56 protein-coding genes, 5 tRNA genes and 2 rRNA genes (2 of these 63 running past the window's edge) are annotated in these 57,671 nt (G+C 41.9%); 10 read left to right on the top strand and 53 right to left on the bottom strand.

Features of this window, described 5'->3' with window-relative positions; genetic code table 11:
• The 18 genes from rpoC to murB all read right to left on the bottom strand — a co-directional run.
• Positions 1-2,603, bottom strand: partial view of a DNA-directed RNA polymerase subunit beta' gene (gene rpoC, locus ACXAFE_RS00665; RefSeq protein ID WP_237131303.1) — the 5' portion only. 1,573 nt of this gene lie to the left of the window's left edge; 2,603 of the gene's 4,176 nt are visible here — the first part of the coding sequence; its start codon is at positions 2,601-2,603; its stop codon lies beyond the left edge, outside the window.
• Positions 2,604-2,714: 111 nt separating this feature from the next.
• Positions 2,715-6,740, bottom strand: a complete 4,026-nt coding sequence (gene rpoB, locus ACXAFE_RS00660) for a DNA-directed RNA polymerase subunit beta (protein ID WP_054981436.1) — start codon at positions 6,738-6,740, stop codon at positions 2,715-2,717.
• A gap of 267 nt (positions 6,741-7,007) precedes the next feature.
• Positions 7,008-7,370 carry a 50S ribosomal protein L7/L12 gene (rplL, locus tag ACXAFE_RS00655; protein WP_010562297.1) on the bottom strand — a complete coding sequence of 121 codons (363 nt, stop codon included), beginning with the start codon at positions 7,368-7,370 and terminating at the stop codon, positions 7,008-7,010.
• Positions 7,371-7,450: 80 nt separating this feature from the next.
• A complete protein-coding gene (rplJ, locus tag ACXAFE_RS00650; RefSeq protein WP_054981437.1) occupies positions 7,451-7,945 on the bottom strand; it encodes a 50S ribosomal protein L10 in 495 nt (164 codons plus the stop codon).
• 337 nt (positions 7,946-8,282) lie between these two features.
• Positions 8,283-8,987: a 50S ribosomal protein L1 gene (gene rplA, locus ACXAFE_RS00645; RefSeq protein WP_010562295.1), complete on the bottom strand. Its 705-nt coding sequence runs from the start codon at positions 8,985-8,987 to the stop codon at positions 8,283-8,285.
• Between the two features lie 6 nt (positions 8,988-8,993).
• Positions 8,994-9,422 (bottom strand): 50S ribosomal protein L11, encoded by a 429-nt coding sequence (gene rplK / locus ACXAFE_RS00640; RefSeq protein ID WP_010387320.1) that lies wholly within the window; start codon positions 9,420-9,422, stop codon positions 8,994-8,996.
• Between the two features lie 163 nt (positions 9,423-9,585).
• Complete coding sequence (gene nusG / locus ACXAFE_RS00635) at positions 9,586-10,143, bottom strand: transcription termination/antitermination protein NusG (protein ID WP_010562294.1); 558 nt, start codon at positions 10,141-10,143, stop codon at positions 9,586-9,588.
• A gap of 4 nt (positions 10,144-10,147) precedes the next feature.
• Positions 10,148-10,525, bottom strand: coding sequence for a preprotein translocase subunit SecE (secE, locus tag ACXAFE_RS00630; RefSeq protein ID WP_010562293.1), 378 nt, complete (start codon positions 10,523-10,525; stop codon positions 10,148-10,150).
• A gap of 127 nt (positions 10,526-10,652) precedes the next feature.
• Positions 10,653-10,729, bottom strand: a tRNA-Trp gene (locus ACXAFE_RS00625).
• Between the two features lie 167 nt (positions 10,730-10,896).
• On the bottom strand, positions 10,897-12,978 hold the full coding sequence (fusA, locus tag ACXAFE_RS00620) for an elongation factor G (protein WP_054981439.1): 2,082 nt from the start codon (positions 12,976-12,978) through the stop codon (positions 10,897-10,899).
• Between the two features lie 261 nt (positions 12,979-13,239).
• Positions 13,240-14,424 (bottom strand): elongation factor Tu, encoded by a 1,185-nt coding sequence (gene tuf, locus ACXAFE_RS00615; protein WP_138634216.1) that lies wholly within the window; start codon positions 14,422-14,424, stop codon positions 13,240-13,242.
• Between the two features lie 138 nt (positions 14,425-14,562).
• Positions 14,563-14,638 (bottom strand) — tRNA-Thr (locus ACXAFE_RS00610).
• 11 nt (positions 14,639-14,649) lie between these two features.
• Positions 14,650-14,724, bottom strand: a tRNA-Gly gene (locus ACXAFE_RS00605).
• 43 nt (positions 14,725-14,767) lie between these two features.
• Positions 14,768-14,852 (bottom strand) — tRNA-Tyr (locus ACXAFE_RS00600).
• A gap of 43 nt (positions 14,853-14,895) precedes the next feature.
• Positions 14,896-14,971 (bottom strand) — tRNA-Thr (locus ACXAFE_RS00595).
• Positions 14,972-15,110: 139 nt separating this feature from the next.
• Positions 15,111-15,791, bottom strand: coding sequence for a type III pantothenate kinase (locus tag ACXAFE_RS00590; RefSeq protein WP_475147045.1), 681 nt, complete (start codon positions 15,789-15,791; stop codon positions 15,111-15,113).
• Positions 15,792-15,793: 2 nt separating this feature from the next.
• Complete coding sequence (birA, locus tag ACXAFE_RS00585; protein WP_475147043.1) at positions 15,794-16,783, bottom strand: bifunctional biotin--[acetyl-CoA-carboxylase] ligase/biotin operon repressor BirA; 990 nt, start codon at positions 16,781-16,783, stop codon at positions 15,794-15,796.
• Complete coding sequence (murB, locus tag ACXAFE_RS00580) at positions 16,771-17,781, bottom strand: UDP-N-acetylmuramate dehydrogenase (RefSeq protein WP_475147038.1); 1,011 nt, start codon at positions 17,779-17,781, stop codon at positions 16,771-16,773. The genes birA and murB overlap by 13 nt, the downstream gene beginning before the upstream one ends.
• A 152-nt stretch (positions 17,782-17,933) precedes the next feature.
• On the opposite strand from murB, the gene ACXAFE_RS00575 reads away from it, so the two are divergent.
• Entirely contained in the window at positions 17,934-19,733 is a 1,800-nt protein-coding gene (locus ACXAFE_RS00575; RefSeq protein ID WP_475153579.1) for a M1 family metallopeptidase, read from the top strand.
• A gap of 30 nt (positions 19,734-19,763) precedes the next feature.
• On the opposite strand, the gene ACXAFE_RS00570 is transcribed toward ACXAFE_RS00575, so the two are convergent.
• Positions 19,764-20,399 carry a DUF2057 family protein gene (locus tag ACXAFE_RS00570; protein WP_475147033.1) on the bottom strand — a complete coding sequence of 212 codons (636 nt, stop codon included), beginning with the start codon at positions 20,397-20,399 and terminating at the stop codon, positions 19,764-19,766.
• 83 nt (positions 20,400-20,482) lie between these two features.
• Here ACXAFE_RS00570 and ACXAFE_RS00565 point away from each other — a divergent pair, with 83 nt between their 5' ends.
• Together ACXAFE_RS00565 and ACXAFE_RS00560 are read left to right on the top strand one after the other, a co-directional pair.
• Complete coding sequence (locus ACXAFE_RS00565; protein WP_475147029.1) at positions 20,483-20,848, top strand: histidine triad nucleotide-binding protein; 366 nt, start codon at positions 20,483-20,485, stop codon at positions 20,846-20,848.
• Between the two features lie 102 nt (positions 20,849-20,950).
• On the top strand, positions 20,951-21,607 hold the full coding sequence (locus ACXAFE_RS00560; RefSeq protein ID WP_010562284.1) for a helix-turn-helix transcriptional regulator: 657 nt from the start codon (positions 20,951-20,953) through the stop codon (positions 21,605-21,607).
• A 60-nt stretch (positions 21,608-21,667) separates the two neighbouring features.
• Here the strand turns inward: ACXAFE_RS00560 and ACXAFE_RS00555 are convergent, their stop codons facing one another.
• From ACXAFE_RS00555 to ACXAFE_RS00460, 20 genes are all read right to left on the bottom strand, one after another.
• Complete coding sequence (locus ACXAFE_RS00555) at positions 21,668-22,273, bottom strand: hypothetical protein (protein ID WP_475147019.1); 606 nt, start codon at positions 22,271-22,273, stop codon at positions 21,668-21,670.
• Between the two features lie 219 nt (positions 22,274-22,492).
• Positions 22,493-22,891, bottom strand: a complete 399-nt coding sequence (rplQ, locus tag ACXAFE_RS00550) for a 50S ribosomal protein L17 (protein WP_010562282.1) — start codon at positions 22,889-22,891, stop codon at positions 22,493-22,495.
• A 32-nt stretch (positions 22,892-22,923) separates the two neighbouring features.
• Positions 22,924-23,910 carry a DNA-directed RNA polymerase subunit alpha gene (locus ACXAFE_RS00545; RefSeq protein WP_010562281.1) on the bottom strand — a complete coding sequence of 329 codons (987 nt, stop codon included), beginning with the start codon at positions 23,908-23,910 and terminating at the stop codon, positions 22,924-22,926.
• Positions 23,911-23,935: 25 nt separating this feature from the next.
• A complete protein-coding gene (gene rpsD / locus ACXAFE_RS00540; RefSeq protein ID WP_010562280.1) occupies positions 23,936-24,556 on the bottom strand; it encodes a 30S ribosomal protein S4 in 621 nt (206 codons plus the stop codon).
• Between the two features lie 21 nt (positions 24,557-24,577).
• Complete coding sequence (gene rpsK / locus ACXAFE_RS00535) at positions 24,578-24,964, bottom strand: 30S ribosomal protein S11 (protein ID WP_010562279.1); 387 nt, start codon at positions 24,962-24,964, stop codon at positions 24,578-24,580.
• A gap of 13 nt (positions 24,965-24,977) precedes the next feature.
• On the bottom strand, positions 24,978-25,334 hold the full coding sequence (gene rpsM, locus ACXAFE_RS00530; RefSeq protein WP_054981001.1) for a 30S ribosomal protein S13: 357 nt from the start codon (positions 25,332-25,334) through the stop codon (positions 24,978-24,980).
• 124 nt (positions 25,335-25,458) lie between these two features.
• Positions 25,459-25,572: a 50S ribosomal protein L36 gene (gene rpmJ, locus ACXAFE_RS00525; protein WP_010562277.1), complete on the bottom strand. Its 114-nt coding sequence runs from the start codon at positions 25,570-25,572 to the stop codon at positions 25,459-25,461.
• Between the two features lie 23 nt (positions 25,573-25,595).
• The gene (secY, locus tag ACXAFE_RS00520; protein ID WP_010562276.1) at positions 25,596-26,924 is read right to left on the bottom strand and encodes a preprotein translocase subunit SecY; all 1,329 of its coding nucleotides are present in this window, start codon (positions 26,922-26,924) and stop codon (positions 25,596-25,598) included.
• A 12-nt stretch (positions 26,925-26,936) separates the two neighbouring features.
• Entirely contained in the window at positions 26,937-27,371 is a 435-nt protein-coding gene (gene rplO, locus ACXAFE_RS00515; RefSeq protein WP_010562275.1) for a 50S ribosomal protein L15, read from the bottom strand.
• 4 nt (positions 27,372-27,375) lie between these two features.
• Positions 27,376-27,555, bottom strand: a complete 180-nt coding sequence (rpmD, locus tag ACXAFE_RS00510) for a 50S ribosomal protein L30 (protein WP_010562274.1) — start codon at positions 27,553-27,555, stop codon at positions 27,376-27,378.
• Between the two features lie 6 nt (positions 27,556-27,561).
• A complete protein-coding gene (gene rpsE / locus ACXAFE_RS00505) occupies positions 27,562-28,062 on the bottom strand; it encodes a 30S ribosomal protein S5 (RefSeq protein ID WP_475146999.1) in 501 nt (166 codons plus the stop codon).
• Positions 28,063-28,071: 9 nt separating this feature from the next.
• Positions 28,072-28,422, bottom strand: a complete 351-nt coding sequence (gene rplR, locus ACXAFE_RS00500; RefSeq protein WP_010562272.1) for a 50S ribosomal protein L18 — start codon at positions 28,420-28,422, stop codon at positions 28,072-28,074.
• Between the two features lie 9 nt (positions 28,423-28,431).
• Positions 28,432-28,965, bottom strand: a complete 534-nt coding sequence (rplF, locus tag ACXAFE_RS00495) for a 50S ribosomal protein L6 (RefSeq protein ID WP_237131314.1) — start codon at positions 28,963-28,965, stop codon at positions 28,432-28,434.
• 13 nt (positions 28,966-28,978) lie between these two features.
• A complete protein-coding gene (gene rpsH, locus ACXAFE_RS00490; RefSeq protein ID WP_054980991.1) occupies positions 28,979-29,371 on the bottom strand; it encodes a 30S ribosomal protein S8 in 393 nt (130 codons plus the stop codon).
• 21 nt (positions 29,372-29,392) lie between these two features.
• Positions 29,393-29,698 (bottom strand): 30S ribosomal protein S14, encoded by a 306-nt coding sequence (gene rpsN, locus ACXAFE_RS00485; protein ID WP_010562269.1) that lies wholly within the window; start codon positions 29,696-29,698, stop codon positions 29,393-29,395.
• Between the two features lie 10 nt (positions 29,699-29,708).
• On the bottom strand, positions 29,709-30,248 hold the full coding sequence (rplE, locus tag ACXAFE_RS00480; protein ID WP_010562268.1) for a 50S ribosomal protein L5: 540 nt from the start codon (positions 30,246-30,248) through the stop codon (positions 29,709-29,711).
• Between the two features lie 15 nt (positions 30,249-30,263).
• On the bottom strand, positions 30,264-30,578 hold the full coding sequence (gene rplX / locus ACXAFE_RS00475; protein ID WP_010562267.1) for a 50S ribosomal protein L24: 315 nt from the start codon (positions 30,576-30,578) through the stop codon (positions 30,264-30,266).
• 10 nt (positions 30,579-30,588) lie between these two features.
• Positions 30,589-30,957: a 50S ribosomal protein L14 gene (gene rplN / locus ACXAFE_RS00470; protein ID WP_010562266.1), complete on the bottom strand. Its 369-nt coding sequence runs from the start codon at positions 30,955-30,957 to the stop codon at positions 30,589-30,591.
• A gap of 385 nt (positions 30,958-31,342) precedes the next feature.
• On the bottom strand, positions 31,343-33,286 hold the full coding sequence (locus tag ACXAFE_RS00465; RefSeq protein WP_475146988.1) for an AsmA family protein: 1,944 nt from the start codon (positions 33,284-33,286) through the stop codon (positions 31,343-31,345).
• A 59-nt stretch (positions 33,287-33,345) separates the two neighbouring features.
• The gene (locus ACXAFE_RS00460) at positions 33,346-34,767 is read right to left on the bottom strand and encodes an aminotransferase-like domain-containing protein (protein WP_475146985.1); all 1,422 of its coding nucleotides are present in this window, start codon (positions 34,765-34,767) and stop codon (positions 33,346-33,348) included.
• A gap of 87 nt (positions 34,768-34,854) precedes the next feature.
• Here ACXAFE_RS00460 and ACXAFE_RS00455 point away from each other — a divergent pair, with 87 nt between their 5' ends.
• The 3 genes from ACXAFE_RS00455 (at position 34,855) to ACXAFE_RS00445 (ending at position 38,029) form a co-directional block, all read left to right on the top strand.
• The gene (locus tag ACXAFE_RS00455; RefSeq protein WP_475146981.1) at positions 34,855-35,892 is read left to right on the top strand and encodes a GNAT family N-acetyltransferase; all 1,038 of its coding nucleotides are present in this window, start codon (positions 34,855-34,857) and stop codon (positions 35,890-35,892) included.
• Between the two features lie 105 nt (positions 35,893-35,997).
• Complete coding sequence (locus ACXAFE_RS00450; RefSeq protein ID WP_475146978.1) at positions 35,998-37,164, top strand: hypothetical protein; 1,167 nt, start codon at positions 35,998-36,000, stop codon at positions 37,162-37,164.
• Positions 37,165-37,354: 190 nt separating this feature from the next.
• Positions 37,355-38,029, top strand: coding sequence for a TorF family putative porin (locus ACXAFE_RS00445; protein WP_475146974.1), 675 nt, complete (start codon positions 37,355-37,357; stop codon positions 38,027-38,029).
• A 113-nt stretch (positions 38,030-38,142) separates the two neighbouring features.
• On the opposite strand, the gene ACXAFE_RS00440 is transcribed toward ACXAFE_RS00445, so the two are convergent.
• From ACXAFE_RS00440 to ACXAFE_RS00405, 8 genes are all read right to left on the bottom strand, one after another.
• Complete coding sequence (locus tag ACXAFE_RS00440; RefSeq protein ID WP_475146971.1) at positions 38,143-39,021, bottom strand: aldo/keto reductase; 879 nt, start codon at positions 39,019-39,021, stop codon at positions 38,143-38,145.
• Between the two features lie 114 nt (positions 39,022-39,135).
• Positions 39,136-39,789 (bottom strand): fumarylacetoacetate hydrolase family protein, encoded by a 654-nt coding sequence (locus tag ACXAFE_RS00435; RefSeq protein ID WP_475146967.1) that lies wholly within the window; start codon positions 39,787-39,789, stop codon positions 39,136-39,138.
• A 14-nt stretch (positions 39,790-39,803) separates the two neighbouring features.
• Positions 39,804-40,943 carry an alpha/beta hydrolase-fold protein gene (locus ACXAFE_RS00430; RefSeq protein WP_475146963.1) on the bottom strand — a complete coding sequence of 380 codons (1,140 nt, stop codon included), beginning with the start codon at positions 40,941-40,943 and terminating at the stop codon, positions 39,804-39,806.
• Between the two features lie 122 nt (positions 40,944-41,065).
• Positions 41,066-44,650, bottom strand: coding sequence for an ABC transporter permease/M1 family aminopeptidase (locus ACXAFE_RS00425; protein ID WP_475146960.1), 3,585 nt, complete (start codon positions 44,648-44,650; stop codon positions 41,066-41,068).
• A gap of 9 nt (positions 44,651-44,659) precedes the next feature.
• Positions 44,660-45,535, bottom strand: a complete 876-nt coding sequence (locus tag ACXAFE_RS00420; RefSeq protein WP_336434243.1) for an ABC transporter ATP-binding protein — start codon at positions 45,533-45,535, stop codon at positions 44,660-44,662.
• Between the two features lie 307 nt (positions 45,536-45,842).
• Complete coding sequence (ahpF, locus tag ACXAFE_RS00415) at positions 45,843-47,408, bottom strand: alkyl hydroperoxide reductase subunit F (RefSeq protein WP_475153578.1); 1,566 nt, start codon at positions 47,406-47,408, stop codon at positions 45,843-45,845.
• Between the two features lie 85 nt (positions 47,409-47,493).
• On the bottom strand, positions 47,494-48,063 hold the full coding sequence (gene ahpC, locus ACXAFE_RS00410) for an alkyl hydroperoxide reductase subunit C (protein WP_038638889.1): 570 nt from the start codon (positions 48,061-48,063) through the stop codon (positions 47,494-47,496).
• Positions 48,064-48,232: 169 nt separating this feature from the next.
• Complete coding sequence (locus tag ACXAFE_RS00405) at positions 48,233-48,541, bottom strand: hypothetical protein (protein ID WP_475146951.1); 309 nt, start codon at positions 48,539-48,541, stop codon at positions 48,233-48,235.
• A gap of 178 nt (positions 48,542-48,719) precedes the next feature.
• Here ACXAFE_RS00405 and ACXAFE_RS00400 point away from each other — a divergent pair, with 178 nt between their 5' ends.
• Complete coding sequence (locus ACXAFE_RS00400) at positions 48,720-49,397, top strand: nitroreductase family protein (protein WP_475146949.1); 678 nt, start codon at positions 48,720-48,722, stop codon at positions 49,395-49,397.
• Positions 49,397-49,606 (top strand): DUF1653 domain-containing protein, encoded by a 210-nt coding sequence (locus ACXAFE_RS00395; RefSeq protein ID WP_372771010.1) that lies wholly within the window; start codon positions 49,397-49,399, stop codon positions 49,604-49,606. Before ACXAFE_RS00400 ends, ACXAFE_RS00395 begins: the two co-directional genes overlap by 1 nt.
• A 63-nt stretch (positions 49,607-49,669) precedes the next feature.
• On the opposite strand, the gene ACXAFE_RS00390 is transcribed toward ACXAFE_RS00395, so the two are convergent.
• The 3 genes from ACXAFE_RS00390 to ACXAFE_RS00380 form a co-directional block, all read right to left on the bottom strand.
• Complete coding sequence (locus ACXAFE_RS00390) at positions 49,670-49,873, bottom strand: zinc ribbon domain-containing protein (RefSeq protein ID WP_010562248.1); 204 nt, start codon at positions 49,871-49,873, stop codon at positions 49,670-49,672.
• 15 nt (positions 49,874-49,888) lie between these two features.
• The gene (locus tag ACXAFE_RS00385) at positions 49,889-50,827 is read right to left on the bottom strand and encodes an SPFH domain-containing protein (protein WP_054980979.1); all 939 of its coding nucleotides are present in this window, start codon (positions 50,825-50,827) and stop codon (positions 49,889-49,891) included.
• A gap of 140 nt (positions 50,828-50,967) precedes the next feature.
• Entirely contained in the window at positions 50,968-51,837 is an 870-nt protein-coding gene (locus ACXAFE_RS00380; protein WP_475146944.1) for an MBL fold metallo-hydrolase, read from the bottom strand.
• 104 nt (positions 51,838-51,941) lie between these two features.
• Between ACXAFE_RS00380 and ACXAFE_RS00375 the strand changes: the two genes are divergently transcribed.
• Positions 51,942-52,343, top strand: a complete 402-nt coding sequence (locus tag ACXAFE_RS00375) for a BlaI/MecI/CopY family transcriptional regulator (protein ID WP_010562245.1) — start codon at positions 51,942-51,944, stop codon at positions 52,341-52,343.
• The gene (locus ACXAFE_RS00370) at positions 52,336-53,535 is read left to right on the top strand and encodes a M56 family metallopeptidase (protein WP_475146940.1); all 1,200 of its coding nucleotides are present in this window, start codon (positions 52,336-52,338) and stop codon (positions 53,533-53,535) included. Before ACXAFE_RS00375 ends, ACXAFE_RS00370 begins: the two co-directional genes overlap by 8 nt.
• Before the next feature lie 70 nt (positions 53,536-53,605).
• On the opposite strand, the gene ACXAFE_RS00365 is transcribed toward ACXAFE_RS00370, so the two are convergent.
• From ACXAFE_RS00365 to ACXAFE_RS00355, 3 genes are all read right to left on the bottom strand, one after another.
• Entirely contained in the window at positions 53,606-55,900 is a 2,295-nt protein-coding gene (locus ACXAFE_RS00365; protein ID WP_475146937.1) for a penicillin acylase family protein, read from the bottom strand.
• Between the two features lie 620 nt (positions 55,901-56,520).
• A 5S ribosomal RNA gene (gene rrf, locus ACXAFE_RS00360) occupies positions 56,521-56,635 on the bottom strand.
• Positions 56,636-56,770: 135 nt separating this feature from the next.
• Positions 56,771-57,671, bottom strand: a 23S ribosomal RNA gene (locus ACXAFE_RS00355); it runs 1,982 nt beyond the window's last position.

The raw sequence follows: 57,671 nt of genomic DNA, 5'->3' as shown, positions 1-57,671 counted from the left end.
AGTTTTTCGTCAAGCATTACGTTACGCTCAACAAGTACTTCTTCAGTACCTGGCTTTAATACGTCTTCTGCAACTACACGACCTAATACACGTTCGCGTAGCGGTTCTACAACGTCACCACCTTCAATTAGCGGCTTCATTGTTAGACCATCTTCAGTACCACAGTCTTGCTCGTTGATTACTAAGTCTTGTGCAACGTCTACTAGACGACGCGTTAGGTAACCCGAGTTCGCTGTCTTAAGTGCTGTATCGGCAAGACCTTTACGCGCACCGTGCGTCGAGATGAAGTACTGTAGTACGTTTAGACCTTCACGGAAGTTCGCCGTGATTGGTGTTTCGATGATTGAACCATCTGGACGTGCCATTAGACCACGCATACCAGCTAACTGACGGATCTGAGCGGCGCTACCACGTGCACCTGAGTCAGCCATCATAAATACTGAGTTGAATGAATCTTGCTCTTCCTCAACACCTTCAGCGTTGATTACAGTATCTTTTGATAAGTTTGCCATCATTTCACGTGATAAGTTTTCATTTACACGTGACCAGATATCGATAACTTTGTTGTACTTTTCACCTGCAGTTACAAGACCAGACTGGAACTGTTGGTTAATTTCGTTAACTTCTGCTTCAGCAGCGTCGATGATTTCAGCTTTAACTGGTGGGATTTCCATATCGTTAATACCGATAGAAACACCCGACTTCATCGCGTAGTGGAAACCTGTGTACATTACTTGGTCAGCAAACACTACTGTGTCTTTTAGACCTAGACGACGGTAACACTCGTTAAGAAGACCTGAAATCTGCTTCTTACCCATTGCCTTGTTAACAAGTTCAAATGGTAAGCCTTTAGGCATGATAAGTGAGAAAATCGCACGACCTACTGTTGTTTCAACTAGGTGTGTAATTTCGCTCTTGTCGCCTTCTTCGCTGATAACCGTTTCAGTTAAACGAACTTTAACGCGTGCGTGTAAGTCAGCAACACCTGTGCGGTATGCTTTCTCAGCTTCTTTCGCGTCTTTAAATACTAAACCTTCACCGTTCGCATTAATGCGATCGCGCGTCATGTAGTAAAGACCTAATACAACGTCCTGTGAAGGTACGATGATTGGCTCACCGTTCGCTGGTGAAAGAATGTTATTGGTTGACATCATTAGTGCACGTGCTTCTAGCTGTGCTTCTAATGTTAACGGTACGTGTACCGCCATTTGGTCACCATCGAAGTCAGCGTTATATGCCGCACACACTAATGGGTGTAGGTGAATCGCTTTACCTTCGATTAAAACTGGTTCAAACGCTTGGATACCAAGACGGTGAAGTGTTGGTGCACGGTTAAGTAGAACCGGGTGCTCACGAATTACTTCATCAAGGATATCCCAAACTTCAGGTACTTCGCGCTCTACCATCTTCTTCGCAGCTTTGATAGTAGTCGCCATACCGCGGCGCTCTAATTTACCGTAGATAAATGGCTTGAATAGCTCGAGTGCCATTTTCTTAGGAAGACCACACTGGTGTAGTTTCAGGGTAGGACCTACAGTGATTACAGAACGACCTGAGTAGTCAACACGCTTACCAAGAAGGTTTTGACGGAAACGACCTTGCTTACCTTTGATCATGTCTGCAAGCGACTTAAGTGGACGCTTGTTAGAACCTGTGATCGCACGACCGCGACGACCGTTATCAAGTAGTGCATCTACCGCTTCTTGTAACATACGCTTTTCGTTGCGTACGATAATGTCTGGTGCAGCTAAGTCTAAAAGACGCTTCAGACGGTTGTTACGGTTGATTACACGACGGTATAAATCGTTCAGATCAGATGTTGCAAAGCGACCGCCATCTAGTGGTACTAGTGGACGTAGATCTGGTGGAAGAACTGGTAATACAGTCATGATCATCCACTCAGGGTTGTTACCTGATTGGTGGAATGATTCCATCAACTTAAGACGCTTAGTGATCTTCTTACGCTTAGTTTCAGAGTTAATTGTTGGTAACTCTTCGCGCATTTCTGCAATTAGCTGACCAAGGTCAAGGTCACGAAGTAGATCAAGTACAGCTTCTGCACCCATCTTCGCTTCGAACTCATCACCGTGCTCTTCTAATGCATCTAGGTATTCTTCTTCACCTAATAGCTGACCACGCTCAAGCGTTGTCATACCTGGCTCTGTTACTACGAATGATTCGAAGTAAAGTACGCGCTCGATATCACGTAATGTCATGTCTAACATTAGGCCGATACGAGACGGTAATGATTTAAGGAACCAAATGTGCGCTACAGGGCTAGCTAGCTCGATATGACCCATACGGTCACGACGAACCTTAGTTAATGTAACTTCTACGCCACACTTTTCACAAATAACACCACGGTGCTTTAAGCGCTTATATTTACCACATAAACACTCATAGTCTTTTACTGGGCCGAAAATACGAGCACAGAATAAGCCGTCGCGCTCAGGCTTGAAAGTACGGTAGTTGATTGTCTCAGGTTTCTTTACCTCACCAAATGACCATGAACGTACCATATCTGGCGAAGCTAGACCGATGCGGATCGCATCAAACTCTTCGGTCTTGTTTTGTTGCTTCAGAAACTTAAGTAAGTCTTTCACCTTAGCTCTCCTAAAGGAGGTTAATCTTGGGGGCGGTCCATTTTAGCCACCCCAGCTATTCGTTCGCGAAAGGCGCTTTACTCTGTGTCTACAAAGCAGCGCCTAATCGGCTTATTCTTCTTCCAGCTCGATGTTGATACCTAGTGAGCGGATCTCTTTCAACAATACGTTGAACGATTCTGGCATACCAGGTTCCATCTTGTGGTTTCCGTCTACGATGTTCTTATACATCTTAGTACGACCGTTAACGTCATCCGACTTAACAGTAAGCATTTCTTGTAGTGTGTAAGCAGCACCGTATGCTTCTAGTGCCCATACCTCCATCTCACCGAAACGCTGACCACCGAACTGAGCTTTACCACCAAGTGGCTGCTGAGTTACTAGGCTGTAAGAACCAGTCGAACGAGCGTGCATCTTGTCATCTACTAAGTGGTTTAGTTTCAGCATGTACATGTAACCTACCGTTACTTTACGCTCAAACTCATCACCAGTACGACCGTCATAAAGTGTTACCTGACCACTTGAAGGGTATCCACCTAGCTCAAGTAGTTCTTTGATTTCACTTTCTTTTGCACCGTCAAACGCTGGAGTTGCGATTGGTAAACCGCCTTTTAGGTTTTCAGCTAAGCGACGGATTTCATCATCAGAGAAGCTTGCAATATCAACTTTCTGACGACAGTCACCTAATGCGTAAGCTTTAGCAATGAATTCACGTAATTCGTGAAGTTCTCGCTGTTCTTTCATCATGTCTTCTAGGCGTTCACCGATACCACGTGCAGCCAGACCCATATGTGTTTCTAAGATCTGACCGATGTTCATACGTGATGGTACACCTAGCGGGTTAAGAACGATGTCTACGGTACGACCACGGTCATCGTAAGGCATATCTTCTACTGGTACGATTGTCGAGATAACACCTTTGTTACCGTGACGACCTGCCATTTTATCACCCGGTTGAATACGACGTTTAACAGCTAGGTAAACTTTAACAATCTTAAGAACACCTGGTGCTAAATCGTCACCTTGTGTGATCTTACGACGCTTAGTTTCGAAGCGCTTGTCGTAATCAGCTTTTAATTCGTCATACTGTTCAGCTAGTTGCTCTAACTCGCCTTGTTGTGCTTCATCAGCTAGGCTTTGCGTTAGTAGCTTGTCTGCAGCAAGACCTGCAAGTGATGCTTCATCCATACCAGCAGCGATAAGTAGCTTACGAGCACGGCTTAAGACACCTTCTTCAAGGATCTTAAATTCTTCGTTGAAGTCTTTCTTCGCTTCACGAACTTGCATCTCTTCGATTTCAAGTGCGCGCTTGTCTTTTTCAACACCATCGCGAGTAAATACTTGAACGTCGATTACCGTGCCAGATACTGAGTTTGGTACACGTAATGAACTATCTTTAACGTCAGACGCTTTTTCACCGAAGATAGCACGTAGTAGCTTTTCTTCAGGAGTTAGCTGTGTTTCACCTTTAGGAGTTACTTTACCAACTAAGATGTCACCGCCTTTAACTTCAGCACCGATGTATACAACACCCGATTCATCAAGTTTGCCAAGTGCTGATTCACCTACGTTAGGAATATCAGCTGTAATTTCTTCTGGACCTAACTTGGTATCACGCGCGATACACTGTAGTTCTTGAATATGAATCGTAGTTAGACGATCTTCCTCAACTACACGCTCTGATAGTAAGATTGAATCCTCGAAGTTATAACCATTCCATGGCATGAATGCCACGCGAAGGTTTTGACCAAGTGCTAAATCACCTAAGTCAGTCGAAGGACCATCTGCAAGTACATCACCACGAACGACCGGCTCACCAACCATACACGTTGGTTTTTGATTGATACAGGTGTTCTGGTTAGAACGTGTGTACTTAGTTAGGTTATAAATGTCGATACCCGCTTCACCTGGAACGCGCTCATCTTCATTTACGTTTACAACGATACGGCTTGCATCAGCGTAATCAACTACACCGCCACGCTTAGCAACGATTGTTACACCTGAATCTTTCGCAAGTGTACGCTCGATACCTGTACCTACTAACGGCTTGTCTGCGCGTAATGTTGGTACTGCTTGACGCTGCATGTTCGATCCCATTAGTGCACGGTTCGCATCATCGTGTTCTAGGAATGGGATAAGTGCTGCTGCAACTGAGATAACCTGTTGTGGCGATACATCCATATATTGAATGCTGTCGCTAGGCATAAAGGTTGATTCACCTTTGTGACGACATGGGATTTGCTCATCAACAAAACGGTTTTCTTCAGTTAAGTTTGCATTTGCCTGCGCAATTACAAACTGGCCTTCTTCGATTGCAGATAGGTAATCAACTTCGTCAGTTACAACGCCGTCAATTACTTTACGGTATGGAGTTTCTAAGAAACCATAGTCGTTAGTACGTGCGTATGTTGAAAGCGAGTTGATTAGACCGATGTTCGGACCTTCAGGCGTTTCGATTGGACATACACGACCGTAGTGAGTTACGTGAACGTCACGTACTTCGAAGCCTGCGCGTTCACGCGTTAGACCACCTGGACCTAATGCAGAGATACGACGTTTGTGCGTTACTTCTGAAAGCGGGTTGTTTTGGTCCATAAACTGAGATAACTGCGATGAACCGAAGAATTCTTTAACCGCTGCAGAAATAGGCTTAGCATTGATTAGGTCTTGTGGCATTACAGCATCAAGATCACCTAAGCTTAAACGCTCACGTACTGCACGCTCAACACGTACTAAACCAACACGGAATTGGTTTTCTGCCATTTCACCCACAGAACGAATACGACGGTTACCTAAGTGGTCGATATCATCTACGTCACCTTTACCGTTACGAATGTCGATTAGAACCTTCATAACTGCAACGATATCTTCTTTACTTAGTGTACCTGCACCGTAACCTTCTTCGTGACCAACACGGCTGTTGAATTTCATACGACCAACTTGTGATAGGTCATAACGCTCTTCAGAGAAGAATAAGTTATCGAATAGTGCTTCTGCTGCATCACGCGTTGGTGGCTCACCAGGACGCATCATGCGGTAGATTTCAACAAGCGCTTCTAAACGATCATTTGTTGGGTCAACACGTACAGTTTCTGACATGTATGCACCGCTATCAACTTCGTTGATATACAGTGTTTCAATCTTGTTAAAGCCAGCTTTAACAAGTTCAGCCATTAACTCAAGTGACAGCTCAGCATTTGCTTCAGCTACAATTTCACCTGTGTCTTCGTTGATGTAGTTTTTCGCTACAACACGATCAATGATGTACTCGTGCGGAACTTCTAGCTGAGTAACGTTGTTCTTTTCTAGTTGTTTGATGTGACGCGCCGTAATACGACGGCCTGATTCAACAATCACATCACCAGAAGGATCTTTAATATCAAAGATCGCAGTCTCACCACGTAAACGTGATGGAACAAGCTCCATTAATACTTTACCGTCTGCTACTTCGAATGTTGTTGTTTCGAAGAACATATCTAGAATTTCTTCAGTTGAATATTCTAGTGCGCGTAAAATGATAGATGCTGGTAGTTTACGACGACGGTCGATACGTACGAATAGGTTATCTTTTGGATCGAATTCGAAATCTAACCAAGAACCACGGTAAGGAATAACACGTGCATTATATAAAACTTTACCCGACGAGTGTGTTTTACCACGGTCATTATCGAAGAATACACCTGGTGAACGATGTAGCTGAGAAACGATTACACGCTCAGTACCATTGATCACAAAAGTACCAGTATCGGTCATGAGCGGAATTTCGCCCATATATACTTCTTGTTCTTTAATGTCTTTAACTGTGCCTGGTGCTTCCTTGTCCATTAGCACTAAGCGTAGCTTAACGCGTAATGGTGCAGAATAAGTCACACCGCGGATTTGACACTCTTTAACATCAAATACTGGCTCACCAATACGATAACTTACGTATTGTAGCTCAGAATTTCCCGAGTAACTTTTGATCGGGAAAACAGAACGGAATGCTGCTTCAAGGCCGTGATTGCCTTCTGCGTCCGGACTTAAGAATTTTTTAAAGGATTCTAACTGCGTAGACAGTAGAAACGGCACATCCAACACTTGTGGACGTTTACCAAAATCCTTACGGATACGTTTCTTTTCAGAATAAGAGTAAGCCATGGGGTTCCTCAGCTTGCTGACTTTTGACCCAACTGCTCATAATAATGAACAGACTAACTTGGCACTGTGGCCAATACTGCAACACCAATTTTTTAATTAGCTAAAAACATTAAAAATCAGTTGGTTGCAAAACTAATAATTAAACAACTTAGCTAATTATTGTGCGATTGCAGAGCCGGAGCTCTACAGCGCAAAAAGGCCGGTGAATAAAAATTCACCAGCCCTTGCCTGATTTTTGGTCAGGCAGCTAATCTAGCATAAGCTAGATTACTTGATCTCAACTTCAGCACCAGCTTCTTCAAGATCTTTCTTAAGTGCTTCAGCTTCTTCCTTAGATACACCTTCTTTGATTGGTGCAGGAGCAGACTCAACAAGCGCCTTAGCTTCTTTAAGGCCAAGACCAGTTGCGCCACGTACAGCTTTGATTGCAGCAACTTTGTTACCGCCAGCAGCAGCTAAGATTACGTCGAACTCAGTCTTTTCTTCAGCAGCTTCAGCAGGACCAGCAGCAACAACAGCAGCAGCTGCAGTTACGCCGAACTTCTCTTCCATAGCTTCAACTAGTTCAACAACTTCCATTACTGACATTTCAGCAATAGCGTCAAGGATTTGGTCTTTAGATACAGACATTTCAAATTTCCTAATAATTACGAACCATTAAGGGTTCAAAAAATACTTTACACCGAAAAAGAACAAAAAACAGCTTAAAATTAAGCAGCTTGCTCAGCTTTCTGTACACGTACTGCTTCAATTGTTTTACACAATTTACCAGCAGACGCTTCTTTCATAGCGCTCATTAAGCGTGCAACTGCTTCGTCGTATGTTGGTAATGTAGCAAGCATATCTGCGTCCACAACGTTACCTTCAAAAGCGGCCGTTTTAACTTCAAAGTTTTCATTCTTCTTCGCGAAATCTTTAAAGATACGCGCTGCAGCACCTGGGTGCTCAGAAGAGAAAGCAATTAAGCTAGGACCAACTAGCGACTCATTTAGACACTCATATTCAGTACCTTCAACAGCACGTTTAGCTAAAGTGTTACGAACAACCTTCATCCAAACGCCTGCTTCACGAGCTTCTTTACGAAGGGCAGTGATAGCATCTACAGTTACACCACGAGAATCTGCAACAACTGCAGAAAGAGCACCTTTGGCAGCTTCGTTAACTTCAGCAACAATTGCTTTTTTGTCTTGAAGATTTAACGCCATGGGTGTTACTCCTGGTTCTATGGGGACAAGCCCCTGTTTACTCATCTTTTAATCAAAATTAAGATTAAAAGTGCTTTTTACGGCGAGAGCCAGAAGATTAGGAAAAATCTTGCTGGGGATTCACACCGTCTACGTAGGAGATTAAGCATACCTAATGGTTCGCACCTACGGTCTTGGACGAAAGCCTAATTTATCGCTTTTGCTTGAAACAAGCGCGAAATTATAGACTCCAACCCGAATTTGGTTTTATTGCTGAATTAAAGAAAACTTCATAACTCAACAAAATGGCGCAAAATTATAGTCTAATTTTTGCGCCATGTAAACGCTATTCTCTAAATTATACTACTTGAGTATTTAGAGTAGCTTGGTCTACAGCAACACCAGCACCCATCGTAGTAGAGATGCTTACTTTCTTAAGGAAAGTACCTTTCGCTTGAGAAGGCTTAGCCTTCTTAAGAGCGATGATTAACGCTTCAAGGTTTTCTTGAAGTTGGTTTGCATCAAAATCTACTTTACCGATAGTAGTGTGGATAATACCGTTCTTGTCGTTGCGGTAACGAACCTGACCAGCTTTAGCGTTTTTAACTGCTTCTGCAACGTTAGGTGTTACAGTACCAGTTTTAGGGTTAGGCATAAGACCACGTGGACCTAGGATTTGACCTAGTTGACCAACAACGCGCATTGCATCTGGAGAAGCAACAACAACGTCAAAGTTCATTTCGCCTTTCTTAACCTGCTCAGCAAGGTCGTCCATACCTACTAAATCAGCACCAGCTTCTTTAGCAGCATCTGCATTTGCACCTTGAGTGAATACAGCAACACGTACTTCACGACCAGTACCGTGTGGTAGTACAGTTGCACCACGTACGTTTTGGTCTGATTTACGAGCGTCGATGCCAAGGTTTACAGCAACGTCAACACTTTCAGTGAATTTAGCAGTAGCTAGTTCTTTAAGAAGAGCAACAGCTTCGTTGATTTCGTACTCTTTAGTTACGTCAACTTTTTCGCGGATTACGCGCATACGCTTAGTTAATTTAGCCATTCTCAATTACCCTTCTACATTCAAGCCCATTGCACGTGCAGAACCTGCAATCGTGCGTACAGCTGCGTCCATATCAGCAGCAGTAAGGTCAGGACGTTTAGTCTCAACGATCTCTTCTAGTTGTGCACGTGTTACAGTACCAACTTTCTCAGTGTTAGGACGGCCAGAACCAGACTTGATACCTGCAGCCTTCTTAAGAAGGTAAGATGCAGGTGGAGTTTTCATATCAAAAGTGAATGAACGGTCGTTGTAAACAGAAATGATTACAGGAACCGGTGCACCTTTCTCGATAGACTCTGTACGTGCGTTGAACGCTTTACAGAATTCCATGATGTTAACACCATGTTGACCTAGTGCAGGACCTACTGGAGGACTAGGGTTAGCCATACCAGCAGCAACTTGTAGCTTGATTAGAGCTTCAACTTTCTTTGCCATTTTAATAACCTCATTTAATGGGTCTTAGCCTTGTGCGTGCGAGGACACGTACTCAAGCGGCTTCCCAAAATTAAAAAATTCTTAGCTTTTGCTATCATCAGATAACAAAAGGCCGCTGATTATAGATTAACCAGCGGCCTTTTTCAATATGATCATTTAAGAATTATTTGTCAGCTTCAACCTGACCAAATTCTAATTCTACCGGTGTAGAGCGACCAAAAATAAGTACAGACACTTTTACGCGGCTGCGGTCGTAATCAACTTCTTCAACAACACCGTTAAAGTCAGCAAATGGACCATCAATAACACGTACCACTTCACCTGGCTCAAACAATGTAGCCGGCTTAGGTGCATCTGCATTTTCTTGCAGACGGTTAAGAATACGATCAGCTTCTTTTTTGCTGATAGGTGCAGGACGGTCAGATGTACCGCCAATGAAACCCATTACACGTGGCGTGCTATTTACTAAGTGCCAGCTTGCATCGTTCATATCCATTTCTACCAGTACATAACCTGGGAAGAATTTGCGTTCTGAACGACGTTTTTGGCCTGATTTCATTTCTACAACTTCTTCAGTCGGTACTAATACCTCACCGAAGCTGTCTTCTAGGCCTTGGATTTTAATGTGCTCAATAATTGTTTGAGCTACGCGTTTCTCAAAACCAGAAAATGCTTGTACTACGTACCAACGTAGTTTCTTTTCTTTGTTCTCATCCGCCATGGGATCAGATCTCCAATCCAGTTAAAAAGCCAACAATTCTAAATAATGCACCGTCTAGACCCCAAAGGATAAGCGCCATTACTACTGTTGCAATCATTACGATAAACGTTGTTTGAACCGTCTCTTGGCGTGTTGGCCACACCACTTTACGTACTTCTAGCTTCGCTTCTTTGGCAAACGCAATAAACTCACGTCCTTTACCCGTTAACGAGGCAACGCCCAAACCTGCGGCAATCGCTACTACTACACCAACTGCACGTAATAATACAGATTGATCTTCAAACATGTAATTGCCTACAACTGCGCCTGCTAGCAGTGCAATTGCTACAATCCATTTTAATGCATCCATTGAGCTTGATGGAGCTTCTACATTTGCGCTCATAATTAATTTACCTTAATACCAGACACAACAACCCCGGTGCTTAGACGAGGTTAATCCTTAAATCCAAACTTTATAATCTACTTAATAATAAGAAAATAAACTATCAGGTTTAGACTTCGAATTAAAGTGGCAGGGGCGACAGGACTCGAACCCGTAACCGTCGGTTTTGGAGACCGCTGTTCTACCAATTGGAACTACGCCCCTGCAAAGTGGATGCCCATTATACTGACCAATTCTTTTAAAACAAGGGTAAAAGATGCCCACTAAGCAATTATCTTAACTTTGCGATTTTCAAGATCAGCAATTTTTTATTTGTGGCAATAAAAAACCCAGCAAATGCTGGGTTTTTTTCAGAACTTAGAAAAGTTTAATTACTTATTCTTTTCTTTTTGTTCAGCAATTACTGTCTCAGCAACGTTTGCTGGACATGCAGAGTAGTGTGAGAACTCCATAGAGAACTGACCACGACCTGAAGTAATTGTACGAAGGTGACCGATGTAACCGAACATTTCTGAAAGCGGTACTTCACCCTTGATGCGAACGCCCATTGCGCCAGCTTCTTGGTCTTTGATCATACCACGACGACGGTTAAGGTCACCAATTACGTCACCTACGTTGTCTTCTGGTGTGAACACGTCAACTTTCATGATTGGCTCAAGAAGCTGAGGACCTGCTTTTGGAATAGACTGACGGAATGCGCCTTTCGCAGCGATTTCGAACGCGATTGCTGATGAGTCAACTGCGTGGAAAGCACCGTCGAATAGTTCAACTTCAACGTCTAGTACTGGGAAGCCTGCAAGAACACCTTCTTCCATCATTGATGCGAAGCCTTTCTCAACTGCTGGCCAGAATTCCTTAGGAACGTTACCACCAACTACTGATGAAGAGAAAGTGAAGCCTGAGTTTTGCTCGCCTGGCTTGATACGGTAATCGATCTTACCGAACTGACCAGAACCACCTGACTGCTTCTTGTGTGTGTAGCTGTCTTCGATTTCTTGCGTGATAGTTTCACGGTAAGCAACCTGAGGCTGACCAACAACTAGGTCTACACCGTAAGTACGCTTAAGGATGTCAACCTTGATGTCTAGGTGTAATTCACCCATACCTTTAAGGATTGTTTCACCTGAATCTTCGTCAGTTTCAACCTGGAATGACGGATCTTCTGCAACCATCTTACCGATAGCGATACCCATCTTCTCGTTACCACCTTTATCTTTAGGTGCAACAGCAATTGAGATTACCGGATCAGGGAAGATCATCGCTTCAAGAGTACATTCGTGCTTAGGATCACATAGCGTGTGACCTGTTTGAACGTTCTTCATACCTACAACTGCAATGATGTCACCCGCTTGCGCTTCAGTGATTTCGTTACGGTCGTCAGCTTGCATCTCAACCATACGGCCGATACGCTCTGTTTTACCAGTTGCAGAGTTAAGAACTGTGTCACCTTTCTTCATGCGACCTGAGTAGATACGGATGAACGTAAGTGCACCGAAACGGTCGTCCATGATTTTGAACGCTAACGCTTTTAGTGGCTCGTCTGCAGAAACAGTTGCAACTTCACCTGTTGGCTCACCAGTTTCTTTATCAGTTAACGGCTGAGGATCAACTTCAGTTGGTGCTGGTAGGTAATCTACAACAGCATCTAGTACTAACTGCATACCTTTGTTCTTGAACGCAGAACCACAGTAAGTTGGGAAGAATGCTAGTTCACGAGTACCTTTACGGATACACGCTTTGATTTGCTCTAGTGAAGGGATTTCACCTTCCATGTACGCTTCCATTAGATCGTCGTCTTGCTCAACAGCAGACTCGATAAGCATCTCATGGTATTCTTCAACTTTGTCAACCATGTCAGCTGGAACGTCTTGTACTTCATAGTTTTCAGGAAGACCTGTCTCGTCCCAAACGTATGCTTTTTTCTCTAGAACGTCTACAACACCACAGAATTCGTCTTCGATACCAATTGGTAGTGTCATAACTAGTGGGTTAGCACCAAGTACTTTCTCAACTTGACCTACAACGCGGTAGAAGTCAGCACCCATACGGTCTAGCTTGTTTACGAAGATACAACGAGCAACTTCTGATTCGTTAGCGTAACGCCAGTTAGTTTCTGACTGAGGCTCAACACCACCAGAACCACAGAATACACCGATACCACCGTCAAGAACTTTAAGTGAACGATATACTTCAACTGTGAAGTCAACGTGTCCAGGAGTATCGATTACGTTTAAACGGTGACCTTTCCACTCACACGTTACAGCTGCTGACTGGATTGTAATACCACGCTCAGCTTCCTGTTCCATGAAGTCAGTTGTTGATTCACCATCGTGAACCTCACCAGTTTTGTGGATTTTACCAGTTAACTTAAGGATACGTTCTGTTGTAGTCGTTTTACCCGCATCTACGTGGGCAAAAATACCGATATTTCTGTACTTAGATAAATCAGCCATTTCTTTACTCTAATTAATTAAAATTTTTCGCGCGGAGTATAACACTAGTTGATGACAACATCATCTAATAGTGGCTTATTTACAGCAATAAAATGTACATTTTTTAGCTTATTTAAGCTTTGAGTTTTACATTCAGCTGTTTACAGCTTGAACAATCAACGTTCAAAAAAAGCACAACACCACTGCGAATGTTAAAAATGAAAAAAACCCGCGTAACAATTTACGCGGGTTTTTCAATGCTTATGCATTAACTATCAAGAATTAGTCTTCGATAGTTGCTACAACACCAGCACCTACTGTACGGCCACCTTCACGGATCGCGAAACGTAGACCTTCGTCCATCGCGATTGGAACGATTAGCTCAACAGTCATCTTGATGTTGTCGCCTGGCATTACCATTTCTACGCCATCTGGTAATTGGATATCACCAGTTACGTCAGTTGTACGGAAGTAGAACTGTGGACGGTAGCCTTTGAAGAATGGCGTGTGACGACCACCTTCATCTTTAGATAGTACGTATACTTCTGAAGTGAACTTAGTGTGTGGCTTGATTGAACCAGGCTTACATAGAACCTGACCACGCTCAACTTCATCACGCTTAGTACCACGTAGAAGTGCACCAATGTTCTCACCCGCACGACCTTCGTCTAGAAGCTTACGGAACATTTCAACACCCGTACAAGTAGTAGTTGTAGTTTCTTTAATACCTACGATTTCTACTTCGTCGTTCACGTTGATGATACCAGCTTCAACACGGCCTGTTACTACTGTACCACGACCCTGGATTGAGAATACGTCTTCGATAGGCATGATGAATGGCTTATCGATGTCACGCTCTGGCTCTGGGATGTAAGAATCTAGTGCTTCTGCAAGCTCAACAATCTTGTCTTCCCACTCTTTCTCGCCTTCTAGTGCTTTAAGAGCTGAACCTTGGATTAGTGGTAGGTCGTCACCTGGGAAATCGTACTCAGAAAGAAGTTCACGAACTTCCATCTCTACTAGCTCTAGTAGTTCTTCGTCGTCAACCATGTCACATTTGTTCATGAATACGATGATGTAAGGTACACCAACCTGACGTGAAAGAAGGATGTGCTCACGTGTCTGTGGCATTGGGCCATCAGTCGCTGCTACTACTAGGATTGCGCCGTCCATCTGTGCAGCACCTGTGATCATGTTTTTAACATAATCCGCGTGTCCTGGACAGTCTACGTGTGCGTAGTGACGAGTTGGTGTATCGTACTCAACGTGTGAAGTTGAGATTGTGATACCACGCTCACGCTCTTCTGGAGCGTTATCGATTGCTGCGAAGTCTTTCGCTTCACCACCGTATACTTTTGCAAGTACGTTAGTGATTGCTGCTGTTAGAGTTGTTTTACCGTGGTCAACGTGGCCGATTGTACCTACGTTTACGTGCGGTTTCGAACGTTCAAACTTTTCTTTTGCCATGACGGAACCTATAAAGTTATATAACTAAAATTACATGTAAAAGTGTCTACAACAAGCGCAGACGTATTCAAATAATTGAATAAGTTTATGACAAATTAAAGGAAGTGGAAAATATTTAAGAAAGGTTGAACTCGATACTGGTGCTGATAGGCAGATTTGAACTGCCGACCTCACCCTTACCAAGGGTGCGCTCTACCGACTGAGCTATATCAGCACACCAGAAACTGGAGCGGGCAGCGGGAATCGAACCCGCATCATCAGCTTGGAAGGCTGAGGTAATAGCCATTATACGATGCCCGCTTTCGGAACCTGTTCTTAACTACCTCTAACCGTCAAGAGTAAGTGGTGGAGGGGGACGGATTCGAACCATCGAAGGCAATGCCGTCAGATTTACAGTCTGATCCCTTTGGCCGCTCGGGAACCCCTCCACAAATTCTTTTAAAGCTAGACTTTCATATAGTGAAAGTAAAATGGTGCCGACTATCCGAGTCGAACGGATGACCTACTGATTACAAGTCAGTTGCTCTACCAGCTGAGCTAAGTCGGCACGTATACTGCTTAAGTACGGGGCGAGATTCTAAGGCAAGGTTTTACGATATGCAACCATTTATTTTAAAAAAAGTTAAAGATATCGTTCAAACGTTGAAGATTTAGTCAAATCGCTGCAGTTTTATGCGGTTATCCCGCTATTTCGCATATGCAACTAACCCGCGCAACACCAAATCTTCAATGAATTCGCTATTTTCAAGATGATCTGACAGTAGCTTGCCATAACCACCTGTACACAATACACGAGTATTATCACCAAATAAGCGCCTTGCTTGCGCAACCAAACCTAAACTGGCTGCTAAACAACCATAACTTAGTGCTTCTGGCGTATTAATACCAACCGTATTTTCAAACGACACCTGTTCGCTGGCAAATACTTTTTCCGCGCGCGATGTGATTGATTCCATCATCAAGTCTATTCCTGGAATAATCCAGCCACCTTGATGTGTTTTACCGTCAACTAATACGTCAACTGTCGTTGCTGTACCAGCATCTACGATAATTGCTGATTGGTCCACATAGAGGTGGGCTGCCGCAAGCACCACAAGCCAGCGGTCAATGCCGAGATTGTGAAACTGTTGATAAGCACAACTAACCCCATTGTGCTCGGCTGACACTTTTGCAGTAATCACTTCAACCCCGCGCTCATTCGCATCGCTAATTAGATTATCAAGTTGCTGATTACTGCGAACACTGGCGATAAGCACTTGGTTAATGTCCTGCCAATTAACCTCGTGCTGACTAACAAACGTAATTTCATCATTTTCGTATAGCGCTAATTTAAGTGCGGTATTACCTACATCAACAAGTAGCTTCATTGTTACATAACCTTACGCACAGAAATTTCCCCGCCATAGTAGGTTTTTTCATTTCCGTCTTGACGTAAAATTAAACCACCCTGTGGATCAATACCTACACATATTCCTTGCCAAGTTTTTTGACCCGTGTTTAACGTGACAAGTTGCTCTGCAAAAGCATTAACATTATTCCATTCTTGACACATATCACTTAACCCTGATAGTTGATACTGGACTAACCGTTGCTCTAAACAATAAGTAAGCTGAGCGATTAACACATTTTTATCCACTTGCAAGCCAAGTCGTTTCAGATCAATCCAAGCTTGATCAATATGTTCACTGGCGTTTTCCGGCATCGCAATATTTAATCCAATACCAATAACTAAATGACATGGTCCTTCTGGTTGACCATCTAACTCAACCAATACCCCTGCTAACTTTTGGTTATTCACTAAAATATCATTTGGCCATTTTAAACTAACTTGCAAGCCATAGAGCTTATGTAAGCAATCAAATACAGCTAAACCAACCGCAACACTGACACCCATAGCAGCTTGTAAACCATCATCAAGTAACCAGTAGTAGCTGTAATAAAGGTTAGCGCCAAAGGGTGATTGCCAAACTCGGCCACGCCTTCCACGCCCCGCGTTTTGCATTTCAGCTACAACAACAGTTCCGGATGTAACCGCTTGCTTACTTGCAATACGCTGCATTAACTCAGTATTCGTAGAGTCGATACTTGCAAACGTTTCGAAGTTACCAATCCGCCCTGATAATTTTTGGTATTCGTTTTCAACTACTGATCTCGCAATCAAACCGATATCTTGTTTAAGACAATACCCTTTGTTATTTACTTTATAGATATCTAGGCCGAGCTCACATAGTGACTTAATATGCTTTGCTACCGCCGCACGACTTATGCCTAGTTGCTCACCAAGATGTTGACCAGAGATAAACTCGCCCCCTTGCAGCGCTTGCAATACGGCAAGTTTAGTGCCTTTTATTTGCGACATGCTTCAACCTCAACTTTGGTTTCACCAGTTTTAGCAACAAGGCGAACTTCATGTTCAAGTACAACACCGAATTGTGAGAACACCTTACTTTGAATATGCGCTACCATTGCCAACAGCTCATCACTTGTTGCAGTGCCAGTGTTAATCAACACTAAAGCCTGTTTATTACTCACCTGCACACCGCCCATCTTAAACCCTTTTAGCCCTGCTTTTTCGATTAACCAACCGGCGGCTAATTTTGTCGTATTTGCGCAAACGGGGTAAGTAGGCATATTTTCATACTGCTTATGTAAGCTGTCGATTAACGTATTTGGCACAATAGGATTTTTAAAAAAGCTACCACTGTTTGCCTCAACTGCAGGATCGGGTAGTTTGCTTGAACGAATTGCAATAACAGCTTGCATTACTTGTAGCGCACTTGGCGCATTCAGGTCTTGCAATGGTCCATAAGCTAATTGAGGTTGCCACGCTTTTGTCAGCGTAAACTCAACCGATGTAATCACAAACTTGCCTAGCAAGGCATGCTTGAAAATTGAATCTCGATATGCAAATTGGCACTGTGCGGCGGTTAATGTTTGATATTCATCCAGCTCAATATTGTAGCCTGATATACTTGTGACTAAATCTTTTACTTCTACACCGTACGCACCAATGTTTTGTACCGGTGCAGCACCAACTGTGCCCGGAATAAGCGCCAAATTTTCAAAACCATAAATACCCTGCTCCGTACAATCGGTCACTAATTGATGCCAATTTTCACCGGCGGCAACGTTTAAGATATACGCGTCGGTGCTTTCTGAAATCTCTATTCCTTTATTCGCGATTTGAATTATCACCCCTTGGTAATCATCGACAAATACCGTATTACTCCCCTCACCGAGCACAATAAATGGCGCTTGCCAGTCTATTGTTTGTAGCTCAGTGGCGTCTTCAATGCGTATTAAGCGCTTTGCATATGCCGATAAAGCGAAAGTATGGAGTTGAGATAATGAAATCAAAAGTAATTCTCAAGGTAATAACAATGAAAGTACGCACATATTAACGCATTCTTTTACTCGACGTATAGAAATGCGTATTATTGACGCCAATTGTATACAACCCGTTTTAGGAAAAGCACATGAAGCTAACCACTATTGCTAGCTTAGTAGCAATGACATTATCTGGCACCTCTCACGCCGCATATGACGAGCATACATTTGGTAATTTAAACGATGTTCTTTCTACACACATTCATTTAGACCTTGAAATCGACTTTGATAATAAACAACTACAAGGCTTTGCAGAACATACGTTAGATTGGCAACAAAAGAATGCGAACCAGTTAGTGTTAGATACGCGCGATTTAGAAATTGATAAAGTGCTATACAAAGACAATGCTGGCAAATGGCGTCAAGCAAGTTGGCAGCTGGCGAAGGATGATGGCGTTAGAGGCTCAAAGCTGACTATTAACTTTGCTAATCAAGCCGAGAAAGTACGCGTTTACTACAACAGCTTGCCACAAGCGTCTGGCTTACAGTGGTTAACACCTGAGCAAACCGCAACTAAAACACAGCCATTTATGTACAGCCAATCACAAGCAATTCATGCGCGTAGTTGGATCCCGGTACAAGATACACCTGCGATGCGTGTAACATACACTGCACGCATTCAAACGCCAAAAGATGTTCGTGCGGTAATGAGTGCTGATAACACCGACGCATTTATTAAAGACGGTGATTATCAGTTCACCATGCCACAAGCCATTCCTCCTTACTTAATTGCGATTGGCGCAGGTAATTTAGAATACAAAGAAATGTCGCATCAAACCGCGATTTTTGCAGAGCCAACAATTCTTGATGCATCGGTTGCTGAGTTTAATGATACGCAAACCATGATTGAGAAAACCAATGCTATCTACGGTGAATATGCATGGGGTCGTTACGACTTATTAATGTTGCCGCCAAGCTTCCCATTTGGTGGTATGGAAAATCCACGTCTTTCATTTATTACCCCAACCGTTGTTGCTGGTGATAAAAGTCTTGTAAACCTGATTGCGCATGAACTTGCTCACTCATGGTCGGGTAACCTTGTTACAAATGCTACTTGGGAAGATCTATGGCTGAATGAAGGTTTCACTTCATACGTAGAAAACCGCATTATGGAAGAAGTGTTTGGTCGTGACCGCGCAGTGATGGAACAGGCACTCGATACCGCTGCTCTGAAAGGCCAAATGCCGAACTTAGACCAAGGTGATACGCGATTAAACCTAAAATTAAATGGCCGCGATCCGGATGATGCGTTCAGCAAAGTACCTTACATTAAAGGTATGCTATTTTTGATTTACCTAGAAGAAAAATTTGGCCGCAATCGTTTTGACGAGTTTGTGCGTTCATACTTTAACGAATATTCATTTAAATCGCTTACCACAGCTGAATTTGAGAAGTATCTCGCTGAAAACCTACTAAACAAATACCCTGGTATTGTATCAGTAGAAAAAGCAAAAGAATGGATCCACCAACCAGGTTTACCTGCTGATGCACCCAATCCAACATCAAATGCCTTTATCAACGTAGATGCTGCATCAAAAGTATGGCTAGAGAATGGTGACGTACAAGCGTTGCCGACAAACAATTGGACCGTGCATGAATGGCTTCACTTTATCAATAATCTACCACGTGATTTATCAATTGATAAAATGACCCAACTAGATAAAGCCTATGACTTAACACATTCGACTAACGACGAATTAAGCTTTGCTTGGTATATGCTTGCCGTTGGCAATGGTTATCAACCAATCTATGGGCCACTGGAAGAACACCTTGTTGGTATTGGCCGTCGTAAGTTAATCGTCCCGCTATATAAAGCGCTTATTGCCAACGGCAAAAAAGAGTGGGCACTTGCGGTTTACCAAAAAGCAAAGCCTGGTTATCACCCGCTTGCTCAGGGTACTGTAGAAAACTTATTTAAATAACTTTTCTTCCTTACTATCAAAAGGCAGCGCTTAGCTGCCTTTTTTATTTGCTAAAAATGCTGCTTTTTCTTGCTCGCTGGCTTGCGACCACCAAAACTCAAGCATACTTAGCGCACTAGGCTGTTGGCTAACTGGTGCGTTAGGTGATTTTTCAGCAACAACTTGAATTTTAGATGATGACTTTGGTGCATTGCTATTAGATGGCTCGCTTGCAGTTGTAGCAGACAAATGTACCTTATTTTTCTGCTCCGTAGAAAGTACTACTTGCGCTTTTACAGGTTCTAAACGCAATGCTTGGCTGTTAGTTCCCTGCTCTTTGAAGGTTGCAAACGGGCTTTTTATATACTGCTTTGCACCATCAATATCATCAGCACGTGGCATTGAAAGCTGATAAGTTGCGTCGCTGTTTTCAATATTGATCACAAGCCAAAACGGCTCTGACTCAATAACTTCATGCTCATCATAATCAATTTCGTAAAGGTCTTTGTACTTTACTCTGATTTTATGCTGGCCTTGTGACACTGTTACTTCATCAACACTTGAAAAGAGTGAATGCTCTACTTTATTCTCATTCACTTGAAGCGGGATTAACTCTTCTGAAAATTTTACCGTTGCGGCATACGCTAAACTTGGTAATAACAAACTGAGTGCTAATAGATTTTTCATACTCGTTTCAATAAACCCTTGCAGATATATTCCATCAATCTAAACTGGCATAATTCGAACAGAATTACTACTAGGATGTTGGTATGAGTCAAGAAACCCTTTTCACCAAAATTATTAATCGCGAAATTCCAGCCGATATTGTCTATGAAGATGAGCTAAGTCTTGCATTTAAGGACATAAACCCACAAGCACCTTTCCACGTACTTATTATTCCAAAAAAGCCAATCGCTACAATTAACGACATTGCATTAGACGATCGAGAGCTTGTAGGCCACCTGTATTTCGTTGCTAAACAGCTAGCAACAGAGCATGGCTTTAGTGATGAAGGCTACCGTGTGGTTATGAACTGTAACGAAAATGCAGGGCAAACCGTTTTTCATATTCACCTACACATGCTTGCAGGCAAAATGCTGGGTTGGCCACCGTATACTGACAACGCAAAGACCTAGATAAAAGTATTAATTAGCTTAAAAAAACAATACAAAAGTCTAAACATTATGTTAAGCTTCTGCTATTAATTTAAGTAGAAGCTTTATTTTTTGAGTTAAACAATGAATAACACAGCGTTTATCATTTTGAACACTAATCCTACGAATAATTCTGGATTGGAAGTTTTAAAACCATTACTAACCACCCAAGGTCTAAACGTTCTTCACGGGTTTGATGGTAAAGATGTACCAAGCAACACACGCTTATTATTTATCGAATCTAACGGTGATAATGTTTGGCAACGTTTACAAACACATATTTCTGAACTGAACACTGACTGTGACATTATTTTGTTTAACATCAGCGACAATACTGAGCTTGCTAATCGCGCTCTATTATCAGGTATTCGTGGTGTATTCTATGAAACAGATAATGCTGATGTATTAATGAAAGGCATTCGCTTACTACTTGATAATCAATTATGGTTCCGTCGTGATGTAATGTGTAGCGCATTGAACCGCTTATTACAGTTTAATAAAGAAGCGATTAATCAGATCACTGACGCTGAATTAGAGCCTGTGAAATTAACAAAGCGTGAGCGAGCTATCATTAGCTTAATGAGTAAAGGTGCTAAGAATAAAGAAATCGCCGACGAGCTAAATATCAGCCCGCACACGGTAAAAACACACTTATACAGTGCGTTTAGAAAAACCAACTGTCGTAACCGCATCGAGCTACTTTCATGGGCGCAATATAATATGCCTAATGAGTTGCGATAATACTCATTAAAGATTACATAAAAACGCCAAGCAAATGCTTGGCGTTTTTTATGTTTTTCACTAAAACATGTAGTGGTAGTAAACACCTAGGTGTTTAGCATCTACTGTGTAATCTTGTATAACGTTAAAGTTACCTACTTTTTCAAGCGTGTATTCTTGCGATACAATGCGGAACTCGAATTCACTGTTTGTATTTGCTAACGCATACTTACCCGATAACACCACACCCGTTGCAGACTCGAAAGTCGCATCTTCAGTAAAGTCACTATCAAACTCAACATTTGAATGTAACGTAAGGCCCAAACCAAGCGATACCGATTCATTTAAACGGTAGTAAGGAATTGCTTCAAATACAACACGTGAGAATGTCATATCGCCGTTAGAAGCGCTTGCTGAATCAGCATGATAGCCAAGGTTTACCTGCACATCGACTTGCTGCCAAACATTAGCTGATAATGAAGCACCAACGGTGTACAAACCACCTGCTTTAACACGTTCTGTTGAATCATCTTCGTAGTAAAGCTTACCTACTTCATCACCACCATAGGTAAGACCTGCGTACAAACCAAACTTAATTGGACTTGGAGAAGGCTGCTCAGCTTCTTCGGCTGCATTAGTAAATTGAGATAATCCGGCTAAGGTAAGGAATAGAATAGTTTTTTTCATCATAATCCATTGAAACATTGCGAAGAGGCGCGGATTATACGGATGCGGAATTAGTTTCTCAAGCTCTAAACAACTAAATTGGAGTAGTTAGCTTTGCTTGCCTGATTGTGTGAAAGTGCTAACACAGCATACATAGCGGTAACGCAATAGAGAGTTGAATTGTTAAATTATAGACGTAAAAAAGCCGAGCAATTGCTCGGCTTTTTAATTCTTTAAATCTTACTCTGCAGACTGCGCGTCTTCTTGAACTTCTTCAGTCGCTGGGCGATCTAGTAGTTCAATGTAAGCCATTGGCGCGTTGTCACCTGCACGGAAGCCACACTTAAGAATACGAGTGTAACCACCTGGACGATCCGCGAAACGAGGACCAATCTCAGTGAACAATTTACCAACTACTTCTTTATCACGCGTGCGAGCAAACGCTAAACGACGGTTTGCAACGCTATCAGTCTTAGCCAGTGTGATTAAAGGTTCAATTACACGACGTAACTCTTTCGCTTTTGGCACAGTAGTTTTGATGATTTCGTGCTTCACCAAAGAACTTGCCATGTTGCTGAACATCGCTTTACGATGACTGCTGTTACGGTTTAATTGACGACCACTCTTACGATGGCGCATGACCCTATCCTTCTAACTAAACTTATCGTTGATTATTCAGCTAAGCTTGCTGGCGGCCAGTTTTCTAGGCGCATACCTAGAGATAGACCACGTGATGCAAGCACGTCTTTAATTTCTGTAAGTGACTTCTTACCAAGGTTTGGTGTTTTAAGAAGCTCAACTTCAGTACGCTGAACAAGATCACCGATATATTGAATTTGCTCGGCTTTCAGACAGTTCGCAGAACGTACAGTAAGCTCTAAATCATCAACTGGACGAAGTAGAATCGGATCGAACTCCGGCTTCTCTTCCTTCTCTTCTGGCTCAGCCACATCACGTAAATCTACGAATGCGTCTAATTGCTCAGCTAGAATAGTAGATGCACGACGGATTGCCTCTTCAGGATCAATCGTACCATTTGTTTCCATATCGATAATAAGCTTATCTAAATCTGTACGTTGCTCAACACGTGCTGATTCAACCGAGTACGCAATACGCTCAACCGGGCTAAATGATGCATCTAGCAACAAACGACCGATTGGGCGCTCATCGTCTTCAGAGGAAATACGGCTCGACGCTGGAACGTAGCCACGGCCACGTTGAACGCGAATACGCATGCTGATTTCACTGCTATCAGTTGTCAGGTGACAAATCACGTGATCTGGGTTAGCAATTTCAACACTATCATCGTGTTGAATATCAGCAGCGGTTACAGGGCCAACGCCTGATTTAGTCAGCGTTAGAAATACTTCATCTTTCTCGTGTAAAGAAACTGCTAAACCTTTAAGGTTTAGTAGAATTTCGATGATGTCTTCTTGAACACCTTCCTTCGCACTGTATTCGTGTAGTACGCCGTCGATTTCAACTTCAGTCACTGCACAACCTGGCATTGATGAAAGTAAAATACGACGAAGTGCATTACCTAAAGTGTGACCAAAGCCACGCTCTAGCGGCTCTAAAATTACTTTAGAACGCGATGTACTTACAGCGTCGATATCGACTAATTTTGGCTTTAGGAATTCGGTAACAGAACCCTGCATGTGTATCCTCTCTTATCTTTTAACTTTACTTCGAGTAAAGTTCGACGATTAGCTGTTCATTAATTTCTGCAGACAGATCAGAACGCTCAGGTAAACGCTTAAATGTACCTTCTAGCTTCTTAGTGTCTACTTCAACCCAAGTTGGCTTCTCGCGTTGCTCAGCTAGTTCTACAGCTGCAGTAATACGAGCTTGCTTCTTAGCCTTCTCACGGATTTCAACTACATCTTCAGCTGAAACTGTGAATGAAGGAATGTTTACAACTTGACCATTAACAACGATTGCTTTGTGGCTTACTAGCTGACGAGCTTCAGCACGTGTGCTAGCGAAACCCATGCGGTAAACTACATTGTCTAAACGTTGTTCTAGAAGCTGAAGTAGGTTTTCACCTGTGTTGCCTTTAAGACGAGCAGCTTCTTTATAGTAGTTACGGAATTGCTTTTCTAGTACACCGTAGATACGACGAACTTTTTGCTTTTCACGTAATTGTAAACCGTAGTCAGATAGGCGACCTTTACGAGCGCCGTGTTGACCTGGTGCTGTTTCAAGCTTACATTTAGAGTCGATTGCTCTAACGCCGCTCTTAAGGAACAGGTCAGTACCTTCACGACGACTTAGCTTGAGCTTAGGGCCCAAATATCTTGCCATGTTATTTCTCCTAACCTATTGTTATACGCGACGTTTCTTCGGTGGACGACAACCATTGTGTGGAATTGGCGTCACGTCAGTAATGTTTGTAATACGGTAACCTAGTGCATTTAATGCACGAACTGAAGATTCACGACCTGGACCTGGGCCCTTGATGAATACTTCTAGGTTCTTTAAACCATATTCCTGAGCAGCAGTACCTGCACGCTCAGCAGCAACCTGTGCAGCGAATGGCGTAGATTTACGTGAACCACGGAAACCTGAACCACCTGCAGTTGCCCAAGATAACGCATTACCTTGACGGTCTGTAATAGTAACAATAGTGTTGTTGAAAGAAGCATGAACATGAGCCATACCATCAGCAACTTGCTTTTTAACCTTCTTACGACGGATTGGTGCTTTAGCCATAACTTACCCCACCTTATTTCTTGATAGGCTTGCGAGGACCCTTACGAGTACGCGCGTTAGTCTTAGTACGCTGACCACGTAGTGGAAGCGAACGACGGTGACGTAGGCCACGGAAACAACCAAGGTCCATAAGACGCTTGATATTTAGAGTAACTTCACGACGAAGATCACCTTCAACAGTGTACTTACCAACTTCTTCACGTAATTGGTCAAGAACTTCATCATTTAGTTCACCGATTTTTGTGGTCTCGGCGATACCAGTCGCTGCTAAGATAGCCTTAGAGCGAGTCTTACCTACACCATAGATGCTTGTTAAAGCGATAACAGCATGCTTATGGTCAGGAACGTTAATGCCTGCGATACGGGCCACTAACATATCTCCTATAAATGAATCTGATTATCATCCTGTTGGAAAGCCCGTATAGGATACCCAACCGATATCAGATTTCTACCAATGAAACAGGCCGAGCTTACGCTCAGCCTGCATGACTTAATTAGCCTTGCCTTTGCTTATGCTTAGGGTCGCTGCAAATTACACGTACAACACCTGCACGCTTAATAACTTTACAGCTACGGCAAATTTTCTTAACGGAAGCACGTACTTTCATAACTTAACTCCGTAGTCAAAGCCTTATCGGCCATAGCCTTTAAGGTTTGCTTTTTTCAGCACAGACTCATACTGATGAGACATCAGATGCGTTTGTACTTGTGCCATAAAGTCCATGATAACAACAACGATAATCAAAATTGATGTACCGCCGAAATAGAATGGCGTTTGCCATGCCATTGTCATGAACTCGGGCACTAGACAAATAAAGGTAATGTACAAAGCGCCAGCTAAAGTTAGGCGTGTCATTACTTTATCAATGTATTTAGATGTCTGCTCACCTGGGCGAATGCCTGGGATAAATGCCCCTGATTTTTTCAGGTTGTCTGCTGTTTCACGCGGGTTAAATACCAACGCAGTGTAAAAGAAGCAGAAAAAGATGATTGCAGCTGCTAACACCATCGCATATAGCGGCTGTCCAGGAGACAATGCTAAAGAGATAGTTTGTAATGTATCAGCAACCGGGCCTTCACCTTGACCGAACCAGCTCGCAATTGTACCAGGGAACAGAATAATACTACTAGCAAAGATTGGTGGAATAACCCCTGCCATATTAACTTTCAATGGTAAGTGTGAACTTTGCGCTGCAAATACCTGACGGCCTTGCTGACGTTTAGCGTAGTTAACAACGATGCGACGTTGTCCACGCTCAAAGAACACTACCAAATAAGTTACAGCAAAAACAATTACCGCAATCAATAGTAGTACTAACGGTTGTAAATCACCTTGGCGCGCCATTTCGGCAGTCGAACCAATAGCAGACGGCAAGTTAGCTACAATACCCACAAAAATTAGAACTGAGATACCGTTACCGATACCGCGCTCTGTAATTTGCTCACCCAACCACATTAGGAACATTGTACCAGTTACCAAGCTCACTACAGCAGTGAAATAAAACGCTAGACCAGGGTTAACCACTAGGCCTGACATCATATTTGGTAAACTAGTTGCAATACCAATAGATTGGAATGTAGCTAGCACGAGCGTTGCATAACGAGTGTGTTGGCTGATCTTCTTACGACCTTGCTCACCTTCTTTCTTCAATTCCATGTAAGTTGGATGCATATGTGTCATCAACTGCATGATAATTGAAGCGGTGATGTAAGGCATAATACCTAACGCCAACACCGATGCACGCTCAAGTGCACCACCACTGAACATGTTGAACATCTCAACAATGGTGCCCTTTTGTTGCTCGAAGAACTGGGCCAATACTGCGGCGTCAATACCAGGGATCGGCACGAACGAGCCTAAACGGTAAATAATGATAGCACCCAATACAAATAGTAATCGGCGCTTCAGCTCCGCTAAGCCGCTTTGTGCACTTTGCATATCTAGACCTGGTTTAGCCATAGTACTTCCTTATTATTCTTCTATCTTGCCTCCGGCAGCTTCAATCGCTTCACGAGCACCTTTAGTCACTTTAAGACCTTTAACGGTAACCGCGCGAGAAACTTCGCCAGATTTAACTACTTTAACGAACTGAATGTTCTTTTTAACAATACCAGCTGCTTGTAGTGTGCTTAGTTCTACCACATCGCCTTCAACTTTAGCGATTTCGAACAGATTTACTTCTGCAGATACTAGTGATTTGCGTGAAGTGAAACCGAACTTAGGTAGACGACGTTGCATAGGCATTTGACCGCCTTCAAAACCAACGCGTACTTTACCGCCTGAGCGAGATTTTTGACCTTTGTGACCACGACCACCAGTCTTACCAAGACCAGAACCGATACCACGACCAACACGCTTACCAGGCTTCTTTGCACCTACTGCTGGAGAAAGTGTATTCAATTGCATCGAATTAACCCTCAACCTTAACCATGTAAGACACTTGGTTGATCATACCACGTACACAAGGAGTATCTTCTAACTCCACTGTGTGGTTGATACGACGTAAACCAAGACCACGTAAAGTTGCTTTATGCTTCGGTAAACGACCGATAGAGCTCTTTACTTGAGTTACTTTTACTGTATTTGCCATCGTGTCTTACCCCAGGATGTTATCAACGCTTAAACCACGTTTAGCAGCAACTGACTCAGGCGACTTCATGTTGTCTAGAGCTTTAATTGTTGCGCGTACAACGTTGATTGGGTTAGTAGAACCATATGCTTTAGAAAGTACGTTATGTACACCTACAACTTCTAGTACTGCACGCATCGCACCACCGGCGATGATACCTGTACCTTCAGCAGCTGGCTGCATATATACTTTAGAACCAGCGTGACGACCCTTAACTGGGTGCTGTAACGTGTTTCCGTTTAATTCTACGTTTACCATGTTACGACGTGCTTTTTCCATTGCTTTTTGAATAGCAGCAGGAACTTCACGTGCTTTACCGTAACCAAAACCTACTTTACCTGCGCCGTCACCAACAACTGTTAGTGCAGTGAAGCTAAAGATACGACCACCTTTAACTACTTTTGACACGCGGTTTACTGCAACTAGCTTTTCAGCTAATTCAGGTTGCTTTACTTCTACGTTAGCCATTCTCTGCTCCTAGAATTGTAAACCGGCTTCACGCGCTGCATCAGCAAGCGCCTTAACACGGCCGTGATATTTAAAACCACTGCGATCAAAAGATAATTTAGCGATACCTTTCTCAACTGCACGTTCAGCAACTGCTTTACCAACTGCTTGCGCAGCTGCAACATTGCTAGTGCCTTCGATTGAACCACTAATCGCTTTTTCTACAGTAGAAGCAGCAGCTACCACAACACCCTCAGGATTTACAACTTGCGCGTAAATATGACGTGGAGTGCGGTGGATAACTAGGCGGGTTGCGCCTTGTTCAATAAAGTTTCTACGAGTGCGTTTCGCACGACGTAGACGAGCTGTTTTCTTATCCATCGTTCTACCTTACTTCTTCTTGGCTTCTTTGCGACGCACGTGTTCATCAGCATAACGTACACCTTTACCTTTATACGGCTCTGGCTCACGGTATGCGCGAATGTTAGCAGCAACTTGGCCAACTAACTGCTTATCTGCGCCTTTAACCACAATTTCAGTTTGGCTAGGTGTTTCAACAGTGATACCTTCTGGAACTGGGAAGTTCACAGGGTGTGAGAAACCAAGAGTTAGGTCTAATACTTTACCCTTAGCTGCTGCACGGTAACCAACACCAACTAGCTGAAGTTTTTTCTCGTAACCTTCGCCTGCACCAACAACCATGTTGTTGATTAGTGCACGAGCAGTACCTGCTTGTGCCCAGCCGTCAGCAAAACCTTCACGAGGAAGAGTTTTGATTACGTTTTCTTCAAGCGTTACTTCAACAGCTGCGTTGATAGTGCGAGTTAACTCACCGCTTTTACCTTTAACTTTGATATCCTGACCAGCTAGTGTAACTTCTACACCGGCAGGAACATTGATAGGTGCCTTTGCTACGCGAGACATAGTTCCCCTCCGATTAAGCTACAAAGCCGATGATTTCACCACCGATACCAGCACCACGTGCAGCACGGTCAGTCATCAAGCCTTTAGAAGTTGAAACGATAGCAATGCCTAAACCGCCCATTACCTTTGGTAAGTCGCCACGTTTCTTGTAGATACGTAGACCAGGACGGCTAACGCGCTGTAGAGACTCGATTACAGCTTTGCCTTCGAAATATTTTAATTCTACAGAAAGCTCAGGTTTAACGTCGCCAGCTACTGCGTAGTCTGTGATGTAACCTTCTTCTTTAAGTAGTTTTGCAACGGCAATTTTTAGCTTTGAAGAAGGCATAGATACTGAAACCTTCTTAGCCTGTTGGCCGTTACGAACACGTGTAAACATATCCGCGATTGGATCTTGCAAGCTCATTGTCTTACTCCCGTGATTCTATTACCAAGAAGCCTTTTTAAGGCCAGGAACTTCACCGCGCATAGCAGCTTCGCGTAATTTGATACGGCTTAAGCCGAACTTACGAAGGTAACCATGTGGGCGGCCCGTGATGTTACAACGATTACGTTGACGTGCAGGGCTTGAATCACGCGGAAGGCTTTGAAGCTTTAATACCGCGTCCCAACGATCATCTTCAGACGCGTTTACGTCAGAGATGATTGCTTTTAGTGCTGCGCGCTTTTCAGCGTACTGAGCAACTAGTTTAGTGCGCTTTGCTTCGCGCGCTTTCATTGAATTCTTTGCCATAACCCTACCCTTATTTCTTGAATGGGAAGTTAAACGCTGTTAACAACGCACGGCCTTCCTCATCACTTTTCGCAGAAGTAGTGATTGTGATATCCATACCGCGAACGCGGTCTACTTTATCATAATCGATTTCTGGGAAGATGATTTGCTCACGTACGCCCATAGAATAGTTACCGCGACCGTCAAAAGACTTTGCGCTAACACCGCGGAAGTCACGAATACGTGGCATCGCAATAGAGACTAAACGCTCTAGGAAATCCCACATACGCTCACCGCGTAGGGTTACTTTACAACCGATCGGATAGCCTTCACGAATCTTAAAGCCAGCAACTGATTTGCGTGCTTTAGTGATAAGTGGCTTCTGACCAGAGATAGCTTCTAGGTCGCTTACTGCGTTCTCTAGAATCTTTTTGTCCGCTAGGGCTTCGCCCACACCCATATTAAGGGTGATTTTCTCAATTCGAGGGACTTGCATGACAGAGCTGTAGTTGAACTCTTTTACTAGTTCAGCTACTACTTTGTCTTTATATACTTCATGCAGTTTCGCCATCGTATACTCCGACTATTAGATAGTTTTACCGGTAGATTTGAAGATACGTACTTTCTTACCATCTTCAATCTTGAAACCTACACGATCCGCTTTACCAGTTTCCTGGTTAAAGATCGCTACGTTTGATACGTCTACTGACGCTTCTTTCTCAACAATACCGCCTGGCTGGTTCAACTGAGGAACTGGCTTCTGGTGCTTCTTGATTAAGTTAACGCCTTCAACAAATACTCGACTAGATTCAGTTACAACTGAAAGCACTTTGCCGCGCTTACCTTTGTCTTTACCTGCAAGTACGATTACTTCGTCATCACGACGGATTTTTGCTGCCATGATCGACTCCTTATAGTACTTCTGGGGCTAGTGAAACGATCTTCATGAACTTATCGTTACGAAGTTCACGAGTCACAGGGCCAAAGATACGAGTACCAATTGGCTGTAAGCTATCGTTTAAGATTACTGCCGCATTGCTATCGAAACGGATTAAAGAGCCGTCTGGACGACGAACGCCTTTTTTAGTACGCACAACTACTGCGTTTTTAACATCACCTTTCTTCACTTTACCGCGAGGAATAGCTTCTTTAACAGAAACTTTGATGATATCGCCAATCGCTGCGTAGCGACGGTGCGAACCGCCAAGGACTTTAATACACTGCACTTTGCGAGCGCCGCTGTTATCAGCAACGTCCAGCTGAGTTTGCATTTGGATCATTTTATATGCTCCGGTGTAGTTAAAAATTGCCGCAAATTCATACAAATTCACGACCTAAACGTTTATTTGTTCACCATTAAGCGTGTCATCGACAGCTCAAGGGCGGGCAATTGTACCAGCAAACACTAATAAGTGGTAGGTTATTTTTTAATTAATTTAGTCGTTAAACTAATGATAAAAAAAGCCTTGCAATAACAAGGAGTTCAAAAAACGTACAGTATAATTTGTATTTACTGAGAACGATTAATGGAGGTATGTGAAGGCAATTTCAAGCGCTTGCGGGAATGCATAATAAACATTTTACAAACCCGCTAATCAAAGCATGCTAGAGATAATCTGTCTTTGTTAATAGTTTCAGTGGACCGAATGATTAAACAAAAAACGACTATTCCTTGTTAAATAAATCTTTTAGCTTGTCTTTGATCTTATCTTTCGCTTTGTCTTTTGCCGCTTCGCCAATATCAGGCTTTACTTGCACATCATGCAATGGGCCTTTTAAACGAATTGGAATTTTAAAGCCGGTGCTTTTATCTTGCGTTCCTTGTCCTTCAATTGAATCTACTATGCCGGTTACCAAACGATAGTTAATTTTTGTCTCCGGTAGATTAATATCACCATTACCGGTAACGCGAATCAATGGGCTTTTTAAGGTCAATTCATTTTGTTTGCTCACGCCTTCGCTAAACTGAAAGTTACCCGCAAGTTCTGAGAAATCTGTTTTTTCAGCGTTATCAAAGCCCTTTTCAAGCCCTTTTGCATCAAGACCGCCGCCTTTAATAAGTTGCTCTGCGCTGCGCACCATAGCGGCAATATTAGCGCCCTTAACTGCACCGTCATTAAAACCAAAACCAACGCTGCCATGCAGTGATTCAATAAACTGCTTCTGTGATTGCCCTTGGCTATTGAGCGCAATGGTTAATAACCCTTTGCCCATTAATTTATCAAAACCAACCGCATCAGTTAATAAAGGTTCTGCTTGAATACCATCAAATGAAAACGATGTGTTTAGTTTATAGGGTGCACGTTTGGCAGCTAATACGACTTGTCCCGTACCGTCGCCTTCGTACGCTTTAAACTTGTCTAAGCCTAGCTGTGCCGTGCCATTATTAAGTTTAAGCGACAACTTAGTTTCACCTAGTTTGATTTCTTTAAACTGAAAGCCCGTCGCCGCGATTTTGATATCCGCATTTACACTATTAAGCGCCGACAAATCAATTTCACTGTCATCCCATACAATAGGTTGCGGCTTGCTTGGTGTGTCGGTATTTTGCTCTGTGGATTCTTGGGGTACATCAATTGATTCAGGTAAGTAAGGATTCACATTCAACATACCTAAATCAACGTTAGCAATAACCTTAGGCACATTTGTTAACGCCACCTTTGCCGAGCCTTTAATTGCTAGATCATCTAAGCTGGCATCGAGTTTAGATAAATTAAATTCTTGTCCGGCAAAACGCATTTCTGACGCAATTGAAAATTTATTAAATGCATTTTCTTTCGCTGGAAGCGCTTGGTTTTGCCACTTAGCAAGCGCTTTAACCGAGTCGCCCGTCACATTTAATTTACCACTAAAATCAGTCATCTGTTTTGCAACTAGCCCATCAAAGGTAAGTGCAACCAAGCGAGAATCTAATTCGGTTTTTAACGTGAAATCTTGGCCTAACAATAGTTTTTCTGGAGTGTTAAGTGTTACATCTAAATCAAACTTCTCAGCCATGTAAGTAACGGCACCTTCCACTTTCAGGTCCTTTTTAAGCGAAGGTAATTGAATGGCTAAATCTAAGTCTGTTACTTTTTGCGATGTATTATTTTGATGATCGATAAAAGTAAAGCTACCGCCATAAATCGCGACTTCGCCTAATTGAATATCAACGCCCTCAGGTAAACTCTTTGCTTTACCTTGCTGTTCTGTTGCCTTGGTTTGTTCTGTCGCACCCGACGCATTAACTAGCTGCCAGTTAACTTCGCCATTAGACATTTTCTCAAGCAGTATTTCTGGGTTTTTAATGACAAATTTTTCAAGTTTAATATCACCAGATAAAACTGACAGGTAAGGAATGTGAATTGCAAGCTGCTCCATAGCTGCCATATTCGGCTTTGAACCCTGCTCAAAGTTAGCAAATATCACATCATTAAGTTCCAGTTTTAGCGCAGGGAATACAGACAGGCTTTTATCGCCTTTAATCTCGAGCGTGCGCCCTGTTGTTTGCTCAACCGATTGCGTAACTTGCTTGAAAATAAAATCGACCGGAATAATAAATGGCAAAGCCACAATTAACGCGATTAAACCAAGTAGTAGAAATCCAATAACTTTTACGAGAGTTTTCATTGTGTGTCCCTTAAATCACATCTAACGCTACTATAGCTAACGCGCATTAAAGTTAAAACCTAACTCTCTAAAAATCGCAAGGTTTCTTGAACCAATGTATTAAGCCCTTTAACCATTCTTGGCTGCCATGGCAAGGCAAAGGTAATGCGAAAATAATTATCAAATTCTGCATTTGTTAAAAACATTTTGCCGGGCGCAATCGCCACATTGTGTTTTATTAATCGTTTAAAGAGCGTTTCTGAACTTTTGCTATGAGGTAGCTTTAACCATAAACAAGGGCCCCCGGAAATTGTTGGTATATCTAAGTAACTCACTAGTGGCTGCAAAATAAACAAGGTTTCAGTGTACTGCTGCCACATTGCTTTTCTTAATCGCGTTAGTAATTTTCGGTATTCTAATGAGCTAATCATCTCGTTTAGCATCGTTTGGCTTGCCATATCAGGCTTTTCTACTGTGATGTGTTTTGTAAAAAGACATAATTCAATACATTGATGGCAAACCATATAACCAAGCGAGAAACTAAAGCTTATCGTATCTGAGAAATCGCCAATGCTTATTGCTGGTGTTTTATCTCGCGGTGTTAAAAAATGCATGATCGATTTAGGCCGCAATCCAGAAAAATAAAGCTCCCCACGATCATATTCAATTAACACAACATCACGTGCTTGCGCCCATGCAACCAATGCCTTTTTGTCTTGGTCATGCAACAAGCGCCCGGTTGGGTCATTAAAATTTGGATTAAACACATATGCACTGAAAGGCTCGGCTTGATACACCTTATCGAGTAAAGCTATTTCATCGGCGTAATTGGCTTGCATTGGAATAGCGACAGTGTCGATTTGTAATTGCGCCATATTAGCGTTTATGAAAAATGAGCATGGCGCTTCAATAGCAACCCGCTTTTGTAATAACCCTAAAGAGATCATAGCCAGGCTCAACGCATCGCTTCGCCCGTGCGTGATTAGGATATTTTCACTGGCATACGAAAAGTCATTGCAACTTAGGTGTTGCGCAAGCGTACTTCGTAAATTGGGCAAACCCGCTTCAAAATTATCTTGTTTTAAACGGTAAGGTCGTTGCGTTAATACTTTACGATGCAACTTATTGAGCAATGTTTCATTATCTAGCACGGTCGAAGGGCCAGTGCAGGACAGCGGCAAAATAGATTCATCATTAAACGAATACTGTACCGATTGCGCTAGTGGTAAAGCATGTAAGTCACGCTTATAAATTACATCACTGCCATAGCTATGCGCTTTAAATTTACTCTCGCCATTTACAAAATAGCCCGATTTAGGTTTTGCATGTATAAGTGCCACTTTTTCAAGCTCAGACAAAACCTTTGTAGCCGTGCTAATAGAAACATCGTGACGCTTGCTCAATGCCCTAACCGAAGGTAATTTATCGCCGGGTAGCAATTCGCCATGACTAATGAGCTGTTGATAGTAAGAAAATAACTGACGGTATTTAAACTCAGCCATCTGTACCCTAAAAATATTCTGCAACTGTATCTGTATTGCATTTTTGATCGGCATTAAAATTTTTACCAGTACAGATAAGGAGAAAATATGAATACACTTATTGAAACAACGCGTTTATTAATGCGCGAATTTACGCTTGAAGATTCCGAGCAAGTATTCAAATTCAGCAGTAATGAAGATGTTACCCGTTATACCGGAGACGCAGACATGGTAAATACTCTAAGCGATGCCGAAAATATTATTCGCAATATTTGGTTAAAAGAATATAACGAGGTTGGCTATGCGCGCTTTGCCTTGGTCCTTAAAGAAAACAACCAAGTTATTGGGTTTTGTGGCTTAAAATATGAACCTGAGTTAAATGCACCGGATATCGGCTACCGTATGCTGCCAGAATATTGGGGCAAAGGCTTGGGCATGGAAGCAAGTCGCGCTGCACTTGAATACGCATTTAACCAACTCGGCCTTTCTTATATTGTTGGTGAGGTAGATGTTGCTAATACCGCATCACATAAAATACTCACTAATCTTGGTCTTGTAGAGCAGAAACGATATGAAAAGTGGGGGCATCATTTAATTCACCTAAGTATTGATAACTTTCCTGAAATCACATCCGACAAGTTCACGTTAGTTGAACAAACACAGGCACAGGCTGAAGCTGTTTTCCATCTTTTTTCTAATTCAAAGGTGTGTGAGTTTTACGATCTTCCAACGATGAAAAGCCTAGCAGAAGCAAAAACACTTATTGAGCAAGATGAACTAATACGCAGACAAGGTAACGGGCATCGCTGGTTAATACAGTGCAACTCGCGTAAACAAATTGTTGGCAGTTGTGGATACAAATATGATTCTGCAATACGCACAGCGAAAATTAGCATCGAGATCCACCCTGATTTCTGGCAACAAGGTTTCGCATCCAATGCTATTACTACTATGACAAAATGGATGTTTACCCATATCGCCTCTTTAAATCGTATTGAAGCGGAAGTACTACCAGAAAACACGGCTTCGACAATGTTGTTTACCAAACTTGGTTTTCATTTGGATGGTGTGATGCGTGAAAAAGGTGTTTGGAAAAATAAAACCCATGACCTTCAAGTTTTTAGTTTACTCAGGCGCGAAATTTAAGAAGTCAATATTGCATCAAAATTAGATCTCAGTATGATCCACAGCCCGCTTAGTGTAACGCTTTGCAGGACATTGTTAATATTATATTGGGGTCACTTACTAATTATGAAAAAATTGCTTACGTCGCCGTCGAAAATGCCACTTTCTGAAGTGGAAGCAAACATCTACCAAAATATTTTAAAACTCATTCCAGATGTTAGCCTTAACTTAATGGCCGTAAAAGTAAGTAACCACCCCGAAGATTTTGCTGGCTGGTGTTATGAGTTAATTGATGTTGTAAGCAAACGCGTAAATTTTGACCTACTTGAACCAAACCAGCTGCCAATTTTAAAGAAAATTCAGCAACAGCTAGAGGCGGGTATTGGCATTAGCCAAATTAAAACGCTACGTATTGCGCCTTGGCCAGTTGTATTTGATTCAATTCAGCAAAATAAAGAGCGCATTGTGCTAGATGAGCAAATTGCACTGCTTAAACATATTGAGAGTATTCGTGAAACCTCTCTGGTTGATATGATTGAAGAAGACAAGCTGGCATTTGTCGGTAAACATACGGCCAAACATGATCCGAGCATCTATCAATTTGATGTTGAATGGTTTGCGTCAACTAAAACCGCTAAAGCACTGCATAATGTAATTGCCACCAGCTGTACTGACTTAAATGAAGCGCTTAATCATATTCCACTTGAAGGCGATATCACGTTAGAAAACTACATGGACTTTGTGCGTGGTTATATTACTGCGTTTGCAGCCGTTGATAATGAAAAAGCTACACTTGCACCAGCAACCCGTTTACTTGCAATGCGTCGACCTGACTTTTTCACCCCAGTAACAGCAGCAAGCCTTGATGTTTTATGCCAAGCGTTTGGCCTTGTAAGATTAAACAACCAAGATTTTGACCGTTACTGGCACGACATTGTTATGGCAATTCATAAACAACCTTGGTTTATTGCTGCAACACCAGAGGCCGAAGAAGAACAGGCACTTTGGCAATACAAGGCATTAGTACCGTGTTGGTTTGCTTATTACAGTGACGATGCCAAAGAAAACTCGAATTACTACAAAGCACTTCATAAACCGAAACGCGTAAGTTCAGAGAAATCAGGTGGCCGTAAACGCGGAAAAGAATCAGCTGAAGCATTGGTTGATCGTGCGTTGGCAGCAGAAGATATGCCACAACATATTAAAAATATGCGTGATTCTATTGTAAAAGAAGTTGCTGCTGGTCGTAGCGTTGATGAAACCATCACCCTGATGCGTACTATTTTCGGCTAATCACAAAACAAGGTGCGCAGTTTTTGTGCACCTTGTGATTTTCACGCACCGAGTTAGTGCATTATTTTCATATACTCATCTTACCAAAACCATAATTCCTTACTAGTACTTTGATATCGTTAATTTTTTTAGTTTAGGCACAAGATTTGTTAATAAACAGTTAACTCAGCGCTACAATTTTAGGAATATTATGAAAAAACAATTACTCTCAACTCTCACAGCTACGAGTATCACTCTTTTTTCTGCAGCTGGTTATGCAGAAGTAACAGCAAATGCAGCTGCATCTTCCAACTACTTATGGCGTGGCATCACACAAACCAGTGATAATGCTCAAGTATCAGGCGGTATTGACTACGGTCATGAATCTGGGTTTTATGCGGGTACGTGGGCATCGAATGTTGACTTTGGTGGTGATAAGCCAGGTTATGAACTCGATTTATACGCAGGCTTTGCTGGCGAAATGGGTGAGATTGGTTACGACGTGGGCTATGTATATTACGCATACCCAGATGCGGTTGACTCAATCGACTTTGGTGAGCTTTATGGTGCCCTAAGCTGGAACTGGCTAGAAGGTAAAGTAAGTTACCTTAGTAATGCGCAATCTGGTGCAACTTCAGAAGAAGATATGATTTACCTAGAGCTAAACGCAACTTTTGAAGTCTTAAATGAAACCGAACTGACATTCCACATTGGTAATTCGATGGGTGATACCGTTGCAGAGTGGTATGGCGAAGACGACAGCTATATTGACTACGGTGTTAGCATTGCCAAAGGCGGTTTTACCTTTGGTATTGCACAAACAGATTTAGATGCAGACGATGACTTAAAAGTCTATGTTGGCTTTGCCATGGACTTTGAACTCTAAGTTCTTTTGAACCTAAAACTAAAATTACTCCAAGTTGCTACAACTAAGGGTGCCTGACGGCACCTTTATTTCGTTTAAAAATATTCTGAGCACACAATATCCAAGGCTAAGTGTTATGGCACACTGTGACCTGTTGATGCTTGCCAAACGCGATACCATTGCTCACGACTCAAACCCACTTTGCTCGCTGCAACTGCCGATTGAATACGCGCTAACTTTCCAGTACCTAAGATTACACTCGGTTGACATGGTAACGTTAACAACCACGCATAAGCTGCTTGGTCGACACTATCTAACCCAGTTTCTTCAGCAACACTTTGTAATGCAGATCTAACTCGCTGCGCTTGTTCTGTTTCAGCAAATAAACCACCACCAGCTAGAGGCGACCATAACATAGGTGATATTTGATGCTGTTGGCATAAGTTAAGCGTACCATCTTCAAGTGCCCCCATTTGTAACGGCGACATTTCAATTTGATTGGTTACTAACTTGAAGTCTAAACGCGACTGCAATAACTCAAACTGTGAAACAGTGAAATTAGATACTCCAAAGTTAAGCACTTTACCTTGCGCTTTTAGTTCACAAAAAGCGTCTGCAACTTCATCCGCATGCATTAAATAATCAGGACGATGGATCAATAACACATCTAGGCGATCGGTTTTGAAATTACGCAGTGATTGCTCTGCCGAGGCAATGATGTTTGCTTTACTTGAGTCATAGTGTGCAGTTTTACCTGCAAAGCCATTTTCAGGCCACGCAGGTTTAATGCCGCATTTAGTAATAATCTTAAGTTGATCTCTTAAATGAGGTGTTAATGCCTCACCAAAGAGTTTCTCACATTGGTATTGACCATAGATATCTGCATGGTCCACCGTATCTATGCCAAGCGCTAGCAATTGCTCAATAAATTGCGCTAAAGAAGACCCGCGCTGCTGCCACTCATCTAAACGCCAAAAGCCAGCCACAAACGACGGTAATTTAAATTCTTGCATATGATTCTCCTGAGTTTAGATGCGCTTATTGTAAAGTGTGGCCAAACTCAGTGCATTGCTTCGCATACGTTTTCAGAAAAAAATAATCTTTTTGAATAAAATGAAAACTGCTTTCTAAGTAATTGTGCAATTAGCTAACGTTTCGCCATTAAGAGATACACTCAAATTGTCTTGAATATTAAGCTTACCTACGCCTTCAGGTGTGCCCGTTAAAACAATGTCGCCCGGCTGTAATGAGAAGTACCTAACAATTTCAGATAGCAGCTGTTCAAGCTTAAATATCATCAAATTAATATCACCAGATTGGCGAAGCTCATTATTAATCGAGAGCGAAAATTCACTGTGCGTTAAATCATTTTCTGCTAGCGGTACAAAGCGCGACACTAGACAGCTTTTGTCGTAAGCTTTTGCGCGCTCCCACGGATGCCCTTTTGCTTTCAGTTTTGCTTGCTCATCGCGTAACGTAAGATCAAGTCCTACACCTAAACCGGCGATACAAGACTTATAATCAACAATATTGTCCTTATTGAGTGGTTTACCAATTAACAGCATCAACTCCGCTTCATAATGGTGCTCACCTAAGCTATGGTCTAACGCCACTTCCCCTGCCGCATTTACAATACTGCTTGCTGGTTTTAAAAAGAGTAACGGCTCAGTAGGTACTTCATTACCGAGTTCTGCTGCATGGGCAACATAATTGCGACCCACACAAACTGCTTTGCCTATAGGAAGTTCAATAACCTCACCGTTATTCCATAAATACATCATTTAAAATTACCTTTTTATAGTGCTTGCTGCTGTGCCTTAAGTTCAGCCAAATAGCTTGCTTGCCGCTTTATATGCCAAGTGCGCATACTAGCCGCTAGGCTCACTGCTTTTTCTTGTAACTCAATGGCTTTCTCAAATTCTTTACTTTTCGCATAAGCCTTGGCTAAATGGTGATAAGCGTATGCATCTTGCGGATAAAGCGCTAATGCTTGATTAAACACATTTTTAGCCAACTCAGGCGATGTTTCTAATAAGTGAAACCCTAAAGCATTAATTGACGATTTTGGTGACACCTCAAAACCAAACTTTTCAGTTGATAGACGCTTATAATGTGCAACAATCGCATCCACACCTTGCTTAGCTATTTTTGATTCAGGTGCCAAGCCATTATGAATCTCATCAAAGATCTGTTCTATGCCATACGCAGTAGATAATACCGGTAAAGACATAAAGTAATGCGCTTCATAATTTTGATATTGCCATTGTAATGATGCGGGTGCCTTTGCACTAATTTCTTCTTTTAATTGCGAATATCTATGCTGTTGATGATCTTCTTTTATTGTTTCGCCATGGGTAAATAGTAAATAACGCGGCTTATCATTTAACTTAGCTAACTTCTTACCATAGTCCTTTAAAATATTGACGCGTTCTGGCGTGAGCTCTGGGCTAATCACAATATGTGCGTTAAACAAGTTTGGTTTATTCACTAAGCTTGAAAGCACAATCGAACCATTCACCCTAAAGCCACTAAAAATACGAAAGCCGTTAGTACGGTATTGTTTATCAATTTCTGGCACCAATTGCGCTTCAAAAAAATCGAGTAATGGTGTTGTTTTACCTGTTGCATCAAATAGTCGTGCTACTGGGTTACCATATGCAGGGGTAACAATAATGGTTTCTAACCAAGGCCACTCTCCATTATGGCTCATCCAATCATGCATTCCCGCTAAGTAACTTTTGGCATTAGGGTGAAAGTCAAACATCAGCACATAGCGTTTATTTTGCTGTTGCGAATAGCTTTTAGGCAACTGCACATTAAATTCGAGAGGCTGCTCAAACCGCTGGTCATCAATTGTAAGAACTACTTGCTCTGCTTTAACTAACGTACTTAGCAATGCCAGACTAAGCATCAGATAACATATTAAAAAGCGCATAATTTCCCTTTATGTTCAAAGTAGAAGTTAATCCAAACTACGGGATAACGTTATTCAAGTAAACTAAAAAGCCTTATCAGTAAAACTGATAAGGCTTGGTAAGTACATATGAATTATGAGTATTACAGCTTCTTAATATTATCTCCACTGTCGCGGTCAATAAGCTTCACAAATGGGTCAACACCGGCGAACTTAGGTAACTCATTTACTTTCAGTTCGATAATGTTTTCACCTGATTTGATATCATGCTTTTGCAAGTAAAGTACGGTGTTATCCGCTGATAAATCCTCAGGGTCTGCACTGAATAAACCAATATCGACTTTATCGCTAAACTCTACTTCAGTTTCTTTACCTTTACTGTCAGCACGGTTTAGTTTGGCATCAATAGTGAGTGTAACTGTGTATAAGCCATTTTCATCTTGTTGGTCAGCAACTGCAACTTCCGTGGTTTTTAAATCGTATAAGCTGATGTGCTCAAACAAGTTACTTACGAATTGCTTTTCACTGTCATTTGCATCTTGAGAAATGTATGACATTAAATCAAGCGTTGTTGGGTAAGGCGTGCTCTGATACTTAAATTCCGCTAAGAAATCTGCCAAAGCTTTGTTTAAGCGCGTTTCGCCTAGGCGGTCTTTTAGTGACATCATCACCACAGAGCCTTTACGATAGTGAATATATTGCTGGTTTTCACTGCGCATAAATGGCATTTCTTCAAGTGCTTCGGTAGTACGGCCACGTAAGTAGCGATCAAGCTCGTATTTTAAGAACTTACGGATTTTCTCAGGACCATATTTCTTCTCCATTACCATTAACGCGCTGTATTGCGATAAAGCTTCAGAGATAATTGCGCTGCCTTGTACATTGGCCGCACCTACTTGGTGCCCCCACCATTGGTGAGCCACTTCGTGCGCTGTTACATAGTAAACAGGGTCAATGTTTTCAGGGTCACGCAAGTCAGTTATAAAACCAATTTCTTCTGAATACGGCACCGTATTGGCAAAGCTTTGTGCAAATGAGCGGTAACCTGGGAACTCAATAATGCGCATTTGTTTATGCTGATAAGGGCCAAACGCTTCGGTGAAGTAATCAATCGAGTCTTTCACCGATTCAATCATACGATCCACATTCATATCATGGGTTTTATGATAGTAGATCTCGATATCAATCCCGTTATAGCTTTCCTTTTTCGCTTCTAAGCGTGCAGACATAATTGAGTAGAAGTTCACCATAGGTGCATCCATTTGGTAATGGAAAATACGGCGGCCGTTTTCTACTCGTTCTTCGGTTAAATAACCCGGCGCAATTGCAAACTGATCTTCCGACGTTGAAATGGTCGCTTCAAAGTCAATAAAACCTGTACCTTTACCAAAGAAACTTTCATTGTAGTAACGGTCGTCTTCTAGCTTATTGGCACGCTCTAATGGCTCTAAACCATGTTTGCGACGCTTATGGCGGTCAACAATTTGATAGCCCTCGTAGTAGCCGAAGTGAGGTAATAAATCACCGTTGTTAATAAAGGTACCATTATTAAGCAATGTAAAATCTTCATTACCTGCTCTAAAACCTTTATGTTCACGTACTACACTTAGCTTACCGTTACGTGTTTCACCTGGCTGTAATGGCTTATCAAACGTAAACCATGCAAGGCTGTAGGTTTTATCTAATTCACCTAACGCGCCACCCGCTAACTCTACTGAGTACTGTTCGGTATAACGCGGTTTATGCACCATAAACTTCTCAATCGCCGTATCGCCCACATTGGTAAATTCAATATTGGCGGTTGCTTCGATTTTACGTTCAGATGGGAAAATATCCGCGTTGATATCTACTTTAGTAATTACCGGAATATTATCTTCTTTGTGCTGAACATACGCTTTTTCATAACTAGCTTGTTCAAGCTCAAAATCATCCTGCTCTTGATACACATGCAATACGCGAGTGTTTTGGTAAATGTAACTACCACTAGCAATAAAGATAATTAAACCAGCTGCAACGGTCGCTTTACCATAGGCACCTAAATAATAAGGTACTAGCTTGGTACGTGCTTTAAGTGGTTGTTCAGGGCCTCGATGCCAAAGTGCATAGCTCAATGCACCTAAAACTAAACTTGCACCTAACCAATACAACATAAACCAGTTATGCGCTGTTAAGAAGTGGCCATATTGGTTGATGTCTGAATAAGGCACGCTTGGCGCATCGGCAAATTGCCACATTGGATGACTAAAGCCAAAGTTAGAAAGTACTAATGTTCCAATGATGTACACCATAAACAACAGCATACCGACATATTTGTTCGGGCTAATTACTTGAAGGAAGAATGCCATCACCACTGTCATCATCAGTGGCACAAGGTTGATATAACCTAAACGGAATGCATACTGTGATAATTCAAAGTTGGTGTAACCTTTAAGGGCTTGGTTAGCAACTGTAACAAACGTACCAAAGCTATAAAGCAGTACAAAAACAAGTGCTATGGCGATGAATTTAGACAACCAAAAGGTGATGTTGTTTACAGGCATGCTATCAATGATATCGCCCATACCTGAGTTGCGCTCACGCCAAACAACTTCTGCACTGTAGTAAGCTAATATCACCAGCATTAATAAACCGGTAGAGCCAGCTACTAATTGCACCATGGTTTGAGTAAGTGGCCAATTAGGCGTACCAAACATACCCTGTGGGTCGAATAGTGGCGCCATTAACATAAAGCAGGTAATTAAGCCTAAAATCAAAAATGGCGCGCTAAAAATCACTTGTTTCACTTCAAAAAACGTACGTGTTTTAAGGTGAGCAAGGGTATTGATTCGAGGGCTATTTTTAATATTAATACGGTTTGCAAGTGCTGATGTGTAACTGTCATTTACAGCTGATTTTTCAGCTTTTTTCGCTTTTACTTTAGTCAATGTTAGCCCGCGTTTAAAGCCGCCAAACAATGCCAAAATAGCAATCGCTGCCACCAGCCAAATTGCACGGTTTTGTAGTAATACACCGCTTAACTCAATTGCAGAGTTATTCTTCTCATGCATGGTCCAGTAACGGGTTACCTCAGCAAAAGCACTGTAGCCAAACGGGTCTATCAATGCTGCTAATTCGCGATATGCAGGCTCACCGGCGAATTGCACTGCCACGTTATAACCAATAAAGAGTGCCACAGCACTTAAATACACGCCCATCATTGAGCGAAAGCGAATCGCAATTGCGTAAAAAATACAGGCGAGTACTAATAAAGTAGGTACAGATAAATAGAAGAATGCTGTGAAATAATGGCTTAATACAGTTGGCCCTAAGCGCTCAACATCCACCCAACCGGCAGCTGCCCCCAGTGTGGTACCCAGAAAAATACCCAGCGGCACAAACGCAAACACAGTTAATACCACAGCAAATGAGCCGAAAAAGCGCCCTAGCTGATAACTAACAGGGTTTATTGGCTTAGAATATAAAATCTCCGCCATTTTAGAGCTTTCATTACGTGTTGCTGTGCTTGCAACAAAGTTCACCACCAAAAAGATGGCAAAAAAGCCCAATATTAGAAGTGTTTGTGCGATAGAAAATGGGCCGTTATACACCACATTGCCGCCACCGCCAATTTGCACATTTTCAGATACAGTCGCAAAAAACGTTAGCAGAAAGAAAATACTGCTCGTAACAATAAACGAAGGTTGTCGAGTAAAGTAGCGCCACTCGAAGGCGAGCATTTTTAAAAACATATCGCCTCCTTACGCTGCTTTTCGGTGCTGTAGTAGCGTTGAGAAATAAACATCTTCTAAGTTAGCCGGTGCTGCATCAAAACCTTCTGGCTGGTTTTCAGCCATTACATGCACAATGGTTTTACCAGCAAATAAGCGCTTCGAAATAAGCGGCATAGACGATTCAATTTCTTGTGCTTCATCAAGCGATACCGATTTTTTCCAAATCTGACCATTAAGCTGATCGGTAAGCGCAATTGGGTTGCCTTCTAGTAAAATTTGACCCGATGCTAACACTGCCATATTTGGGCAAAGCTCAGATACATCCTCAACTATGTGAGTTGATAAAATAATGGCTTTTTCTTCACCTAGGCTTACTAATAAGTTGTGAAAACGGTTTCGCTCTTCAGGGTCAAGACCCGCTGTTGGCTCATCCACAATAATTAAATCAGGATCGCCTAACAATGCTTGTGCAATACCAAAACGCTGGCGCATACCACCAGAAAAACCGCTTACCGCTTTTTTGCGATGCTGAAATAAATTAGTGTGTGCCAGTAAACCCTCAACAGCTTCCTTACGCTCACCTTTACTTTCGAGGCCTTTTAAAATCGCCATATGGTCAAGTAATTCATACGCGCTAATACGCGGATACACACCAAAATCTTGTGGTAAATAACCTAAGCGTTTACGTAAACTTTGCGGATCATTGAATACATCAATACCATCAAAGGTAATTTGACCGGCATCTGCTGTTTGAAGTGTAGCGATGGTGCGCATTAGTGATGATTTACCTGCACCATTTGGTCCTAATAAACCAAACATGCCTTTTGGCACTTCGAGATTTACATTATTCAGTGCTTTTACACCGTTGTCGTACGTTTTTGATAACCCTGTTATTGATAACATTTGCGTTCTCTTTTTTGTTTATTGCCAATATTTCATCGGTCAGTCTAAGGAAAGTGAACGCAACATAACCATGTAAAAATGATTAAAGGTTAAATTCGGTGATTAACGGTTTATTAACAAAACGCCGCCATTCAAACTAATTAGCGGCGGTACGCTTAATAACGGTCGTATTGTGGAAAGGGAAAAACTTATGCAACTTACAGTTACAGTGCAGCCCATAGCGATAATGATTAACAAAAAAGCCGCCAATCTAAATGATCAGCGGCTTTGCACATAATAGTGGGCGTATTATGTATAAGGGATAAACTTATGCTACTTGCTGCGTGCCATCAGCATGGCGAATTAAATAATCAAATGCGCCTAAACTTGCTGTTGCTCCACTGCCCATAGCAATAATAATTTGTTTAAATGGTGTGGTTGTCGCATCACCTGCAGCATACACACCTGGCATTGATGTAGCGCCCTTATCATCAATAACAATCTCGCCAAATGGGGTTAATTCGATACTGCCTTTTAAAAACTCAGTGTTTGGAATTAAACCTATTTGTACAAAAATACCGGCAAGTGAAAGATTATGTTCGTCGCCAGAGACACGATCCGTATAATTTAGGCCAGTTACTCGTGTGCCATCTCCAATAACTTCGGTAGTTTGCGCATTTTTAATAATCTCAATATTACCCAGACTGTTGGCCTTTTTGATCAGCACTTCATCGGCACGTAAAGTGTCGGCAAACTCCAATACAGTGACATGCTCAACGATATTAGCCAAATCGATAGCTGCCTCAATGCCTGAGTTACCACCACCAATCACTGCCACTTTTTTGCCTTTAAATAGCGGGCCGTCACAGTGCGGGCAATAAGCAACACCTTTACCACGATACTCTTGCTCGCCCGGTGCATTCATTTCACGCCAGCGTGCTCCTGTTGCCAAAATCACACTTTTACTCGACAGTGTTGCACCGCTTTCCAGTGCGACTTCTACATTGCCAGACTTACCTAAGGTAACCGCTTTTTGTTGCGTAATAATATCAACATCATAGTCTTTAACATGTTCTTCAAGCTGTGCCACCAGCTTAGGCCCTTCTGTTTTTTGCACCGAGATAAAGTTTTCAATGCCAACAGTATCTGCCACTTGACCACCAAAGCGCTCAGCTACAATACCTGTTCTTAAGCCTTTACGCGCCGCGTAAATAGCTGCCGAAGCGCCTGCTGGCCCACCACCGACTACAAGTACATCAAATTCATCTTTTTGTGACAGTAGCTCGGCTGTTTTTTCTGCTGCGCCATCATCGAGCTTATAGATAATGTCACCGAGTGTAAGTGCACCTTGGCTAAACAACTCACCATTTAAATACACGCTTGGTACGGCCAAAATGTTGCGCTCTGACACTTCACTTTGAAACAGTGCGCCATCGATCATTGTAACCGTAACATTAGAATTTAAAGCCGCAATTGTGTTAAGCGCTTGTACGACTCCTGGGCATGTTTGGCAACTCAGTGAAATATACACTTCAAAGTTAAGTGCACTTTGCAAACCCTTAATTTGTTCAACTTCCAGCTCACTTGCTTTGGTAGCAACGCCCCCCGTATGCAACAGTGCCAAAATTAAGCTTGTAAACTCGTGGCCCATTGGCACACCTGCAAAGTTAATTTCGGTGCCTCTTTTCGGTGAACGGATCGACAGCATTGGTTTGCGTTCAATTGAATCGTCTTCACGAATTAAAAAGTGCTCACTTAGTGCTAAAAGATCATGTGCTAAGGCTTTTACTTCCTGTGATTTATCACTGTCATCTAAGGCAATGACCAGCTCTACAGGGTCGACAATACTGCTAAAATGGCTCTGTAATTGTGTTTTGATATTGTTATCTAAAATACTGTTCATGATGATCATTCCTTAAATGACATTAATCGGTAAACCAAATTGCTGCCTGCTCTAACAGGCAGCAAGGTAAGAGGTGTTAGATTTTGCCAACTAGGTCTAATGAAGGAGCTAGTGTTTCATCACCTGGCTGCCATTTAGCAGGACAAACTTCACCGTCATGTGATGCAACATACTGTGCAGCTTGAATTTTACGAACCAGTTCGCCCGCATCACGGCCAATACCTAAATCGTGAGTTTCGATAACCTTAATCTCACCTTCAGGGTTGATTACAAATGTGCCGCGTAGTGCTAAGCCGTCTTCTTCAATCATTACACCAAAGTTGCGTGTAATACGGCCAGTAGGGTCGCCAATCATTGGGAATTGAATTTTCTTAATTGTGTCTGACGTATCGTGCCACGCTTTGTGTGTAAAGTGTGTGTCGGTTGATACTGAGTACACTTCAACACCCATTTCTTGTAACTTGCTGTAGTGATCCGCTAAGTCGCCAAGTTCGGTTGGGCACACAAAGGTAAAGTCAGCTGGGTAAAAGAAAACAACTGCCCATTTGCCTAAAACGTCTTTTTCAGAAACTTCAACAAACTCACCATTGTGGTATGCCATTGCGTTGAAAGGTTGGATAGTTGTATTGATTAACGATGTGCTCATAATATTTCTCTCTCTATAATGAAATTAGTCATCGGAAAAATTAATTAATGCTTTCCGATTGGCTTGATATATAGATTAAGAAATTCAGTTAAAAAGATAAAACAGATTAATTTGATTACTGTAATCGATTTTTAAGAACATCATAAAGTGATCGATTTTAACCTGCTAATTAATGACTTTTATTAGCACCATCATCACACTTAATTTTTTGCTCGCCATAAAAGTAGATATTGTTTACTAAGGTATAAGAACCCGATAACAAACCAGATACCGGAATGATTATGGAAGACAGTACGAACCCAGACACGCTGTAAAAGGTATTAGTTGCTTTCGCAACATCAACCACTTTTAGTATTTTCTTGTCACTAGAAAGCTCGCAGCGCAATTTTGCAACACGGGTTGCTTCTTTATCTGTAACAGGAAACACTACACAAGCAGACAGCAAAGAAAGTAATATTAAATGTAGAATTATTCTCATAGTCGACTCCATGATTTATAAGGTTTTTTACTATAGCGAATGAAACCTAATGTGACTGTAAGTATCTGTAATTACAAATTGATGGTTAACTATTTTTCACATTGACCACCAATATCACTTAAAAATATTTGCACCTAAGTGATACCAAGGATATAACAAAAATAAAAAGGGAAAAGTTATGCAAGATCATCAATCAGTACCACTCTCAGACTTTATAGAATACCCTCAAGATGAAATGTTACATCGGGCACAAACATTTTTAGATACCAGTAAACGTCGCCATTCTATTCGTTCGTTTTCAGATAAGCCTGTACCAAAAGAAATAATTGAAACCTGTATAAAAGTTGCCGCAACCGCACCAAGTGGTGCAAATCATCAACCATGGCATTTTGTAGCCATCAATAGTATGGATGTTAAAAAGCAAATAAGAGAAGCTGCCGAAGATTTAGAACGCTCTTTCTATGAGGGTCGTGCTGGTGAAGAATGGCTCGATGCACTAAAACCTCTTGGCACTGACGACCAAAAGCCTTATTTAGAGCATGCACCTTGGCTTATCGCTATTTTCAGCCAAAAGAAAGGCGGCATTCATATTGATGATAAAAACACTAATTACTATGTGCATGAAAGTGTGGGTATTGCCACCGGGTTTCTAATTCAGGCTTTGCACCATAGCGGTTTAGTTACACTCACCCATACCCCAAAACCCATGAGTTTTTTAACTGATATTTGTGGCAGAAATAAAGATAATGAGCGACCCTATATGCTAATTATTGCAGGGTACCCAGCCGAAAACGCAACGGTTCCTGAGCATGCGCTAATTAAAAAAGACATTACTGAGGTTTCAAGCTTTTTATAATGAAAATACAACCAGGAAAATACCAGCACTTTAAAGGTAACTTTTACCAAGTTATTGACACTGTTACTCATAGCGAAACACAAGAAACGCTTGTATTGTATAAACCACTTTATGGCGAGCAAGCGCTGTGGGTAAGACCAATTGAAATGTTTTTAGAAGAAATAGAACGCGACGGAAAAGTGTTTAAACGTTTTACCTTGGTAGAATAAGAGCCCTAGTGGCATAAAGACAAAATAAAAAACGCTGCAATTGCAGCGTTTTTTTATTTAAAGCTAGTTAGTGAACAAATCAAAAATATTGCCTAAGGTACTTGTCTTTCCTCGGTAAAACTCAGTGTAAGTACAGTTTTTACATACTACCGCGGTAAACTTTCTATTTTGCATATCAAAGATTTTTGACCAGCCACTACCCGTTGTAGCTATTTCATCTGTGTCGTAGCTTTCGCACTGACACTTAGGGCAAGACCAATTCGCCATACACCCTCCTATTTATTATTTCTTTTTACCATCCATTGACCATAAAATGCTTTGGTCTGCACCCATTACGGTTGTTGGCATTTGACCGTTCCACTGCTGTGCACGCATATAATCAACAAGCGTTGCATTTGCTTTAATTGCTTCAGCTTTCTTTTGAATAGCTTGCGCTTCTGCAAGACCTTTAAGCTTTATTGCCTCAGCTTGTGCTTCTGCTTCTACGCGAATCGAATATGCTTGACCATCGGCTTTTGCTTTTGCCGCATCACGTTGCGCCATTGCCGTGTTTACTTCACGCTGAGCTTCAAGTTTTTGGCGCTCTAAACGGTGCATTTCTGCTGCCGCTAGGTTTTTCTCAGTTTGCTTGGTTTCAATTGATTGAATGTACTTTTGTGGTAACACTAAATTCTCTAACTGAGCCGAGTCTAGTTTTACTGGGTACTCTTTCATTTCTTCAACTAAAAGCTCTTCAATCTGTGCAATTACCTGCGAACGATTTTGAATTAGCTCTTCTGCTTTATATCGCGCTAGTGCATCTTTTGTCGCAGAGCGCAGCTTTGGATCGAGAATTCGACTTTCAAACTGACTTAAACCACCGTAACTTTTGAATAGATCAAATGCTTGTTCGCGCATTACCGTCCAGTTGATTGATACTTCAGCTGTTACAGGCATTTGCTCGTGTGTTGATGCATTTAATTTTTCAACATTTTTGCGAGTACGGATCTCCAGTACCTCAACATCATCAACAAATGGTATTTTAGTATGTAGACCTGGGTTTACTTGTTCTTTTGCTTCACCAAAACGTTTGATAATACCAACGTGACCTTCATCAACCGTGTACATCGCTGAATAAATCAGTGATAAACCGACAACACCAACAATCGCACCTACGATTGCTCCTTTTTTCTTTGGAACCGCCATTGTTAAATCTGGTAAATCATTTTTATCATTCAACATACTTGTTACTCCAATGTATTAAGTGACACAAACAGTAACAAATAATTACCTCAATTGGGCAAATAAATGATTTTAGGTCTAACGTCATGCCAAACGGAGTTAGATACTTTTAAAAGGCTAGTAACTCAATTTAACTAAATTTAATCGCTTTTAGCTTCATTTGTAAGACTCGAATAAAATAGCTTAGTAACGCGTTCTTCGGGCAACCAATTGGAATAAGTGAGATTTAAACTAGCAAGTGGTTTAAGCGCCAAAACTTGCTCTAGACTTTTGCCATCCGCCATAGCATTTAGCATAAGTTCTCTCGCTTGCTTTAAAAGAGCTAAGTAAGACTGCAAACCTTGTTTAGAGGTTACCGGACCGTGGCCAGGAATAACTTTGGTTGTATCGTTTATTTTGCCTAACGTGCTGGTAACAGCATTAATTACCCCATCTAGCGAACCACCACTTTCCACATCGACAAACGGTAAGCTATTTAAATTAAAGAAGATATCACCCATGTGTACTGCATTGGCTTTGTTATAGAAAATAACCGCATCGCCATCGGTATGTGCATTGTGATAATGCCATAGCTGCGCGTGCTCGTTGTTAAAGTGCAGTATCATATCTTTACCAAAGCTAATTACGGGTAAGTATTTTGAGCCTTCACCATGTTTGTCTTTTAAGCGTTTGTATACATTGTGATGCGCAATTACATGGCTTCCCGCATTAGCAAAATTCTCATTACCGCCAGTATGATCGCCGTGATGGTGAGTATTAATAACAAACTCTGGCGCTCCATCTTGTAACTTGCTAATTTGCGCCTTAATACCATCGCTTAATTTAGCAAACTGATCGTCTACAATATAAATACCATCCTGCCCGCTGCTAATAGCTATATTGCCTCCTTGCCCGTATAGCACATGTAAATTATCTGACAGCTTTTCAAGCTTAAACTCTACGTTTGAGGCAACAGCTGGCAAGCTCAGACAACCCAGTGAAAACAGCAGTGGTAACGTTAATTTATTCATAACAAGGCCTTTTTGTTTTTATGCTACTACGAGTTTTAGCAACTTATGGTTTAAAAAAACAGCAAAAATAATTCTTGACGAAATTGATTACAACTGTAATTCTTATGTTAGTTTTAATTACACGTGTAATCTTTATGGATATTAGTAATTCTGAATTTGAAGTGCTGCAAGCATTATGGCGAGTTCACCCAGCCGACGCGCAAACGGTTGTTGATGAACTAAATAAAGAAAAAGACTGGCACGAAAAAACAGTCAAAACCCTGCTTGGCAGAATGGTAAAAAAAGGTGCAATTAGTTTTGAAAAAAATGGTCGCAGCTATATTTATTCTCCGGTGTTGGAAATTGAAGCATATCAAGTACAAGAAAGTGAAAGCCTGATTGAGCGTTTATTCAATGGCCGCATTGCGCCATTGGTTACAGGCTTTGCCAAAAATAAAAACTTAAGTAAGCAAGATATCGATGAGCTAAAGCATTTGATCGATAAATGGGAAAAGAATAATGATTGATTGGCTAATAGAGCAGCTTTGGCCGTTAAGCTTAGCCATTGTCTGCGTATTGCTGTGTAGTAAGTTACTCCACAGTTTTTTAAGCGCTAAGTTTCAATATACCTTGTGGCTATTAGTTCCACTTGTGCTCATCTTAAATAACTTACCTATTTCTAATAGCTTATCGTTAGAAACTGAGTTGCATCACTATGTAGTGTCAGTAAAAGCGCAATCTAAGTCATTAGATATTTATGGCTTTGTTAGCATGATTTGGCTACTTGGGTTTAGCTTAATGGCTTTTCTTGTCATCTACGAACACATTTCAATTGGTAAAAAGTTTAATAAAAATAAGCAGTTTAGCCATAAAATAAACAGCCATTTACCAGTTTACTATAGCGATTCAGTGAATAGCCCGGTGCTTTTTGGCTTACTCAAACAGCGCCTTTTTATCCCCCGAGACTTTCATGCAAGCTACGATACCGAGCAAGCAAAACTCATTTATCAACATGAATGGGTGCACTACACGCGCCAAGATAACTGGAGCAATGCATTTGCCATCGCCTTACTACTTATATTTTGGTTTAACCCTCTTTGCTGGATCGGTTACAGCCAGTACAGAAAACAACAAGAAGTTGCCTGTGATGCTGCTGTATTAGCTCACGCAAACAGAACACAGCGAATAGCATATTGTCGCGCTTTAATTGCATGTGTTTCTGACAATCATAACTCACTTTCTAGTTACAGTTACTACATGGAGAAAAGTACGATGAAACAACGTTTAAACACAATTCAAAAAATGCCAAAAGGCAATGTTATTGTAAATGTATTACTTAGCTTAGTACTATTTGCAGGACTCACTAGTGTAGCCTTTGCTAAATACGGCGAAGGCACTAAAGAATACAGCAAAGAAGAAGCACAACCTATTGTACGCATTGAACCTGTATATCCTAAACAGGCGGCAGATCAGGGGATTGAAGGCTCGGTAGTATTAGGGTTTACTTTAACAGCAGATGGTCAAACAGATAACGTTAAAGTTATATCTGCTGAACCAAAAGGAATATTTGATCGCGAAGCAAAACGCGCATTAAAACAGTGGAAGTACACACCTACAAAAAACACTAACAAACAACACCTAGTACAATTAGACTTTGCTCTTTCGGAAGAATATAAATCAAAGGATTTAGTTGAACGTATCAAGGTAAGCTCACACTAATTCCCAAGAACTATTGCTTTGTAGCAGAAGCGATTGTTAAAAGGGCATCATATGATGCCCTTTTTTACGTTTACCTTTTCTCAAAGTCGATGCGATGCACTATTTCACCTGGTAACAAAGGCGTATTCTTTAGTTCAATATAGTCATTGTAACCAGCCCGGTAATAAGGCGATAAAGGATGACCGCTTTGCCCGCCTGGCAGAGTTAAAATCGCTTTTTGCTCTAACCCTGGTTGCACAAATAAACGCTGTGATGCGCCAAAACTAGTCCCTTGTACAGCAGGCATAAAACTGTCGCCAAATGCTGGTGTTTTAGGCATATCAAGCAACCTACTTAACAGTGGGATCTGTTCACTAAACGGGTGCTTTATATTAAGTTCGTTTACAGCTCCCCATGTTAATTCATTTAAAGATCCGCTGTCACTTCCAGTGTGTTTGGTGAGCAAATCGCTCTTCATAGTGATATATGTTGTGCTTAATAATTCAGGCCACGAGGCAACACTTGGCGGCAACCATTGATCGGTAAAACTATTTATTAATTGCCACGTTGCAGGTTCGAGATCGTTCTTAATTGGTGCTAATGTTAGCCCTTCTGCTCTTAATCGTGTTTCAATTGGGGAGAACAGTTTATTTATCAATGCCGAGCGATATCGTCGAACCAAGGTGTAGCCTACAGAATTTGCACATGCACATTCGCCCCAATTTTCAACTAACTTGATATCTTGTGCATACTTCTCAGGCGATAAGTTAAGTACCTTAAGCAATAGCGATTGCCACGGTTTTAAAAATATCGCTTGGTTATCAAGTTGAATTTGATAAAAGTCGTGTTCACTAAATTGTTCCCTTTCGAATAAACGCTGCTGTATTTGTTTAGCACGAGCACCTAAAGCGTACCCTCCGTTGCCAAAGCGCTTATCTTGTTCAACGCTCACTACTCTGCTATTTCCGCTCCATAAACGATTATTCTCTGGATTTACCATAAAAGGAACGTCTACTGCATCGTATTGCCAATTGGTATCAAATACTTCAGGCTTAATTGCAATTTCAGTTGGCGTTGTGCGTGCAGGAATCGCGCCGGTTGCTTGCCACGCTGCATTCCCCAAACTATCGGTGACTAACATGTTCTGTACAGGTATACCGATCGTTTTTGCAATCGATAATGCCTCTTCAACATTCGTTGCGCGCTCTAAGTTCATTAACTCCATGTCGACTGCGTAATCTTGATGAGCAACCCATTTCAGCGCATATTTCTTGCCTGCGATATGTTTTACCGGACCAAACTCACTTTTTTCAAGCGAATACATATATTCTTTATCTGGCGTGACTATGCGCTCATGAATTGTCTTCGTCTCTTGTGTTTCATCCAGTGCAATCCAATCTGCTGTATCGATATATGCATTTGTAAATCCCCAAGCGACATGACCATTTGTCCCAACAACAACAGCTGGTGCTCCAGGTAAGCTAACCCCTGTTATTTGATAGCTCTTATCATTTTCAATGTAGTTAAGCTGGGTGCGGTACCAAATAATCGGCACGGCTAACCCTAAATGCATGTCATCTGCTAATAATGCATTACCAGATTCAGTTAACCTACCAGTCACAGCCCAGTTATTACTTCCAATATCTTTAGGTTCATGAATTTCATGCGTTACATTAGTAAACAGCGATTTGTTAATCGATGGAATTGCATACTCAACCAATTCAAACTCTGAACCATCGAGTGCTGCTTGATATTGACTTGGTTGGGTTAAGAAGCTAACCATTTCGCTACCAAATTGTTCAGCAATATAAGTAAGAGTTAAATCGCGATTAAACGTTTTTGATTGTAAATCGAGATACATGCTGAAAATAACAAGCAAGCTGTCTTCAGGTAGCCATGGTTTGCGGCTTGCACCTGTTAATAAGTATTCAAAGCTTGAGTAAGGTGTATGGCTTTGCGCTAAATTAACACCTTGCGCATAACGTTTGAGAATTTCCGTATGCTCTGGTGGTAGACTTTTAAGAATTTCTTTACTTCGCTTTCTAAATTGATGAAAGCGCATTTTTTTATCCAAGCCTACCGCTGCTTTGCCAAATAATTCCGAAAGTTCACCAGCAGCGTTGCGACGCAGTAAGTCCATTTGAAAGAAACGATCTTGTCCATGCGCGTAGCCTAATGTAAACGCTGCATCTTTTCGTGATTTAGCATTGATCACAGCGTGCCCTAATGCATCGCGTTCCAGAGAAGTGTTACTTGATATATCAGAAACCTGCGTTTTACCCGATAGCTCCGGTAAGCTCAAAGTGAGTATGCCATATACAGTTGCTGTGGCGATTAATGCACCAATAATGAAGAATAATGAAAGCCATTTTATTATTTTTGTCATTTGCTTCCCTTTTTTAACAGGACTTATTTAATGTAACTAGGCAGTCAATTTTATAATCACATAGTTATATGTTGTCCAGTTTAACACTCAACAATTAGTTAGCCAGCTTAAATCAGATTAAAAAAACAGCAAAATAACTATACAAAAGACGGAAAATATTACTATACTGTTTAACGTATACTGATTTTCATCTTTCCATTGTCTGATCTGCAAAAAGCTGGTTTTCTCCTCCAGCTTTTTTCTTGCCCAAAGAATAATAAACGTTAAGCCTTAAAGGCCAACGCCTCTAACGGGTAATAGAACAATTAACTTCGATTGGTTTTGATATCGACCCACAAACCCGTCATATGATGAAAGGCCTTATTAATATGAATAATAAGCACAGCATTATTATCGACCCAGCAGTGATTTTTTCACCGCAAGAAGAAGCCGAGCCAGCTTAGGTTCAGGGTTCAGGATTCAGGATTCAGGATTCAGGATTCAGGATTCAGGATTCAGGATTCAGGATTCAGGATTCAGGATTCAGCAATATCCTGAACTCTGGTTGCTTAATCCTAAAATCTTTTATGTCTAAAACGCAAAAAGCCCGCTCAATGAGCGGGCTTTTTACTTAATTAGGAGCTTGGCGATGTTCTACTTTCACATGGGCGAACCCACACTATCATCGACGCTGTTTCGTTTCACTTCTGAGTTCGGCATGGGGTCAGGTGGTTCCAAAACGCTATAGTCACCAAGCAAATCTGGTTGACTTAAGAGTTAATCTTAAATCTAAATCTGGAAAGCTTTTTTTAAGTAAATGTCTACTTTAGTATTTGTCTCTTTTTTCAGAGACTATTCAACTTCTGCGGGTCTAAACCACTTTGGCGTTGTATGGTTAAGCCTCACGGGTAATTAGTACAGGTTAGCTTAATGGCTCACACCACTTCCACATCCTGCCTATCAACGTTGTAGTCTTCAACGGCCCTTCAGTTAACTCAAGTTAAAGTGAGAACTCATCTCGAGGCTCGCTTCCCGCTTAGATGCTTTCAGCGGTTATCGATTCCGAACGTAGCTACCGGGCAATGCAATTGGCATCACAACCCGAACACCAGCGGTTCGTCCACTCCGGTCCTCTCGTACTAGGAGCAGCCCCTCTCAATTCTCAAACGCCCACGGCAGATAGGGACCGAACTGTCTCACGACGTTCTAAACCCAGCTCGCGTACCACTTTAAATGGCGAACAGCCATACCCTTGGGACCGACTTCAGCCCCAGGATGTGATGAGCCGACATCGAGGTGCCAAACACCGCCGTCGATATGAACTCTTGGGCGGTATCAGCCTGTTATCCCCGGAGTACCTTTTATCCGTTGAGCGATGGCCCTTCCATTCAGAACCACCGGATCACTATGACCTACTTTCGTACCTGCTCGACGTGTCTGTCTCGCAGTTAAGCTTGCTTCTACCATTACACTAACCGTACGATGTCCGACCGTACTTAGCAAACCTTCGTGCTCCTCCGTTACTCTTTGGGAGGAGACCGCCCCAGTCAAACTACCCACCAGGCACTGTCCACAACCCCGATTCAGGGGCCTATGTTAGAACATCAACACTACAAGGGTGGTATTTCAAGGACGGCTCCACACAATCTAGCGACTGTGTTTCAAAGCCTCCCACCTATCCTACACATGTAGGGTCAATGTTCAGTGCCAAGCTGTAGTAAAGGTTCACGGGGTCTTTCCGTCTAGCCGCGGGTACACAGCATCTTCACTGCGATTTCAATTTCACTGAGTC

The organism is Pseudoalteromonas sp. ABV4_021, from assembly GCF_056159365.1.
This window is presented reverse-complemented; position numbering and strand designations above follow the sequence as displayed.

Bases quoted from the DNA above. Each gene is read 5' to 3' on its own strand.
- nusG (WP_010562294.1), bottom strand. From the start codon at position 10,143: ATGGCGGATGAGAACAAAGAAAAGAAACTACGTTGGTACGTAGTACAA.
- ACXAFE_RS00440 (WP_475146971.1), bottom strand. From the start codon at position 39,021: ATGCAAGAATTTAAATTACCGTCGTTTGTGGCTGGCTTTTGGCGTTTA.
- ACXAFE_RS00565 (WP_475147029.1), top strand. From the start codon at position 20,483: ATGAGTCAAGAAACCCTTTTCACCAAAATTATTAATCGCGAAATTCCA.
- rplA (WP_010562295.1), bottom strand. From the start codon at position 8,987: ATGGCTAAATTAACTAAGCGTATGCGCGTAATCCGCGAAAAAGTTGAC.
- rpsH (WP_054980991.1), bottom strand. From the start codon at position 29,371: ATGAGCTTGCAAGATCCAATCGCGGATATGTTTACACGTGTTCGTAAC.
- rpmD (WP_010562274.1), bottom strand. From the start codon at position 27,555: ATGGCAAATACAGTAAAAGTAACTCAAGTAAAGAGCTCTATCGGTCGT.
- rpsE (WP_475146999.1), bottom strand. From the start codon at position 28,062: ATGGCTAACGTAGAAGTAAAGCAACCTGAATTAGCTGAAAAGCTAGTT.
- birA (WP_475147043.1), bottom strand. From the start codon at position 16,783: ATGTCGCAAATAAAAGGCACTAAACTTGCCGTATTGCAAGCGCTGCAA.
- rpsD (WP_010562280.1), bottom strand. From the start codon at position 24,556: ATGGCAAGATATTTGGGCCCTAAGCTCAAGCTAAGTCGTCGTGAAGGT.
- rplL (WP_010562297.1), bottom strand. From the start codon at position 7,370: ATGTCTGTATCTAAAGACCAAATCCTTGACGCTATTGCTGAAATGTCA.
- rplR (WP_010562272.1), bottom strand. From the start codon at position 28,422: ATGGATAAGAAAACAGCTCGTCTACGTCGTGCGAAACGCACTCGTAGA.
- rpmJ (WP_010562277.1), bottom strand. From the start codon at position 25,572: ATGAAAGTACGTGCTTCCGTTAAGAAAATTTGCCGTAGCTGTAAAGTT.
- ACXAFE_RS00385 (WP_054980979.1), bottom strand. From the start codon at position 50,827: ATGTTGAATGATAAAAATGATTTACCAGATTTAACAATGGCGGTTCCA.
- ACXAFE_RS00450 (WP_475146978.1), top strand. From the start codon at position 35,998: ATGAAAAAATTGCTTACGTCGCCGTCGAAAATGCCACTTTCTGAAGTG.
- ACXAFE_RS00575 (WP_475153579.1), top strand. From the start codon at position 17,934: ATGACATTATCTGGCACCTCTCACGCCGCATATGACGAGCATACATTT.
- rplX (WP_010562267.1), bottom strand. From the start codon at position 30,578: ATGGCAGCAAAAATCCGTCGTGATGACGAAGTAATCGTACTTGCAGGT.
- rpoB (WP_054981436.1), bottom strand. From the start codon at position 6,740: ATGGCTTACTCTTATTCTGAAAAGAAACGTATCCGTAAGGATTTTGGT.
- ACXAFE_RS00430 (WP_475146963.1), bottom strand. From the start codon at position 40,943: ATGCGCTTTTTAATATGTTATCTGATGCTTAGTCTGGCATTGCTAAGT.
- ACXAFE_RS00400 (WP_475146949.1), top strand. From the start codon at position 48,720: ATGCAAGATCATCAATCAGTACCACTCTCAGACTTTATAGAATACCCT.
- ACXAFE_RS00370 (WP_475146940.1), top strand. From the start codon at position 52,336: ATGATTGATTGGCTAATAGAGCAGCTTTGGCCGTTAAGCTTAGCCATT.
- secE (WP_010562293.1), bottom strand. From the start codon at position 10,525: ATGAGCGCAAATGTAGAAGCTCCATCAAGCTCAATGGATGCATTAAAA.
- rplF (WP_237131314.1), bottom strand. From the start codon at position 28,965: ATGTCTCGCGTAGCAAAGGCACCTATCAATGTTCCTGCCGGTGTAGAA.
- ACXAFE_RS00405 (WP_475146951.1), bottom strand. From the start codon at position 48,541: ATGAGAATAATTCTACATTTAATATTACTTTCTTTGCTGTCTGCTTGT.
- ACXAFE_RS00365 (WP_475146937.1), bottom strand. From the start codon at position 55,900: ATGACAAAAATAATAAAATGGCTTTCATTATTCTTCATTATTGGTGCA.
- ACXAFE_RS00465 (WP_475146988.1), bottom strand. From the start codon at position 33,286: ATGAAAACTCTCGTAAAAGTTATTGGATTTCTACTACTTGGTTTAATC.
- ACXAFE_RS00455 (WP_475146981.1), top strand. From the start codon at position 34,855: ATGAATACACTTATTGAAACAACGCGTTTATTAATGCGCGAATTTACG.
- ACXAFE_RS00395 (WP_372771010.1), top strand. From the start codon at position 49,397: ATGAAAATACAACCAGGAAAATACCAGCACTTTAAAGGTAACTTTTAC.
- tuf (WP_138634216.1), bottom strand. From the start codon at position 14,424: ATGGCAAAAGAAAAGTTTGAACGTTCGAAACCGCACGTAAACGTAGGT.
- rpsN (WP_010562269.1), bottom strand. From the start codon at position 29,698: ATGGCAAAGAATTCAATGAAAGCGCGCGAAGCAAAGCGCACTAAACTA.
- rplQ (WP_010562282.1), bottom strand. From the start codon at position 22,891: ATGCGCCATCGTAAGAGTGGTCGTCAATTAAACCGTAACAGCAGTCAT.
- rplO (WP_010562275.1), bottom strand. From the start codon at position 27,371: ATGCAATTGAATACACTTTCTCCAGCAGTAGGTGCAAAGAAGCCTGGT.
- rplK (WP_010387320.1), bottom strand. From the start codon at position 9,422: ATGGCAAAGAAAGTTGAAGCTCTAATCAAGCTACAAGTTGCTGCTGGT.
- fusA (WP_054981439.1), bottom strand. From the start codon at position 12,978: ATGGCTGATTTATCTAAGTACAGAAATATCGGTATTTTTGCCCACGTA.
- ACXAFE_RS00375 (WP_010562245.1), top strand. From the start codon at position 51,942: ATGTTAGTTTTAATTACACGTGTAATCTTTATGGATATTAGTAATTCT.
- ACXAFE_RS00560 (WP_010562284.1), top strand. From the start codon at position 20,951: ATGAATAACACAGCGTTTATCATTTTGAACACTAATCCTACGAATAAT.
- ACXAFE_RS00420 (WP_336434243.1), bottom strand. From the start codon at position 45,535: ATGTTATCAATAACAGGGTTATCAAAAACGTACGACAACGGTGTAAAA.
- ACXAFE_RS00545 (WP_010562281.1), bottom strand. From the start codon at position 23,910: ATGCAGGGTTCTGTTACCGAATTCCTAAAGCCAAAATTAGTCGATATC.
- ACXAFE_RS00445 (WP_475146974.1), top strand. From the start codon at position 37,355: ATGAAAAAACAATTACTCTCAACTCTCACAGCTACGAGTATCACTCTT.
- ahpC (WP_038638889.1), bottom strand. From the start codon at position 48,063: ATGAGCACATCGTTAATCAATACAACTATCCAACCTTTCAACGCAATG.
- ACXAFE_RS00390 (WP_010562248.1), bottom strand. From the start codon at position 49,873: ATGGCGAATTGGTCTTGCCCTAAGTGTCAGTGCGAAAGCTACGACACA.
- ACXAFE_RS00570 (WP_475147033.1), bottom strand. From the start codon at position 20,399: ATGAAAAATCTATTAGCACTCAGTTTGTTATTACCAAGTTTAGCGTAT.
- ACXAFE_RS00555 (WP_475147019.1), bottom strand. From the start codon at position 22,273: ATGAAAAAAACTATTCTATTCCTTACCTTAGCCGGATTATCTCAATTT.
- ACXAFE_RS00460 (WP_475146985.1), bottom strand. From the start codon at position 34,767: ATGGCTGAGTTTAAATACCGTCAGTTATTTTCTTACTATCAACAGCTC.
- ACXAFE_RS00590 (WP_475147045.1), bottom strand. From the start codon at position 15,791: ATGAAGCTACTTGTTGATGTAGGTAATACCGCACTTAAATTAGCGCTA.
- secY (WP_010562276.1), bottom strand. From the start codon at position 26,924: ATGGCTAAACCAGGTCTAGATATGCAAAGTGCACAAAGCGGCTTAGCG.
- rplE (WP_010562268.1), bottom strand. From the start codon at position 30,248: ATGGCGAAACTGCATGAAGTATATAAAGACAAAGTAGTAGCTGAACTA.
- ACXAFE_RS00425 (WP_475146960.1), bottom strand. From the start codon at position 44,650: ATGTTTTTAAAAATGCTCGCCTTCGAGTGGCGCTACTTTACTCGACAA.
- rplJ (WP_054981437.1), bottom strand. From the start codon at position 7,945: ATGGCGTTAAATCTTCAAGACAAAAAAGCAATTGTTGCTGAAGTTAAC.
- rpsK (WP_010562279.1), bottom strand. From the start codon at position 24,964: ATGGCTAAAGCACCAATCCGTCGTAAGAAGGTTAAAAAGCAAGTTGCT.
- ACXAFE_RS00435 (WP_475146967.1), bottom strand. From the start codon at position 39,789: ATGATGTATTTATGGAATAACGGTGAGGTTATTGAACTTCCTATAGGC.
- rplN (WP_010562266.1), bottom strand. From the start codon at position 30,957: ATGATCCAAATGCAAACTCAGCTGGACGTTGCTGATAACAGCGGCGCT.
- ACXAFE_RS00380 (WP_475146944.1), bottom strand. From the start codon at position 51,837: ATGAATAAATTAACGTTACCACTGCTGTTTTCACTGGGTTGTCTGAGC.